Origin of the sequence: Sinomicrobium soli, from assembly GCF_003285545.1 — a bacterium.
Lineage (GTDB): Bacteria > Bacteroidota > Bacteroidia > Flavobacteriales > Flavobacteriaceae > Sinomicrobium.
Genome location: NZ_QLNV01000021.1, coordinates 1 through 57,671 on the forward strand (window position 1 = coordinate 1; position 57,671 = coordinate 57,671).

36 protein-coding genes (1 of these 36 running past the window's edge) are annotated in these 57,671 nt (G+C 49.5%); 24 read left to right on the top strand and 12 right to left on the bottom strand.

What is annotated here, in order from left to right:
- Positions 1 to 248 precede the first annotated feature (248 nt).
- The gene (locus tag DN748_RS17590) at positions 249 to 866 is read left to right on the top strand and encodes a response regulator transcription factor (protein ID WP_112373150.1); all 618 of its coding nucleotides are present in this window, start codon (positions 249 to 251) and stop codon (positions 864 to 866) included.
- 214 nt (positions 867 to 1,080) lie between these two features.
- Here the strand turns inward: DN748_RS17590 and DN748_RS17595 are convergent, their stop codons facing one another.
- From DN748_RS17595 to DN748_RS17605, 3 genes are all read right to left on the bottom strand, one after another.
- Positions 1,081 to 3,894 carry an outer membrane beta-barrel protein gene (locus DN748_RS17595; protein WP_112373151.1) on the bottom strand — a complete coding sequence of 938 codons (2,814 nt, stop codon included), beginning with the start codon at positions 3,892 to 3,894 and terminating at the stop codon, positions 1,081 to 1,083.
- Between the two features lie 263 nt (positions 3,895 to 4,157).
- Positions 4,158 to 5,852 (bottom strand): gamma-glutamyltransferase, encoded by a 1,695-nt coding sequence (gene ggt, locus DN748_RS17600; protein WP_112373188.1) that lies wholly within the window; start codon positions 5,850 to 5,852, stop codon positions 4,158 to 4,160.
- Between the two features lie 11 nt (positions 5,853 to 5,863).
- A complete protein-coding gene (locus DN748_RS17605; protein ID WP_112373189.1) occupies positions 5,864 to 6,484 on the bottom strand; it encodes an acyl carrier protein phosphodiesterase in 621 nt (206 codons plus the stop codon).
- Positions 6,485 to 6,697: 213 nt separating this feature from the next.
- Here DN748_RS17605 and glmM point away from each other — a divergent pair, with 213 nt between their 5' ends.
- Positions 6,698 to 8,086, top strand: a complete 1,389-nt coding sequence (gene glmM, locus DN748_RS17610) for a phosphoglucosamine mutase (protein ID WP_112373152.1) — start codon at positions 6,698 to 6,700, stop codon at positions 8,084 to 8,086.
- A gap of 95 nt (positions 8,087 to 8,181) precedes the next feature.
- The gene (locus DN748_RS17615) at positions 8,182 to 9,684 is read left to right on the top strand and encodes an aminotransferase class V-fold PLP-dependent enzyme (RefSeq protein WP_112373153.1); all 1,503 of its coding nucleotides are present in this window, start codon (positions 8,182 to 8,184) and stop codon (positions 9,682 to 9,684) included.
- Between the two features lie 179 nt (positions 9,685 to 9,863).
- Here DN748_RS17615 and DN748_RS17620 read toward each other — a convergent pair whose 3' ends face one another.
- On the bottom strand, positions 9,864 to 10,283 hold the full coding sequence (locus DN748_RS17620; protein ID WP_112373154.1) for a thiol-disulfide oxidoreductase DCC family protein: 420 nt from the start codon (positions 10,281 to 10,283) through the stop codon (positions 9,864 to 9,866).
- A gap of 192 nt (positions 10,284 to 10,475) precedes the next feature.
- Between DN748_RS17620 and DN748_RS17625 the strand changes: the two genes are divergently transcribed.
- The gene (locus tag DN748_RS17625) at positions 10,476 to 11,324 is read left to right on the top strand and encodes a DUF2911 domain-containing protein (RefSeq protein WP_112373155.1); all 849 of its coding nucleotides are present in this window, start codon (positions 10,476 to 10,478) and stop codon (positions 11,322 to 11,324) included.
- 581 nt (positions 11,325 to 11,905) lie between these two features.
- Here the strand turns inward: DN748_RS17625 and DN748_RS17635 are convergent.
- The 5 genes from DN748_RS17635 to DN748_RS17655 form a co-directional block, all read right to left on the bottom strand.
- Positions 11,906 to 13,291 carry a DUF4302 domain-containing protein gene (locus DN748_RS17635; protein WP_112373157.1) on the bottom strand — a complete coding sequence of 462 codons (1,386 nt, stop codon included), beginning with the start codon at positions 13,289 to 13,291 and terminating at the stop codon, positions 11,906 to 11,908.
- Positions 13,292 to 13,299: 8 nt separating this feature from the next.
- On the bottom strand, positions 13,300 to 14,148 hold the full coding sequence (locus tag DN748_RS17640; RefSeq protein ID WP_112373158.1) for a zinc-binding metallopeptidase: 849 nt from the start codon (positions 14,146 to 14,148) through the stop codon (positions 13,300 to 13,302).
- A 55-nt stretch (positions 14,149 to 14,203) separates the two neighbouring features.
- Positions 14,204 to 15,691 carry a RagB/SusD family nutrient uptake outer membrane protein gene (locus DN748_RS17645; RefSeq protein ID WP_112373159.1) on the bottom strand — a complete coding sequence of 496 codons (1,488 nt, stop codon included), beginning with the start codon at positions 15,689 to 15,691 and terminating at the stop codon, positions 14,204 to 14,206.
- A 12-nt stretch (positions 15,692 to 15,703) separates the two neighbouring features.
- Positions 15,704 to 19,342: a SusC/RagA family TonB-linked outer membrane protein gene (locus DN748_RS17650; protein ID WP_410528321.1), complete on the bottom strand. Its 3,639-nt coding sequence runs from the start codon at positions 19,340 to 19,342 to the stop codon at positions 15,704 to 15,706.
- Between the two features lie 181 nt (positions 19,343 to 19,523).
- Positions 19,524 to 20,651 carry a FecR family protein gene (locus DN748_RS17655; protein WP_112373160.1) on the bottom strand — a complete coding sequence of 376 codons (1,128 nt, stop codon included), beginning with the start codon at positions 20,649 to 20,651 and terminating at the stop codon, positions 19,524 to 19,526.
- Between the two features lie 237 nt (positions 20,652 to 20,888).
- Here DN748_RS17655 and DN748_RS17660 point away from each other — a divergent pair, with 237 nt between their 5' ends.
- The 7 genes from DN748_RS17660 to msrB all read left to right on the top strand — a co-directional run bounded on the left by DN748_RS17660 (position 20,889) and on the right by msrB (position 31,283).
- Entirely contained in the window at positions 20,889 to 21,485 is a 597-nt protein-coding gene (locus tag DN748_RS17660; protein WP_161554600.1) for an RNA polymerase sigma-70 factor, read from the top strand.
- A 187-nt stretch (positions 21,486 to 21,672) separates the two neighbouring features.
- Positions 21,673 to 23,694, top strand: coding sequence for a DUF3857 domain-containing protein (locus DN748_RS17665; RefSeq protein ID WP_112373191.1), 2,022 nt, complete (start codon positions 21,673 to 21,675; stop codon positions 23,692 to 23,694).
- A 207-nt stretch (positions 23,695 to 23,901) separates the two neighbouring features.
- Positions 23,902 to 24,231 carry a hypothetical protein gene (locus tag DN748_RS17670; RefSeq protein ID WP_146746644.1) on the top strand — a complete coding sequence of 110 codons (330 nt, stop codon included), beginning with the start codon at positions 23,902 to 23,904 and terminating at the stop codon, positions 24,229 to 24,231.
- 176 nt (positions 24,232 to 24,407) lie between these two features.
- Complete coding sequence (locus DN748_RS17675) at positions 24,408 to 28,775, top strand: CusA/CzcA family heavy metal efflux RND transporter (protein ID WP_112373163.1); 4,368 nt, start codon at positions 24,408 to 24,410, stop codon at positions 28,773 to 28,775.
- Between the two features lie 2 nt (positions 28,776 to 28,777).
- On the top strand, positions 28,778 to 29,917 hold the full coding sequence (locus DN748_RS17680) for an efflux RND transporter periplasmic adaptor subunit (RefSeq protein WP_112373164.1): 1,140 nt from the start codon (positions 28,778 to 28,780) through the stop codon (positions 29,915 to 29,917).
- Between the two features lie 179 nt (positions 29,918 to 30,096).
- Entirely contained in the window at positions 30,097 to 30,750 is a 654-nt protein-coding gene (msrA, locus tag DN748_RS17685) for a peptide-methionine (S)-S-oxide reductase MsrA (RefSeq protein WP_236636914.1), read from the top strand.
- A gap of 68 nt (positions 30,751 to 30,818) precedes the next feature.
- A complete protein-coding gene (gene msrB / locus DN748_RS17690; protein ID WP_236636916.1) occupies positions 30,819 to 31,283 on the top strand; it encodes a peptide-methionine (R)-S-oxide reductase MsrB in 465 nt (154 codons plus the stop codon).
- Positions 31,284 to 31,488: 205 nt separating this feature from the next.
- On the opposite strand, the gene hemN is transcribed toward msrB, so the two are convergent.
- Positions 31,489 to 32,853, bottom strand: coding sequence for an oxygen-independent coproporphyrinogen III oxidase (gene hemN / locus DN748_RS17695; RefSeq protein WP_112373166.1), 1,365 nt, complete (start codon positions 32,851 to 32,853; stop codon positions 31,489 to 31,491).
- A 424-nt stretch (positions 32,854 to 33,277) separates the two neighbouring features.
- Between hemN and DN748_RS17700 the strand changes: the two genes are divergently transcribed.
- Together DN748_RS17700 and DN748_RS17705 are read left to right on the top strand one after the other, a co-directional pair.
- Positions 33,278 to 36,262, top strand: a complete 2,985-nt coding sequence (locus tag DN748_RS17700) for a SusC/RagA family TonB-linked outer membrane protein (protein WP_112373167.1) — start codon at positions 33,278 to 33,280, stop codon at positions 36,260 to 36,262.
- Positions 36,263 to 36,274: 12 nt separating this feature from the next.
- Complete coding sequence (locus DN748_RS17705) at positions 36,275 to 37,867, top strand: RagB/SusD family nutrient uptake outer membrane protein (RefSeq protein WP_112373168.1); 1,593 nt, start codon at positions 36,275 to 36,277, stop codon at positions 37,865 to 37,867.
- Between the two features lie 51 nt (positions 37,868 to 37,918).
- Here the strand turns inward: DN748_RS17705 and DN748_RS17710 are convergent, their stop codons facing one another.
- Positions 37,919 to 38,767, bottom strand: a complete 849-nt coding sequence (locus DN748_RS17710; RefSeq protein WP_112373169.1) for an AraC family transcriptional regulator — start codon at positions 38,765 to 38,767, stop codon at positions 37,919 to 37,921.
- 333 nt (positions 38,768 to 39,100) lie between these two features.
- Between DN748_RS17710 and DN748_RS17720 the strand changes: the two genes are divergently transcribed.
- The 11 genes from DN748_RS17720 to DN748_RS17770 all read left to right on the top strand — a co-directional run bounded on the left by DN748_RS17720 (position 39,101) and on the right by DN748_RS17770 (position 57,561).
- Positions 39,101 to 40,024: a dihydrodipicolinate synthase family protein gene (locus DN748_RS17720; RefSeq protein ID WP_112373171.1), complete on the top strand. Its 924-nt coding sequence runs from the start codon at positions 39,101 to 39,103 to the stop codon at positions 40,022 to 40,024.
- Between the two features lie 33 nt (positions 40,025 to 40,057).
- On the top strand, positions 40,058 to 41,626 hold the full coding sequence (locus tag DN748_RS17725) for an aldehyde dehydrogenase (NADP(+)) (RefSeq protein WP_112373172.1): 1,569 nt from the start codon (positions 40,058 to 40,060) through the stop codon (positions 41,624 to 41,626).
- Positions 41,627 to 41,629: 3 nt separating this feature from the next.
- A complete protein-coding gene (locus DN748_RS17730; RefSeq protein WP_112373173.1) occupies positions 41,630 to 42,631 on the top strand; it encodes a 4-hydroxyproline epimerase in 1,002 nt (333 codons plus the stop codon).
- A 22-nt stretch (positions 42,632 to 42,653) separates the two neighbouring features.
- The gene (locus DN748_RS17735) at positions 42,654 to 43,904 is read left to right on the top strand and encodes an NAD(P)/FAD-dependent oxidoreductase (RefSeq protein WP_236636915.1); all 1,251 of its coding nucleotides are present in this window, start codon (positions 42,654 to 42,656) and stop codon (positions 43,902 to 43,904) included.
- A 359-nt stretch (positions 43,905 to 44,263) separates the two neighbouring features.
- On the top strand, positions 44,264 to 46,507 hold the full coding sequence (locus DN748_RS17740) for a S9 family peptidase (protein WP_112373175.1): 2,244 nt from the start codon (positions 44,264 to 44,266) through the stop codon (positions 46,505 to 46,507).
- A 60-nt stretch (positions 46,508 to 46,567) separates the two neighbouring features.
- On the top strand, positions 46,568 to 49,606 hold the full coding sequence (locus DN748_RS17745; RefSeq protein ID WP_112373176.1) for a beta-L-arabinofuranosidase domain-containing protein: 3,039 nt from the start codon (positions 46,568 to 46,570) through the stop codon (positions 49,604 to 49,606).
- 161 nt (positions 49,607 to 49,767) lie between these two features.
- Positions 49,768 to 51,459, top strand: a complete 1,692-nt coding sequence (locus DN748_RS17750) for a DUF885 family protein (protein WP_112373177.1) — start codon at positions 49,768 to 49,770, stop codon at positions 51,457 to 51,459.
- 47 nt (positions 51,460 to 51,506) lie between these two features.
- On the top strand, positions 51,507 to 54,197 hold the full coding sequence (locus tag DN748_RS17755; protein WP_112373178.1) for a DUF5695 domain-containing protein: 2,691 nt from the start codon (positions 51,507 to 51,509) through the stop codon (positions 54,195 to 54,197).
- A gap of 158 nt (positions 54,198 to 54,355) precedes the next feature.
- Positions 54,356 to 55,747 (top strand): aminopeptidase P family protein, encoded by a 1,392-nt coding sequence (locus DN748_RS17760; RefSeq protein WP_112373179.1) that lies wholly within the window; start codon positions 54,356 to 54,358, stop codon positions 55,745 to 55,747.
- A 22-nt stretch (positions 55,748 to 55,769) separates the two neighbouring features.
- Positions 55,770 to 56,507 (top strand): sulfite exporter TauE/SafE family protein, encoded by a 738-nt coding sequence (locus tag DN748_RS17765; protein ID WP_112373193.1) that lies wholly within the window; start codon positions 55,770 to 55,772, stop codon positions 56,505 to 56,507.
- A gap of 292 nt (positions 56,508 to 56,799) precedes the next feature.
- Positions 56,800 to 57,561: an SDR family NAD(P)-dependent oxidoreductase gene (locus DN748_RS17770; protein ID WP_112373180.1), complete on the top strand. Its 762-nt coding sequence runs from the start codon at positions 56,800 to 56,802 to the stop codon at positions 57,559 to 57,561.
- Between the two features lie 60 nt (positions 57,562 to 57,621).
- On the opposite strand, the gene DN748_RS17775 is transcribed toward DN748_RS17770, so the two are convergent.
- Positions 57,622 to 57,671, bottom strand: the end of a protein-coding gene (locus DN748_RS17775) for an ankyrin repeat domain-containing protein (protein ID WP_112373181.1). The gene runs 1,294 nt beyond the window's last position; 50 of the gene's 1,344 nt are visible here — the last part of the coding sequence; its start codon lies beyond the right edge, outside the window; it ends in the stop codon at positions 57,622 to 57,624.

A 57,671-nucleotide genomic window follows, 5' to 3' on the forward strand; every position in this document is an offset into this window, starting at 1 on the left:
TGATTGCGATTACAAGAATATCAAAGAACTAAAAAATAATCAATTGAAAATCAATGGGTTTTAAGTGCCCACTAATGTCATTTTATCTATACTAAAGTACTGAATTGATATAAATCATGTTTATTTGAGAATTTAAAATTAATTTTACTTTCGTATTGTCATTGATGCGCATATATAAAAAACGATAATGAGACCTCCCCCTTAGTTTTAATCTTGATTAGTAAATCATCCTAACCAAACAACCGTTTATGATTAAAATTTTACTCGCCGATGACCACGTCGTAGTCAGAGAGGGCTTACGGCTTATTCTTTCCAGGTTTTCCGACATTATGGTAGTAGCTGAAGCCGGAGACGGCAATGAGGCTGTGGAAAAGATCAGGCATTACCAGCCGGATGTGGCATTCCTGGATATCACCATGCCGCATATGGACGGGTTTGAGGTCATGAAGGTGTTAAACAGGGAAAAGTCTGATACCAGATTTATAGTGCTTACCATGCACGATTCCATATCCTATTATGAAAAGGCCATGAAAGCCGGGGCATCTGCCTACCTGGTAAAGGGCTGTAGCACGGAGGAATTCAAAGCGTGTATAGAGGCCGTTTGCAGGGGAGAGAACTATGTGTCGACTGAAATCCGTAAACAGCTGGACCAGGCAGATAATGAATCGCATACACTAACCCCGAGAGAAATAGAGGTATTGAAGCTCATGGTAGAGGGAAATACCAATAAAAGCATAGCCGGGGTATTGTGTTGCAGTGAGAAGAATGTGGAAAAGCTGAAGACGAATATCAGGAAGAAACTCGATCTGCCTTCACATTACGGGGCGCTGCTTTCATGGGCCATCCGCAACAAGGTTTTTTTGTAGCCCGTCACTGTCTTCCTGACTGCAGTGGCCTGTCATCCCGAGCATAGTTGAGGGATTTCCGGGTTTTTGGTGATGCTGTTGAATATCCTTTAGTCCGGGGTGGAGATTCTTTCCCCGACCAAGGGAAGGGTCGGGACGGGGCTTCGCTACCCATGACGTGTCTATGGTAAGTTGCTCCATATAACAGGGTGTTGTTCCGGGGTCCGGCCTGTGGTCAGAAGGCCCTGCGGTAACGTCCTCTTCCTTCACGTCTTCCCGGACCGCGTTCCTGCTTTGACGACCCGCCGAACTTGTCGAGTTTTACATTCAGGGAGAACATGAAATAGCGTTTCAGTACCGTGTTCTCGACGTCCTGGATATACGATTCGGAAATGTTCCGCATGGTGCCTACATTCTGGTCGAGCAGATCGTATACCTTGATCTTGAACGTCATTTTATCCTTGTAGAAATTATACCCGATACTGCTGTTCCAGAGCCAGAACGATTTCCGGAACCCGTCGGCTATATTGGAATTGTAGGTATACCCGAAGTCGTTCCCGAAAACCACATTTTCAGGCCAGTAGGAAGTGGTCTGTATCCTGAAGTTGTGACGGAAGTTGGACGTCCGGTCTATGTTGTAATTGGTGTAGGACGACTGGTTGTAATTAAAATTATAGGAGGGTTCGACAGTCAGCAGTTCGCCGTATTCCCAGGCAAGGGAAGTAGACGGGCTCAAAGAGAGGTTCCTTGACTTGAACCCTTCGTTATTGGTGATCCCCTTGTTCAGGCTGAGGTTTGCACGTGCCCCCAACCGGTATTGAAAAGTGCTTTCCCCTTTTTTATACGATTTGCTCCAGAAAGCACCCAGGCTGGAGTTGTAGGTGCCGTCTATGTTCTTATAGGTCGTCGTACTTTTATAGTTTTCGTCGTATTCGGTGACTGATACGATATTGTTTTCGTCATAGTTAAACCGCATGAAGGTGAATATTCCCCTTCTTTTGGCAAAGTCATAATTGTTGAACCCGAAGTTGATGGAATGTGACCTGGTAGGGTCCAGGTCCGGATTACCTATAGTGGTCCTCAGGGGGTTGGAAAGGTCTTCCACGGGTAACAGCTGGGATGCCGGGGGAGGGGAGACATTGTAGTTGTAGTCCATGTTCCAGGTTTTTCCCTTGCCTGTTTCATACCTGAGGTTACCGCGGATTTCCGGGTAGATATACTGTTCTTTCAGTTTTATTTCCTCTCCCATATAGAGGGAAGCATTGTCGTATTGTGTAAAGTTCATCCCCAGGTTCAGCCGCCCCCTCAGGTTGTGTTTTCTCAGCTGAAAATTGACATAGGGATTGAGATCATTCTGCTTCGATGTAATGTAACGGGACAACTCGTCATTCCGGTCGGTAAAGTCGCCCGTACTTTCCTCGAAGTTGAATGTTTCGCGGTTTGTGGTATTTTTATTGGTATTATAAGACATCCCGGCCGATGCCCTTATCGAATCGGTCAGGGGAAGGGTATACCTGAGGCTTAGGGAGTAGCGGTCTGTCTTGTTGTTGTTGAACGTTCTCTGGTTCCGTATATCGTCGGGCTCGTCATTCTGGTGGAATACGGTAGACGACTGGTCGAAGCCTTCCGATTCGTTTTCAGAGTTGTTGTTGTTGAATCGGAAGTTGAGGTAATGCCCCTTTTTCCGGAACCGTTTGATGATAAACAGTCTCGAACCGAAATCGTTGTTGGTATTGTTCCTGTTACTGACCGATTCGCTTTCGTTGAGCAGGTCGCCGTTCTCGTCCGTGGAGACCGAGGTCTGGGACGAGCCGGAACTGGTTTCGGTCATGTTGATATCCGGAATGAACCCTATGGTAGTCAGCGAGTCGAGATCAAATTCCAGGTTGGCATTAAAGGCATGGCTCCGGGATTCGTTTTCGGTATGGCTTTCGGAGTTGGTAATAAACTCTCCCTGGGGGGTGAGGTTGGTCTGTTCGGTACGATTGTCATTTTCCCGGTTGGTCTGGCTGTAAAAATAACTGCCGTCGGCTTCGAGCTTTTCTCCGAAAAAGTTATCGGCAAAGGTAATCCCGCCCATATGCGAGGTAGTGATTCCGGACCCGGTAGACCCGAAGGATATCCCGTTTATATTCACTCCGCCGTCTCCGCCGGCCCAGACATTACGTCCGCCGCCCATGGCATCGAATATTTCGTCCATGGAAAACCCGATACTGTTAATGTTGTTGGAACTTCCCAGTACGCTGATCCGCTGGTCCTCGTTGAAATAATTGAAGAACAGGTTGCCTTCATACCGGTCGTCCGTACCGTAACCGCCCGCCGCACGGCCGAAATATCCCTTGTTCTTGCCTTCCTTTATGGTCAGGTTTATCGTCTTGTTTTCCGAACTGGCCATTTCCCCGGAAAGCTCTTCTTCCTTGGTCTTGGTATCGGAGACCTGTATTTTTTCAATGATGTCCGAAGGCAGGTTCTTGGTGGCTATTTTGCCGTCTTCCCCGAAAAATGCCTTTCCGTCTACCAGTACTTTATCTACCTCTTTGCCGTTTACGGTCATTTTTCCGTCTATATCGATCTCCACTCCCGGAAGCTGTTTCAGGAGCCCTTCTACATTGGCATCGGGTCGTACCTTAAAGGAAGCTGCATTGAATTCCAGGGTGTCCTGCTTTACCCTGATAGGAGGGGCTTCGCCCTGTACGACCACTTCATCCAGCCGGTCGGCGTTTTCCTGTAACTTTATGGTACCGAGATCTACGGAAGCATCTATCTTGTCCAATTGCCTGGAATACATGCGATAGCCTATAAAAGATATCTTGAGATAGGTCGGAACATCGGTTTTTCTGACTTCCAGGAGAAACTCCCCGTTGCGGTTACTGGTCGTGTAATTGATCACGGTAGAATCTTTTACGGACGACAGGTATACGGTTGCGGATTCCAGGTCTGAATTGTCGGAGGCGTCGGTGATTTTTCCCCTGATTTCCACGGTGTTCTGAGACAGTACGGCATAGGTAGACAAAAGGGTGAGGGACAGTAAAAGTATTTTCTGGTGCATTATTACGGTGATGTGATTTACGTGATTGTGATTGGCTATATTAATGGTATTCCTGAAGTATTCCTATTTCCTTATCATAATATTAATATTGTTTAACACAGTATTAGTGAACTCGTCTTGAGCGGCTTTTCGCCTGAATGGAACAACCCGGGACGAGTTCAGTGTTATCCGGTTGGCTTTGTTTAGACTTTACAATTTACGGCAGGTTTAAAGAGAGAGGTGATTTTAACATTATTTTAAATATCGGGAATGGTCTGCCCGCGTTAATATCCTGCGGCGGAATCGTCCCCCCTTTTATCGGCGCCCCCTTCCAGGGTATGGCCGGGAAGTATAAGGATGGCATCTACCTTGCCCAGTACGGGGGTGTATTCTTCGTTGATCAGGTACCCTTTTTGTTTCAGGCTGTCCAGTATCCCGGGAGAGAAGGCCCCGGGTTCGAAAGTAATGGTGTCCGGCAGCCACTGGTGGTGAAACCTGGGGGCATCGACAGCCTCCTGCATCCCCATACCGTATTCGTAGACATTGAGAATGGTTTGCAATACCGATGTTATAATGGTAGATCCTCCCGGGGTACCGACTACCATCCAGAGTTTACCGTGTTTTTCCACTATGGTCGGGGTCATGGAACTCAGCATGCGTTTTTCGGGGGCTATACTGTTTGCTTCTGTACCGGTAAGCCCGAACATATTGGGTACGCCGGGTTTGGCACTGAAATCGTCCATTTCGTTATTGAGGAAAAAACCGAGTTCATCGCTGTACAGTTTGGAACCGTAGGCCCCGTTTAATGTGGTGGTGGCCGATACCGCATTGCCAAAGGCATCCACTATGGAATAATGGGTGGTCTCATCACTTTCGGTAAGCTGTATTTCCCCGTGGCCCACATCTGATGATCTCGTGGCATGTTCAAAAGAAAAGTCCTGCATGCGCCGCTGCAGGTAGTGGCTGCTCAGCAGGCTGTCTTGTGGGATGTGTACAAAGTCCGGATCGCCGAGGAAATGGTTCCTGTCGGCGTAGGCCCTTCGTTCTGCCTCGGTAATGAGCTGTATGCTTTTTACCGAATTGTGCCCGAATTCTTCAAGGGGATAGGGGGCTATCATTTTCATGATCTGTGCAAGGGTAATCCCCCCGCTGCTCGGCGGGGACATGGAGATTATCCTGAGGTCACCGTAATCAAAAGTAACGGGTGTCCGCCATGTGGCCTGGTACCGGGCGAGATCCTCTTCGGTAATGATCCCTCCCGTATTCCGGATAAAAGCAGCCAGTTTCCGGGCTGTTTCCCCCCGGTAAAACCCGTCCCGGCCTTCTTTCTGTATCCGTTTCAGGGTCCGGGCCAGGGCAGGGTACTTTATGGTATCTCCCTGGTGAAAGGGCGTGGAAAAAAAGGTACTGTCGCCGTTTACTTCGATAAACAGCTCCCGGTTCCTTTCGAGGTTTTTTTCCTGCTTTGCAGTGACTGCAACCCCTTTTTCTGCCAGGCGTATTACCGGTTCCAGGATCTCGTGAAACGGCAGGGAACCCAGCTTCCGGTGTACCTCGGCAACCCCGGCCACCGTTCCGGGAACCCCGACAGACATTGCACCCAGGGTGCTTTTTCCGGGGATCACGTTGCCCAGGCTGTCCAGGTACATGTCCTTGTGTGCAGCCAGGGGGGCTTTTTCCCTGTAATCCAGGGCGCCGGTTTCTCCATCGGCCTTTCTGTATACCATAAAACCGCCGCCTCCCAGGTTGCCGGCAAAGGGATAAGCCACGGCAAGAGCGAGTTCGGTAGCTACCATGGCATCGAAGGCATTGCCCCCTTTTTTCAGGATCTCGACCCCAATGGCAGAGGCTTCTTCCCGGGCAGAGACCACCATGGCCTTTTCCGTGACCAGTCCGGAGGAAACATGCCGGGTCCTGCAACCCGCAATAAGGAAAAAGATCGATAGGTAAAGAGCTACCTGCGAATATGTTTTTCTCATCCTGCTCAAAATTATGAAGTGCCGGGATCTCCCGTTTCCTTTTTAATACCGGTTTCGCTTATCCGGGCCTGTGTGAACTCCATCAGCTCCTTAAAAAAGAGAGTGAATTCCTCTTCAAACAGCCTGTAGTGCCTTTTGAGGTCGCCGATGGCCAGGTGCATCTGCGAGCGGTTTTTGGTCCTGCGGTTCATCTGTTCGAGGATATATCCCAGGCCTTCCGGTGAAGCGTAACTGCAGAGCCAGTTTTCCCGTATCATCACGGGCATCATGTTTCTCGTGCGTTCCGGGAGAATATCGTAGTGTTTTTCCAGGGTGTTATAGAAACCTTCCACAAAATCCTCGAGGGGGATGGCGGAATAGTCTTTCCAATTGGCGGCCAGGAAATGATCGTAAAACATATCTACGATCACCCCGCTGTAATGGCCGTATCCCGGATGGAGCCGCCGTGTGCTCCGCCGCACTATGGGGTGCTGGTCGGTAAAGGTGTCTATATGGCGGTGCAGGAGTATTCCCTTCTGTACTCCCGGGGGAAACTCCAGGTATTTTCTACCCTTGATGCCGTCGGCGATAAAGTTGCCGATACGGAGGAGTTCATCATCTCCGGAAAGATATATATGTGCGAGAAAATTCATTTTCCGAATATACGAAAAAAGCATTCCGGTTCCCGGTGATGGCAGAATTTTCACAGTACGGTAGGACAGGCGGGAAAAAAGATGTTAAAACGGATTAAAACAGTATGGGACATCCTGCGTATATAATTGTATATTTGTTCCGTTTTGACGCAGTACAAGTTAAGGGGTTGTTCAGACAAGCTCTGATTAAAACATAAAAAAAGAAATTCAGAAATGACATTGATCAAATCCATATCCGGGATACGGGGCACCATAGGAGGAGTTCCGGGAGATAACCTTACCCCCATAGATACCGTTAAATTTGCCGCAGCCTACGGGACCTGGCTGAAGGGGGAGAACCCGGGGAAGGAAAAGCTCAAAGTGGTTATCGGCAGGGATGCCCGTATATCCGGCGAAATGATACAGGAACTGGTGATCCGGACGCTTACCGGGCTCGGCATAAACGTGGTAAAACTCGACCTGTCTACCACTCCTACCGTGGAAGTGGCCGTACCCCTGGAACATGCCGATGGCGGGATTATACTGACCGCCAGCCATAACCCCAAGCAGTGGAATGCCCTGAAACTGCTGAACCATAAAGGGGAATTCCTCAATGCGGCACAGGGGGCCAGGATACTGGAACTCGCAGCGGCAGAGGAATTCGAGTTTGCCGATGTGGACCATCTCGGGAAGGTGAGCCTTAACGAAGCCTATATAGACATCCATATCGACGAGGTATTAAAATTATCCCTGGTCAATGCCCCGGCCATAAAAGAAGCCCGGTTCAGGGTGGTGGTAGACGGGGTAAACTCTACCGGGGGGATTGTCATTCCGCGCCTGCTCGAAAGACTGGGAGTGGAAGTAATAAAGCTTTACTGCGAGCCCGACGGCCATTTTCCCCATAACCCGGAACCCCTGAAGGAGCACCTTACCGATATTTCGGAACTGGTGGTAAAGGAAAAAGCCGACCTCGGTATTGTGGTAGACCCCGATGTAGACCGGCTGGCCTTTATGAGTGAAGACGGTGAAATGTTCGGGGAAGAGTATACCCTGGTGGCCTGTGCCGATTATGTTCTGGGCAGGACCCCCGGGAATACGGTATCCAATATGTCGTCGACCAGGGCCCTGAGCGATATTGCCCGGAAGCACGGGGGAAGCTATCAGGCCAGTGCGGTAGGAGAGGTGAACGTAGTGGCCCTGATGAAAGAGACCGATGCCGTTATCGGGGGCGAAGGCAATGGCGGGATCATTTATCCCGAACTCCACTACGGGCGGGATGCCCTGGTGGGAGTGGCGCTCTTCCTTTCCCTGCTGGCAGAGAAAAAAGTAAAGGTAAGCGAACTGAGAGCGGGCTATCCTGCGTATTTTATGAGTAAAAAGAAAATAGAACTTACCCCGCAGATCGATGTGGACGCCCTTTTAAAGGAAATGGAAGCGCGTTATAAACACGAAAAGATATCGACCATAGACGGGGTCAAGATTGATTTTCCCGAAAACTGGGTACATCTCAGGAAGTCTAATACAGAGCCCATTATCCGTGTCTATACCGAAGCCAAAAGCCAGGAAGAGGCCGATGTACTTGCGGATAAGATCATCGCTGAGATCGGGGGCTTGGTCGGTTAATAGGTTAATAGGTTATTTATTTCATGCGTACTGCCTGAATAACCCAGTAACCCAGTAACCGAATAACCCAATAACCCAACAATAAAACAGGTATTATGGTAACAACAGCAGAAGGATCCAAAATATTCCGCACCGAGCTGGAAGCGTATTTCAAACCCTTCCGGGACAATATCGTAGGGATCGACCAGGAATTCGAATCTCCTTACGGAACTAAACGTATCGTGTATACCGACTGGACTGCGAGCGGGCGGTTGTATCGCCCCATAGAGGAAAAACTGCTGCGGGACTTCGGCCCTTATGTGGCCAATACCCATACCGAGACCACGGTATCCGGAACGGCAATGACCCTGGCGTACCACGAGGCCAGGCATATCATCAAGGAACACGTTAACGGCAGGGAAGACGATATACTCATTACCTCGGGTAGCGGGATGACCGGGGTGATCAACAAGTTTCAGCGTATTCTCGGGCTTAAGGTGCCGGAGAACCTCCGGAAACATACGGAGATCCCTGACGACATGCGCCCGGTGGTTTTTGTGACCCATATGGAACACCATTCCAACCAGACTTCCTGGCTGGAGACCATGGCCATTGTAGAGGTGATCCCCGCAGACGGGGAGGGGCTGTTCTGTATGGACCACCTCCTGGAACTGCTGGACAAACACCGCGACCGGCCTTTAAAGATAGCCTCGATAACCGGCTGTAGCAATGTTACGGGAATACAGACCCCTTACCACGATATCGCCAAGGTCATGCACCGCCACGGCGGGGTCTGCTTTGTGGATTTTGCGTGTTCTGCGCCTTATGTGGATATAGACATGCATCCGGAAGACGAAGAAGCCTCGCTCGATGCCATCTTCTTTTCGCCCCATAAGTTTCTCGGGGGGCCCGGAACTTCGGGCGTTTTGCTGTTTAATAAAAAACTGTACAAGAACATGATCCCCGATTCTCCGGGTGGGGGTACGGTGACGTGGACCAACCCGTGGGGGGAACACAAATACATAGAAAACATAGAAGAAAGGGAAGACGGGGGAACTCCCGGCTTCTTACAGGCCATAAAAACGGCCCTCTCCATCCGGCTGAAAGAGCAGATGGGGGTAAGGAATATCCTGGACCGGGAACACGAGATCCTGGAACAGGTATTTAATTTCCTTTCCGATATTCCCAATGTAAAGATACTGGCCCCGCAGCACAAGAACAGGCTGGGGGTGTTGTCGTTCTTTATCGACGACCTGCATTACAACCTCGGGGTCAAGCTCCTCAACGACCGTTTCGGGATACAGACCAGGGGAGGGTGCAGTTGTGCCGGGACTTACGGGCATTACCTGCTGCACGTAGACCAGGAGACTTCCAGCAAACTGGTGGAGGAGATCAGCCTGGGCGACCTGATCAGGAAACCGGGATGGATACGTATGTCCATCCACCCTACACTGAGCTGCGACGAAATACGGTATGTGTGCGAGAGTATCCGCGCTCTCGCGGAACATCACAGGGAGTGGGCGGAGGACTATGTCTACGATAAATCCAGGAATGAATTCCTTCACAAATCGCATGCCGCGGATACGGGAGGAATGGTGAAGTCCTGGTTTGAGTTTTGAGGGGTGAAGTTCGAAGTCGAAAGTTTGGAAGCTGTCATTCAGAACGCAGTGAAGAATCTCCGACCCAGCCCAAAGGAACTTTAACAGCATAACGGAACCCCCGGAGATTTAACTGTGTTGAGCCCTTCGGGGTTCTCCTATCCCGATGCTCGGGAGAATAACAACTCCCGACTTCATAACTACGCTATAAATTTAGCCCTGAGTTCAGGAGTAGGGATCATGCACTGCTCTTTTTTGCCGTACCATTTATACCTGTTTTTCGCTATAAAATTATAGAGCCTGTCCCGCAGCCCGGAAGGCAGCAGGTACCGGAATATCCGGACGGAAGGCCATAGTCCTCCGAGCGAGGAGGCGATCCCGATAGCGGCCTCCGAGCGGGTGTAGTAGGCCACTCCGGGTTCTATAAGGACGATGGAATCTGTTTCATCCTGGTCAATTCCCCGCTCGGCAAGCATCTTTTGCCCGGTGTCACTTTGCAGCGAGGCGAAACGGAAAATGTCTTTCCTGTCCCTTTTGACGACAAACAGGACAGCGTTGTTGCACAGGTTGCACACCCCGTCGAACAGTATGATCTTTTTGCTGTTTTCTGATCCGTTCATATTTATTCCGGCAAATTGCAAATACAAAGATACGGCAAAATAACGGCTACAGGCCTGTGGCAACCGACAGAATGAAAGCCGGGTCAGAATTCTGCTGCCGAATCCGGTATTCCTTATTCCGAAATGGTAATTCTTCCTATCTTTAGCGTGTTATTATAAACTAAGCATATTTAATTACCAAAAAACACATCCATGAAAAAACAGATTATTTCCTTTTTCGGGTTTGCCCTGGCCTGTTTTACGGCAGCAGCACAGGTACAGACCCCCGCTGCAAGCCCTGCGGCAAAAATAGAACAGCAGGTAGGACTTACCGATATTACCGTTTCATACTCCCGCCCGGCCATGAGGGGGAGGACGGTTTTCGGCAACCTCGTTCCTTACGGGGAGGTATGGCGGACCGGGGCCAACGAAAATACCCGGGTTACCTTTGGTGACGACGTGACCATAGGGGGGAAGTCTCTCAAAAAAGGAACTTATGCCCTGTATACCATTCCGGGAAAAACATCCTGGGAGGTCATTTTCTATTCCGATACCGGCAACTGGGGAAACCCGCAGGAGTGGGACGAAAGCAAAGTAGCCCTTAAAACGACGGTAAGCCCTGATACGCTTCCCTTCGATATCACCTCGTTTACCATTTTGCTGGGCGACATTACCAACAATTCGGCAGAACTGGGGATCATGTGGGAGAAAACCTATGTGGGGGTAACCATAGAGGTACCCACCGAAAAGAAGGCGACAGCCAGTATCGAAAATACGCTTAACGGGCCTTCCGCCCGTGATTACATGTCAGCAGCCGTGTATTATATGGAGGCCGGCAAGGACATCGGCAAGGCAAAGGAGTGGATAGACAAGGCCGTATCCATGCAGCAGGATGTGCCGTACTGGATGTTGCGGCAAAAATCATTGATCTACGCGAAATCCGGGGATAAGAATGGGGCTGTAGAAGCCGCAAAAGCCTCGCTGGAAGCGGCGAAAAAAGCCGGTAATCCGGACTATGTAAAGCTCAATACCGACAGCCTGAAGGAATGGGGAGCATTGTAAGCTGAGCATTTCAATACAAAATAAAATCCGTACCGGGCCCGGGACATGGGCTGGTACGGATTTTTTGTACCCGGGCAGAGCAGGGTTTAATTTTCCGGTTTTTTTCCGGGATCAGCATCATCCTCTATTTTATCCGCTTTTGGCAGGGGTGATCCGTTACCCATTGTATTATTCCGCGTTTGCCTACCCCCCCAGAAAAAATGAAATATAATACCAAAAAGCATTCCCTGGATAATATATCTGATTATGCTGTGCAGTTTGTCTTCCGAGAGATAGTCGAATAAAAACAGTATCCCGGCATATATACTTCCGATGAGGATGATAGATTTTAGTCTTTTTTTCCACTTCATTGTATCATGTTTGTATAAATAGAAATGAGGTTTAATACAGTATAATGATTAAGATTTATTCATGTTTGTTTCATTTCATAATTTGCAGCAAGTCCCGGCGGTTATACCGTTTTTGTACAGCGGGGCGGGAAAAGAAGGGCCGCCCCGTCATCTGAGGAGCAGCCCGGTTAAAATAAACTTAATAAAACATGAGAACAAAGTTTATTTTGGGGTAGTTATATATTTTTGCTGTTACTGTACGGCGGCATAAGTAGGGAACCTGACCGTGGCCCCGTCTGCAGCGATAAATGTATATACCTGGTTGCTGTAGGTGAATGTTTCGGGAACCTGCTCCACAAATAAACCTTCACTGTTAAAGATCATCTGGTCTATGGGTGCGAGGGCTGTTTCCCTGCCGGGGTTAAAATTGAGATCATCCCATCCGTTGTCGCTGATCAGGATTTTCTGGTCAACCACTTCCCAGGTAAAATTGTGGTACAGGCTGAAGGAACTGGACCCGGAATAATAGAGATACCTTACGCGTCCTTCAGTTTCACTGTCGAACAATATTTCAAACCGGTATATTTCGCGCCCTCCCTGGGTAGCCGCAAAGTTATCTCTTGCTTCATTGAACAATTCTTTATAGGCCTCAGAGGTATATGGCGTCTCTGCCAGTGTATCGTCACGATAGCTGAACCTGTCGTGCCCGCCCCGGGCCATATCGTAGATCAGGAGATAATCGTCTGTAATAAATACCGGCCGGTCGAGAAATTTAATCTCGGCAGTTATTCCGGTATTGCCTTGAGATACAAATTTCTCCTCGGCCTCTTTCCATTCAAATTCCGAAAAAGTATCTTCTTCCAGTTCAAGTGAAGGTGAAAGGAGTAGTTTATCAGGGGCAAAGGCTACTCCGAAGGATTTATCCGTTATTTTTCCTTCCGAGGAAGTACCGGATATACTGACATATCTTCTCAGTTGATCGTAGGAGAACGGGTATAAGGTTTCTTCTCCGTTGGCCGTAATAACTACGCCCCGGAATACCGGGTCGGAAGGAATCCCTTCAAGCCTGACCCCGGTGTCCCGCCCGTTTTCAATGGCAGACTCCCAGTCTGCCGCATCTGCCCTGTGAAAGGTGATATTCTCATGTTCCTTGTCCCGGACAGACCTGAATACTACATTACTCTCTTCGTCCGTACCGTAGAACAGGAATTCTCCGCTTCCTTTGTATCCCGTTCCTCTCAGGGCTTCGGGGTAATAGGAATCGACCAGTTTATGGAGGTGGTTTTTGGTTGCAAAGTTCAGCTTTACCGTAGCCCCGTAATCGATATCGTAACTGCTCGTTACCATATCGGTATTTTCGTCGATGTCTGAAGTCATGTCTACCGTCCCGTCTGTATTGAATTTCATCAGGATGGTAAATCCCCCGAATTCGTCATCGGTGGGGAAGTATACCATTTTCCACCCGTTTTCGGCAGACAGCAGTGTTGTTCTGAGTTCGTTTTGCGCATTACTGATCCGTTCCGTCGTGTTGTCTTCGAAAAGATTATCGGCTCCGTTATCATCATTACAGGATATTATAATCCCCCAGATGATCAGGGCATACCAGAGTTTGACCTGTAATTTGTTTGTCTTCATCATATTCCGGTTTAGTTTGTCAGTTCGATTAATTTCTGGAATGTAAGATCCTGCAGGTTATAGATATTTATCCCCCATTCCTTACTGAAGTATGTGGCTACGATATCTTCCTTTGCCCGGATGGCCGCACGGCCTTCATCGCTTTGAATACTGTTCAGGATGGCCTCGTATTCATCGTTGGAGTATGTAAGCATGATAGAGGTCATCTCGGCAAAGTCCTCAAAATCGTTCGATTTGGCATAATTGGTGATAAACCCCTGCTCCCTGGCTTCCTCCACGGTAAAGAGATGCCAGCTCCCGTCGTATCCTCCCGGTGTTATTTTACCGTACTCCGGGGTGTAAGGTTTGGTCTGATTTAATATATGGCAGTATTCATGCTGGATGGTCTTAAAGAAACGCCTGGTCTTTTCCTTGTCCTGCAGATCCAGTTCATCTACTTCGAAGAGAGTGATTTTCATGCCCGATTCGGCAAGCCCCAGCGTCCTGGTTCCGCTCGGGTTGACATTATGTCCGCCGACAAGAACAACCTGTCTCGGAGCCATTACTTTAACGAATTCGTCCCCTCCGAGCTCATTGTACGAATTGATCCAGATATCGAGGACAATTTCCATCAGGGGTTGTACATTGTTCTCGGTAGGAGGGTAAAGATATCTCCCACGGTCTACTTCGCCGTCCTCCCATTTGTACAGGACCTCGATATTATAGGGCCTTATGTAGTTTTCCCTTATCCAGATGTCCAGCGGACTTAAGTCGGGGGTTTCGGTGTCGAGCTGACTTTCTTTTATGGGGGCCTCATTATCACAGGAAGTTGCCGAAAGTATGATAAGGAGGTATAGTATATAGGTGTTTAAAATTTTCATTTTTGATCGTGTTTTAATGAAATTAGCTGTATAAAACATAATGAACAAGGTTCTCCTATCTCGGATTAGCTTCCATGCCCAGGGCCTGCGCTATTTCCGGTATCTGTAGCTGTCGTCTGTTGTCATCTTTTGATAAGGTGTATTCATTTCCGTCGTAATCCAGATGGATGATCTCCATACCCAGTCTCTTGTTGTCGATCCACCGGATCCCTTCGTGAAGAAATTCACGCTGCCGGCAGTCTAAAACACATTTTATGAGGGGCAACTGGTTCTGGGCTATCGTATAATGGGGTGAGAACTGGTCCTGGGAAACTTTTGGCTGATAGAAACCGACCAGTTCATCCAGTGTTAACATATCATTTTCCGGATCGTATTCCCTTGTCTTTTTCGACAGGTAGACATTGATGTCCTGTACGGCCGGTTCAAAATTGTTGAGCATGATGTTTGCTTCAATCCGGTTCAGCAGTACCTCGTCGTAGGTGAATAGCACATTCATGGCATAGGGATACCCGATACCCGAGCTTATATTGGTGTATTTAAAGTATTCCTCATATTTCGGAATAAAATACCTGACCGAAGAATAGACAAAAATACTGTAAGCCCAGCTTTTGGAAAGCGGATGGGAGTTGCTGAACAGTTCATTGCGGACATCTATACTCGCTCCGTACCTTCCCGATGCCCATTGCCGGGCATAATATGAACTTGCTCCTACTATCAGCAGATTCGTAGGTTCTTCGCTGGATTGATGGCGCAGTTTGGTTTCGTCGAATGTAAGTGTCCGGTAATAATTCCAGTCCCGTATATTTTTGGCAGGGTTTCCTTCCAGGGTGCGGGTGGTATAATCAATCACCTTTTCCCATTCCCCTTTTACGAGATAGAATCGTGAAGCAAAAGCATACGCTGCATGTCTGGTAAAATGAAACTTGGGTTGTTCGTAATCATCCGTAACAAGCTCAAGCCCTGCTGTCAGGTCTTTTTCCACCTGTTCGTAGACTTCCGCTACGGTAGCTCTCTCATATTCTACCAGCACCGTTTTTTCAGGTTCGGTAATTATGGGTACGCCAATATCAGACCCGGATGTTTCAGGGTCATAGGCTTTTCCGAAGAGTGTAACAAGCATAAAATGGGCATAGGCCCTGCAAAGTAAAGCTTCTCCCTTTTTACCATCCAGTGCTTCTCCGCCTTCCAGCTCTTCAATGGCCTGTAAAGCCTGGTTGGCCTGGGCAATGGCACTGTAACATGCATTCCAGTAATGGGTAGGTGTATCTCTTCCGTCTTCAAAAGTGTCTTCCCAATAATACATCGTGGTGTTGAGGTCTATATTTGAAGTACCCGACGATCCTATATCGGTAGCATTATCGCTCATGCTTTCCGCGATCATAAAATATGAGGATTCGGGATAGGCCCCTGCCAGTAATTCCCCGATTTTTTCCGCGCTGTCTAATTCCGTCCGGTTATCAGGGACTTCGTCCAGGAAGGAGTCACAGGAAGTAAGCAATGCAACTCCGCATATCCATAACAGGTGTTTTTTATATATATTCATTTTTCTCTGTTTTTAGAATCCAACGTTAAGGGTTAAGGTGTACTGTCTGGTAATGGGGTAAGCTACCCCTCCGGATCTGAAAAACTCTGGGTCTTGTCCGTTGAGTGCAGAGTCAGAATATATAAGGAAAGGGTTGGTGGTCTGAAAGCGGAGCAAAAAGGTACGCATTCCCATTTTCTCTGTAAGACTTCGAGGGAAAGTGTAGGTAAGAGCAATATTTTTCATTCGTACGAATGATCCGTCCACAACCCTTTCCGTAGAATAATTGTAGGCATTATAGGCTCTGGACAGGTCCCTGTCGCTCCCGGTTTCGCTAAAATTCTGGAGTGTACGGCCATCCGGGAGTACCGGTATACTGGTCGTATTTTCATCTCCCGGGATAAGCCACCTGTTTTTGAATTCCCCGGGAAATACGGAGAGATCGTTATACGAAGAGGAGTATACAGGGGTTAACCTTATCTTGTTTCCCGCCTGCATGGTGATCAGCGAACTTAATTCCCAGTTTTTCCATTTCAATGTGTTCGACAATCCTCCGGTAATGTTGGGTTCAACAGGTCCTTCATATTTGAGGTACTTCAGGATGTCCTGGGTTTCCTGAAAATTAGCATCTCTCAGGGGGTCTCTGTCGTCGTGATAATGGTATGTCGGAAGTCCGCTTTCATCCAGTCCGGCAAAATCAAAGGAGTAAATGGAATTTCGTTGTCGCCCGACTACATTTCCTCCTACATCGCGAACCAGGTTGAATACGGAAGATTCGTTCTGAAGCCTGGTGATTTCCTGGTTAAACCAGGCAAAGTTTACCGTTGAAGTCCATTTAAAGTGGTCACTGCTGATGTTGTTGGTGCGGAGCGCGACTTCTATTCCCCTGGTCAGCATATCGGCATTGTTGGCCAGCTTGTATGCCTGGCCTCCTATGCCTGTGGTTCTTACATAATCAATAAGATCGAATGATCTCTTACGGTATACATCTACTGTCAGTGAAACATCATTATTCAGGAAACCTATATCCAGGCCGATATTGGCCTCGTACAGTTTTTCCCAGGTGAGTTCACTGTTTTCGAGTTCTTCTATATTGATTACATTTTCCCTGTCGTCTGCGTTGAACCTGTTGGTGATTTCATTCCGGAAAATGGCCAGGGCATTACTGGCAGATCCCAGTCCGGCAACCAATCCGTAACCTGCCCTGAGAGACAGGTTGGAGATCACATTCGAATCTTGCAGGAATTGCTCGTTGGAAACGTTCCATTTACCACTGATGTTCCAGGTGGGCAGCCATCGGGCACTTGTAGCCCTTCCCAGTTTGTTGGACCCTTCATAGTTCCCGGTGGCGCTGATCACATAACGGTTGTCAAAGGCGTAGGTGCCCTGCATAAAAAAGGCAATTCCCCTTTCACGGTCTTCGGTCTTTCCGAAATAATCGAGATTGTCGATGATGTTTTTTTGCAAGATCCTGTAGTTGGTAAAGGGAATCCCTCCCCGGGTATACTGGTACCCGAAACCGGTAAAGAAGTTATTGTCCCGGTCGGTATGCCTGTATTCCTGGCCCAGATACAGCTTCAGGTCGTGTTTGTTGTCGAAAGTTTTGGAGAAATCCAGTGCATTCCTGAAGTAAAAACTCTGTAAATTGTCTTCATTCTTATTGTAGATACCTCCGTATGGCAGTGCGACCTGGGGGAGTGATGTGGGATTGTCCGGATCTTTAAAAAGAAAAATGTTCTGGTCGGCTACCACTTTGGTCTCATTAGCCCTGTACGCTGCAGCAACATTGGAGTTTTCCGTGATATTGTGCTCCTTGCTGCTTTTTACATAGCGCACAGAGCCCAGGAAGCTGTATTTCAGGTCATTGTTTAATTTTATCTGGAGATCACCCTGAAGCTTGAGATCGAGTACCTGGAGATCGGTAGTATTGTTCTTCTGCTCGTTGATAATATTGAAGGGAGCCCAGTTAAACCTGTAGTATTCCAGGTTCCCTTCGCTGTCTTCGGGCCGGAGTGTACGGCTTGTGTTCAACGCATAGCTGAAAGGATTGATATCGAAATTCCGGGTATACTCCCCGTCTACCGTATTGGTCTGCCTGTTATAGGTACCTGGCGCTTTCTGCTCTCTTATGGAACCCTGAACGAGAAGTCCGGCAGTGACCTTGTCGGATAAGTAATAGGTATTCCGGATATTACCGGTAATCCTTCTTATCCGGTCTGCAATACTCCATCCGGGATCGGAAAAATATCCTATGGAAGCGTATTGGGAAGAACTCTCTCCTCCTCCTGAAAAACTCAGAGTATGATTTTGGGTGGGTAATGACCTGAACAGCACCTTGAACCAGTCGGTATTGGCCATTTCGTATTGTTGAAGAAATCTGTTCCTGGCCTCGGGGGTGTTTACCAGTCCGAAACCGTCTTCCGAATCATAGTTGTTGATCGCCCGGTACATGATATTATACACACCTCCGTATCTTCCCTGTGTGGTAGGGGCCAGCCTTAAAAAACCCTTGCCTTCCATTTCCTTGTATACGGCCATGGTCTCCTGTGAGTTGAGGAGGTCGTATTCTGAATACCGGGGGATGCTTCTGACGGTGTATTCCCCCTGGTAGGTTACCGTACTCTTGGTGTTTTTCTTTCCCCGTTTCGTCGTGATGATAACTGCCCCGTTAAGTGCCCTGGCACCGTAAAGGGAGAGGGCCGAGGCGTCTTTGAGGATTTCTATGGTTTCAATGTCGTTTGCATTCAGTCCTGCAATGGCTGAACTCACCAGGGTTGCGGCATCGCCGGAAACCAGCTGGTCAAAAGACAGGTTGACGATCTCTTCCTGTACGGCCCCGTCTACCACCCAGAGGGGTTTGGTATCCCCGAATATGGACGACCCGCCCCGTATGGTGATTTTGGGCGCTGCCCCGAAGGTACCGGTCACGTTCTGTACATTGACCCCCGCGGCACGCCCTTCCAGCATCCGGCCCACATCGATAATACCGTCTATTTTCATTTCCTCCGCCTTGATGGTCTGGGAGGCCCCGGTAAAGACCTTTTTGTCGATGTCCTGGTAACCGGTAACTACAACACCCTCCAGTTCGGCAATATCTTCTTCGAGACTTACATTGATCTCCTCACCTTCTACGGTAACTTTGCGGGTTTTCATCCCCACATACCGGAATTCCAGAATATCTCCCTGCTGGGCCAGGATGGTATAATTACCGTTAAAATCGGAAGTAACCCCGTTGGAAGTACCTTCTATGATAACGGTTACCCCGGGCAGGGGAACACCCTGTGCATCGGTAACCGTACCGCTTACCTGAAGCTGCTGGCCCGGGGCCGATGCAGTATCCTGCTCCCGGGAGGGCAGGTGTTTCATCAGGTATATTCGTTTGCCCCGGATCTCAAAGGTTACCGGAAGGTTTCCGAAGATGGCATTCAGGGCTTCTTCGATCAGGGCATCCTTTACGTGAACGGAAACTTCGCGGTCGGGATCGAGAACATCTTCCCGGTAAAAAAAACTATAGCCTGTCCTGGCCTTGACTTCAGACAGTACATTCTTGATGGGAACGTTGTCCAGGGCAAGGTCTACTTTCTGTCCGTACCCCGTATGGGCTATGATCTGAAAGACAGAAAACAACGCAAAAAATAGTGATAGCTTCACTTTCAGGTATTTTATTTTCATAACTTTGAAAAGCTCTTTTAATGGTTTCGTGTGCAATTGTAAATCGTTGATCAGAGTGTAGGGAAATGTTGGCGCATTTCCCTTTTTTTATCGGTTCAGTTTTTTGTCATGGACATGTCGGTTTTAATGGTTTATATTTATTTGAAGATCGTCCGGAAAGCCGTCGTGGCAGGGGTGTATGTTATTTTTTTATGGTGACCAGGTCGTCTTTCAGGGTATATTCGAAAAATTTGATAATGGTAAAAGCCTTCAGTACATCTTCCACGCTTTCGGTAGCGATGTTAAAGTCTCCGTAAAAGCGTACATCGTTGAGTTCCCTGTTTTCATTTGCGATCCTTACCCCGTAACTGCGTTCTATTTTTTTGATGACCTCCGAAAAAGGTTCATCGATAAACACAAGCCGGTTCTCGGTCCAGGCTACATCATTTTCGATATCTATATCGGTGACCCGTATATTGTGACTCTCACTGTCATACGAGGCGGCTTCCCCGGGAGCGATGGTTACCGGTTCGGGTGATGATGCGGAGCTCACCTGTACCGCTCCCTCCTGCAAGGATGTTTTCACCAGCCGGTCTTCCTGATATGCCCTTACATTAAAGCGGGTACCCAGTACCTGTACGGTAACGCCGCTGGCATACACCCTGAACGGAAGGTCCGGGTCTTTGGCCACGGCAAAAAAACCTTCTCCTTCCAGGTAGACCTCCCTGGATTCCTGGCGGTCGAAACTGACGGGAAATTTCAGTGTGGAACCGGAATTCAGGAATACCTCGGTGCTGTCGGAAAGCAGGACGCTGAACCTCCTGCCTTTGGGAACGGTGAGTTCGTTGTAGGCCAGGCCGGGAGTCTCATGCCTTTTTTCCTTGCTGTAATTGATCCGGTTGTTCCGCTGGTTGATCACGATTTTTCCCCGGGGGTCCCTGATATTGTCGCTGCGCTCCGTCCGGAGTTCCTTAAGGGTACCGTCGCTGAGCCTGAGGGTTACGGGATCGGGGGTGTAATCGAGCCTGTTTTCTACAGTACCGGTATACAGCGTATACCATATTCCCAGAGCAATGACCAGTACAGCGGCATATGGGAGCCATCGTCCGGGCCGGAAGCGATAACCGGATCGTCGGGTCTTTTTCAATATGGTATGGAGTTGTTCCGGCCCCGGTTTTCCCCCGCTCCATAATTCGGTAGTATAATCCTGCCGTACGAACTCCTTGAAATACGCTTCGTTCTTTTTGTCTTCCCGGAGCCATTGTTCCAGGCTGTCCAGTTCCTCATTACTGATGGTATTGTTTAAATATTTAATTATTATATTCTCCATAAAATTTCTAAAAATGGGTATGGGTTTTAGGCTATGACTTAAAAATGAAGCAAAACCCTTAAAAAATTTTATTTTTTTTTAATCTTTGTCGAAAAGTGGAGGGTGATACCCTTTCCCGGATTGTTCTCCATACCTGCTTATGGAATGCCGGGAAAGCCCTTTTAGTAATGATGTCCCCGTGGTTTCTGAATGTGCGGAAATTTTTGCACATTTTGGTTTGGCAAAAAAATTAGACAAATGAAAGGAAAGACGAAATTACATTCCTTTTTGGCCCGTGGAGACGAGGACTCCTTTACAGCGGTGTTTCACAGTTATTACGGTCCGCTGTTAGCTTATATCACCACATATACCCGCGACCGTAATCTTGCGGAAGACATTGTGCAGGCGAGTTTCGTGATCCTCTGGGAAAAGAGGAAAAAGCTCGATGTTCACACTTCCCTCAAAAGTTATCTGTACCGGACGGCCTATAACCTCTTTGCAGATGAGTATAAGGAGGCCCGCAAGACCAGTGATTACCTGGAGGGACTCAGGAAAGAGGCCCTGGAAGAAGTAGATGACCTGGGTGAAGAGGAGCTGTTGCGGCAGGTAAAACTTCTGGAAGAAGCCATTGCGGAACTCCCTTCGAAATGCCGTAAAATATTTGAAATGAATAAGAAAGAAGGCCTGTCTTATAAGGAGATTGCCGGCAGGCTCGGGATTTCGGTCAAAACCGTGGAAGCCCAGTTGCGTATTGCCATTATAAAGATCAGAAAAAAGTTGAGGGGCACCCCGCGGATTCTCCTGCTTATCCTGAAGAGAAAAAAACTTTTTTCCGGAGTTCTTCACGCGTCCTAATATCGTTTTTAACACGTTGTCTTTCCCGGCACCGGCCTCCCTGATATCCGGTATTTTCAGGTGTTTTGGCCGATATGTGCGTATAAGGGAACAGAAGGTGTACAGAAGTTTTATATTTTTGCATCCGGTTACGGGAAAGATATTTTTTTATATAAGAACACATTCACGTTCTGATTTTTTATATGTTATGGAACAAGTGGCAAACGAAGAGAAGTACAGGTTTGAGGCCCCGGATCACCGGGTGAACAGTCCGGATAACGGGCAGTTGATAAACCGGCTGGAAGAGACCGGGTTTTCAAAAAAACAGGTTGACGAGGGGCGGGATTACTGCTATTTTCTGGACAAGGTATTTTATACCGATGATGAGAAGGAGTCCGATTACGTCTGTATGGCCTATACGCTGAACGAACCTGCCAACCTGGAACAGGCTTCGGCCTATGACATGGTACTGGAGGATAATGAGACTTACCTGATACACCGCATCAGTGTGTACCGTGACGGACAGCTGGTCGACAAGATCCCCGATACCACCATAAAGGTACTGGACGAGGAAAACCGGAGCGGGGCGGGCATACTGAACAGCACCAAGAAGATCAATGTGACCATACGTGATTTACGGTTGTACGACATCCTTATCCTCGAGGATTCGAGAACCAAGATATTTACGGATAACGACTTTCTGCGCAGGGAATACTGCCGGTACCTGTGGTTCGGTTCCAACAGTTACTGGGCATACGGGAAGTACCATTTCCGCTTTGTCAATAACAGGAAAAGCCCGGTGGTGTATAAGGAGAACTTTTTCCGGGATGAGGAAGGCAGGGTACAGTCCGGACATACGGATACGCTCCAAAGCGGGGAAACCTATGAGCTTGTGAGGGAAAACTATATCAACCCGACCGACAACAACAGGCAGATAGCCCCGTTTGTAGATTTTGCCACGGAGAGCGACTGGAAGTCGCTTTCAGACTATATGTACCCCTTTTACGAAGAGGTATGGCAAAGAGAACCGCTCGGGTCTTTTGCCCCGGATCTCGCCGGGAAACTCGATGCGATGGCCACGACAGATGAGCGGTTGCAATATGCGCTGGACTTTGTGCAGAACCATGTGTATTACGTGTACAACGCCTATGAAATGAACGGGCATAAACCGCAGGCCCCTTCGGTGACCTACAGGAACAGGCAGGGCGACTGTAAGGCAAAGACCATGCTGCTCAAGGTTATCCTGGATTACCTGGGCATAACCTCGTCCATTGCCCTGGTAAACTACAATACCGATTTCTATTTTAAGTATTACCTGCCTTCGCTGCTCTCTTTTAATCATGTGGTGGTTAAAATAGACTATCAGGGGGCCACCTATTTTGTGGATGCTACCATGCGGGACGATTTTGGCAGGATAGAACACCGGAATTTTATAAACTTCCTGTATTACCTCGAGATAAAACCGGGACAGGAGCTGGCGCAGCGGGAACCTCACCGTTACCCGGAGTTCTGTATTGACGAGAAAATAGATATTGGGGTGGAAGGCAATACGGGGACGCTCAATGTTACCTCCGTCTTCCGGTATAACCGGGCCAACAATATCCGGAGGTATTTTAAAAACACCAACAAGCGGGAGATCGTCGATAACTGGAACAATATCATGTTCCACAACCTCAATTACAATAACGACCGCAACCAGCTCGATCCCAGGCAGGTATTCGGAGATGCCGCCATAGCCATCGTCAGGGACGACAAGGAGCTCAACGAAGTTACGGTGCACTATTCCGCGACGATAGAAAACCCTTATTTTACCGATAGCAGGGGCAATCGTTTTTTAATGTATTTCGACAGGAATGTCGTTAAGAATGTTGCCCGGGATTATCTCCACGAAGATATCACCTTCTGGCACAGCTTCGACAGCGAACGCTACGAGATACATCTCCGTACCGATCAGAAGATCGATATGCAGGAGAAATATACGGTACAGGAGAGTTCCGTAGACAACAAGTATTTCACCTATCAAAGCCGTAAAAAAATCACGAAAAACGGCGGGTCGGTATATATAGAATACCATCCGCTGGCAAACCAGGAGATCCCTTTTGAAGATTATGAAACCTTCCGGGATGCACATCACCTTATTGCCGACAGTAATTTCGGGCTGGGCATCGATATCCTGGAACCGGGACTGCTCAACCGGTTAAAGTACAGCCTGAGGAAAAATTTCGGGTAGTTTTTTTAATGTGATAATGTGCCAATGTGATAATGTGGTAATACGGGTTTGGGATGTTAGGGGGGGAAAGTCCCTGCCTTTTCTGTGGATATACGGATGTGTTAAAAAAGGGATTGTTATGCCCTGAAATTTTGCCGGTTTTATTCTACGGACTATTTTTGCAGGGTGTCCAGGATTAGTATTTACATACTCGTATTCGTATTGAATATGAACAACTGCTTTTTTCAGCAATTGTTCAAGGTTCCTGTCCTGATCCAGCATTATACGGAACATCAGCAGAAATACCAGCTCGACTTTGTCGATTTTCTGACTATGCATTACTGGGGGCACGACCTGGATGACGACGATGATGACCGCGATATGCAGCTTCCCTTTAAGCAGGTAGATTACGGCGCTGCACATACCATATATATCCCCGTCAAGTCTTTTAGCTTAAATTGCTTTGTTCCGGATATTCCCGGATGTAAGGCAAACGGGAGGAATAAACTGTATCCCGATCCGAATCCGGGAGAACTCTTCAGGCCTCCAATGGCATAACTTCTTCATATTTGATTTTTATTTTCAGGTAACGGGATGTCTTTTCCGAAAGGGTAATTACAGATCCGTTCGGTCAGGAAGTATACTGCTTTTTATACCCGGGCATCAAAATATGCGACGGATGTGAAAAAGGAATCCCCGTTACCGATATTTTAAATGATTAATGCAATGAAGTTATGCTCGATAAAATTATTCGGTTTTCCGTCAGGAATAAATTAGCTATAGGTTTGTTTATCCTGCTCTGGATTGCCTATGGCATCTACCAGGTTACCCGCCTTCCCATAGATGCGGTTCCCGATATTACCAACAACCAGGTACAGATTATTACCACTGCACCTTCCCTGGGAGGGGAGGATGTGGAACGCCTTATTACTTTTCCCATAGAACAGGCCCTGAGCAATATACCCGGGCTTCAGGAAAGCCGGAGTATTTCCCGCTTCGGATTATCGGTAGTCACCGTAGTATTTGACGAAGATGCCGATGTATACTGGGCCCGGCAGCAGGTAGCGGAACGGCTCCAGCATATAGAGATCGCGGAAAATGCCAATACGCCCGAAATGACCCCGGTAACTACCGGACTGGGAGAGATTTACCAGTACGTATTAAAACCGGAACCCGGCCATGAACATCGTTTTTCGCTTACGGAACTCAGGACCATCCAGGACTGGACCGTAAAACGGCAGTTGCTGGGCACTCCGGGGGTAGCCGATGTATCTACTTTCGGAGGCAAGCTCAAACAGTATGAGGTTGCTGTCGATCCTTCGAGGCTGCAGGCACATGATCTTACCATCAGTGATGTTTTTAACGCCCTGGGCCGCAGTAACGAGAATACCGGCGGCGCGTATATAGAAAAAGGACCGTCTGTATTGTATATACGGAGTATGGGGCTGGCCGGGTCTATGGAGGATATCGGTCATATTGTGATCAAGAATACTTCCTCCGGCACCCCCGTACTGGTAAAACATGTCGCCGCAGTTTCGGAATCTTCTGCGATCAGGTATGGTGCGCTGACCACCGATGATACCGGTGAAGCTGTGGGAGGTATCGTAATGATGCTCAAGGGGGAAAATGCCAATGAGGTGATCACTCACGTAAAACTGAGGGTGGAAGAAATACAGGGAATGCTGCCGGAAGGATTGAAGATAGTTCCCTTCCTGGACCGCACCAAAATGGTGGATAATGCCATAGGTACGGTAGAAAAGAACCTGCTGGAAGGAGCTCTTATCGTTGTGCTGGTCCTGGTGCTTTTCCTCGGTAATCTCAGGGCAGGATTTATTGTGGCATCGGTAATTCCGCTGTCTATGCTTTTTGCCATAAGCATGATGAACGCTTTTGGGGTAAGTGGTAATCTTATGAGCCTCGGTGCACTGGATTTCGGCCTGATCGTGGACGGGGCCGTAATTATTGTAGAGGCTATCCTGCATCACTTGCATAGCTCTTCAAAATACAAAGGGACCATAGCGGCAGAGGATATGGACAAGGAAGTTTCGGGGGCTGCTTCAAGGATGATGAATGCCGCTGTATTCGGGCAGATTATCATTCTGATCGTCTATCTGCCCATCCTCTCCCTTCAGGGTATAGAAGGTAAAATGTTTAAACCCATGGCACAGACAGTGGCTTTTGCCATTCTGGGAGCTTTTATCCTGTCACTGACCTATGTGCCTATGGTTAGTTCCCTGTTTATAAGCCGGAAAATCAAGGATGTTCCCAATCTGTCTGACAGGGTGATGGCACGGTTGGAAGGTTTTTATGAAAAGTGGTTGTTAAAAGCCATGAAGATGCGCACGGGAATTATTGTGGTGGCCCTGCTGTTATTCGGTATAGCTTTCTGGATGTTCAGCAGGATGGGAGGAGAGTTTATACCACAGCTGGAAGAAGGAGACTTTGCCGTGGAAACCCGTTTGTTGCTCGGTACCAACCTTACCACTACGACGGCTACCATACAGAAGATATCTTCCGGACTGCGTGAAAAATACCCCGAAGTGGAACAGGTAGTGTCCCGTATCGGGAGTGCGGAGATCCCTACCGATCCCATGCCTATAGAAGGGGGAGACATGATTGTGGTATTGAAGGATAAATCGGAATGGACCAGTGCCTCTTCTTTCGAGGAGCTGGCCGGGAAAATGGCGAGGACAGCCCGGGAGATAGCGCCCGGGGTGACTACCGGTTTCCAGTTTCCGGTGCAGATGCGGTTTAATGAACTTATGACGGGGGCCAAGCAGGATGTGGTCTGCAAAATATACGGGGAAGACCTCGACAAGCTTGCGGCCTATGCTGAAAGACTCGGGGATATAAGCCGCACTGTAAGCGGGACGGCAGACCTCTATGTTGAGAAAGTTACGGGAATGCCCCAGATCGTCATAGACTATCACTGGGCGGAGATGGCAAAATACGGGCTTTTTGTACAGGACATCAACCGTACCGTAAACGCTGCCTTTGCCGGAGCAGTGGCAGGGACCATTTATGAAGGGGAAAAACGTTTTGACCTTGTGGTACGACTGCAAGACGAGAAGCGCCGTCGTGTGGAAGATGTAAAGAATTTGCTGGTGGCTACACCTTCGGGTATGCAGGTACCGCTTTACCAGGTGGCGTCGGTGTCGGAAGTGGAAGGTCCTAACCAGATTCAACGGGAAAATACCCGGCGCAGGATCATTGTCGGTTTTAATGTGAGGGGACGTGATGTGGAAAGCCTGGTTGCGGAATTACAGGAAAAAGTGACCGGTGAAATGAAACTCGATCCGGGGTACTACATTACTTACGGAGGTGCCTTTGAGAATCTGAAGGCAGCGAAAAGCAGGCTGGGACTGGCGGTTCCCGTGGCACTCCTTATGATATTTGCCTTGTTGTACTTTGCCTTTGGCGCTTTTAAGGAAGGGATCATCATTTTTACAGCCATTCCCTTATCGGCCATAGGGGGCGTCTTTGCCCTTGGGCTCCGCGATATGCCGTTCAGCATATCTGCCGGGGTAGGGTTTATAGCGCTTTTCGGTGTGGCAGTACTCAACGGTATCGTATTGATATCGGAATTTAACCGTATCCGGAAACAGGGTGATATCACAGACCCGCTTCAGATTGTTCTGAAAGGGACCAGGACACGACTCCGGCCTGTACTTATGACTGCCGCAGTGGCCTCCCTGGGGTTCTTGCCCATGGCCCTGAGCAATGGTGCGGGTGCCGAAGTGCAACGTCCCCTGGCAACGGTGGTCATAGGCGGACTTATATCGGCTACTTTTCTCACGCTGTTTGTCCTGCCGGCTATTTATCTTATGACCTATAATCTTAACAGTAAACCCGGAATAAAAAGGGGAAAAAAGTCCCTGATATTGTTTTTGCCGCTGTTGCTGACCCCCATAGCGGGGTTGTTTGCCCAGCACGATAATGCACTTCCCCTGGAAGAGGCGGAAAATCTTGCACTATCCAATAACCGGAGAATGCAGGCAGTCAGGCATGATGAAAATGCTGCCGGCCTGAAAACCGGGGCGGGATATACGGTTTCCAAAACGGTCGTGGATATGGATTACGGGCAGTTCAACAGTACATATAAGGATACCCGGTTCGGTATCAGCCAGACTTTTGAATTTCCAACGGTATACACACGTCAGAGAAAGACATATGACTGGGAATACAAGGTGGCCGGGGTACATACCAGGCTGGCGGAAGCAGATATAAAGGCTGCGGTGCGGATACTGTATTATGAATGGTTATGGTTGCATGGCAAGGAAGAACTCCTGCATTACGCCGATAGTATATATCGTGAAATGGAAGAGAAATCGCGATTGCGATTTGAGTTCGGGGAAACAGACATCATGGAAAAAAGTGCGGCGGAATCATCCCGGCAGTTCTACACCAACCAGCTGAATATGATCCGCCGGGATATGGAGGTGGTAGAAAATTCTTTTAATGCCCTGATACAGGACAGTATCCGGTATGTTCCCCGGGTAGAAAATATCAAAGCCAGCCGTTTTGTGCCCGATCGGGTAGAGACAGACAGTGTACCGGCGGTACAGCTCGCCGCATACGAGGCGAAGGCGGCCGGATGGAGATGGAAAACAGAGCGCGCCCGCCTGTTGCCTGATATTACCCTGGGATATAACAACCTCAGCATAATGGGGATGTATACTCCATCCGGTGGGGAAGAAGTTTTTTTGGACCGGGGACACCGGTTTGATTATATCAGTGCCGGGCTTAGCATACCGTTGTTTTTTGGAAGCCAGAAGGCCAAAGCCCGTGCGGCAAGGGCGGAATGGGAGGCTTATAACTCAAGGGCCGAAGAGGCGAGAATTGAAATGATCGCCAGGACAGACAATGCCTATAAGGAGTTGTATAAATACGAGGAAAGCCTGGAATATTTCGAGAATCGGGGACTGGCAAATGCAGGGGATATACTTGATGCTGCCAACCGGAGATTGAGCAGCGGGGATATAGATTATCTGAAATGGGTTTTACTGGTCAACCAGGCCATAGCGATCAAAAATGACTATCTCGACACCGTAAATAATTATAATAAGGCAGTGATCGACATACTTAAACTCAATAATAAATAACGATGAACAGTATATATATAACAGCAGGCATCCTGGTATTGTCTCTTTTGGGAGCCTGTAGCGAAAAAAAAGTAGAAAGAACCTCACGGCAACAGGAAAAAGAAAATGACAGCCTGATTGTACTGAGCCCGGAACAGGCGAAAAATGCCGGAATAGAGACGGGACATCCGCAGGAAAAAGAACTCAGCCGTACCATTCGGCTGTACGGTACGGTAACGGTATCTCCACAGCACATGATAGGGATTACTTTCCCTTTGGGAGGATATGTACGCGAGGTAAAAGTAGTGCCCGGGATGAGAGTGGGTAAAGGAGACCGGCTGGCAGTACTGGAAGACCTGCAATATATACAATTGCAGCAGGATTATCTCAATGCCAGGGAAAAGTATTCCCTGGCCGAAAAGACATACCGGCGCTATAAAGAACTTAACCGTACCAAGGCCAGCAGTGATAAATTACTGGAGCAGGCAGAAACAGAAAGGGAAACACAGCGGATAAACATGGCCTCCCTTGCACAGAAACTCCGGCTTATAGGGGTTGCTCCTGATCGGTTATCAGCTTCCGGAATACAGCGGTCGGCACCTGTCCGGGCCCCGGAAAGCGGCGTAGTTACCAAGGTTAATGTACATTCAGGGAAATATGTGGCTTCTTCGGAAACCCTTTTCGAAATCATCAATACGGATGATATTATGTTGACATTCAAGGTATTTGAAAAAGATGTCTCTTTGCTGAAAGAAGGGCAGGAGATTGCCGTATACTCCAATAATAATCCGGAAAAAAAGTATAAGACAACGATCGCTTATCTCAATAGAAGTTTTGACCGGGACCGTGCTGTTGAAGTCATTTGCCGGATGCCGGAACAGCAGGAACACGATCTGTTACCGGGTCTTTTTGTCAATGCCGACCTGGCTGTAAAAAGCGTTCGCAGCCTGGTATTGCCGGAAGAGAGTGTAGTGAGCTGGAAAGGAAAGAGCTATGTATATCTGGCTAAAGGAAATTATTTCGAAATGGTTCCCGTAACTACGGAAATTGTACAGGATGGCTGGCAGCAGGTTTCTTCCGAAAAACTTTCCGACCGCTCCGAAGTGGTGGTGAAAAATGCTTATGCCCTGCTTATGAAAGCCATGAACAGGGAAGAAGAGTAGTGACGATATAAAGAAAAAAGTTTACGGGATACCGGTAATTTTCAGTCTGTCGTACCGGCAGGCCGGGTACAAAATAATTGTCTGGCAGGAAATTTGTGTGGTAATCGGGGAATTCTGATCATTAAAAGATCAACGGTTTGGCGTATCTTTGTGATGGTCAGCAGATAAAATTACGGAAGATGAAATATGTAATGAAAACAGCGGCCTGGGTGGTCGTTCTTACCGGTATGGCTGTAATGCTCCCGGCCCGGGGCATAGCGGGAAAAGATAACCCCGGGGATACGGGTGGAATGCTGGCGGACAGGGATACGGCAACCTTTGCGGCGGGATGTTTCTGGTGTGTGGAAACACAGTTCGAGCAACTTAAGGGAGTCAGGAAGGTGGTTTCGGGATATACGGGAGGTACGGTGGCAGACCCTACCTATAAACAGGTCTGTACCGGTACCACCGGGCATGCGGAAGCCTGTAATATCGTATATGATCCGGCGGTGATCAGTTTTGACGAACTCCTGGAGGCCTTTTTTGTCGCTCACGACCCTACCCAGCGCAACAGACAGGGGAATGATGTCGGTACGCAATACCGTTCTGCGGTTTTTTATCACAGTGCGGCGCAGAAGCAGAAGACAGAATACTATATCAGAAGATTAAACGAGGAGAAAGCCTACGACAGCCCCGTGGTTACCGAAGTTGCTCCGTATACCGTGTTTTACGAAGCCGAGGATTACCACCAGGATTATTACGACCAGAACAGGTCGGTACCTTATTGCCAGTACGTCATACAACCCAAACTGGAAAAATTCAAAAAGGTTTTTAAAGACAAATTAAAACATTAAATTGTAGCGGTATGTCGATGAGGAAGATGATAACCACCACGGCATTGATGATATGCGTGATCAGTGCGATGGCACAAAAAGGAAAAAACATGGATACAAAACACGAGAACAATCCCTATTATTCCCGAACCGATACCTCTCACCTGGAGGTGAGCAATGCGGAGTGGAAGCAGATCCTCTCCCCGGAATTGTATTATGTGGCCCGGGAGCAGGGTACGGAAAGGGCATTTACGGGAAAATACTGGAATACCGAAACCAGGGGTACCTATTACTGTGCCGTATGCGGGAACCTGTTGTTCCGTTCCGATGCCAAATTTGCCAGTAGTTGCGGATGGCCCAGTTTTTTTGAAACGGAGAGGGAGAACAGTGTGATCTACAAGGAAGACCATTCCCACGGTATGCACCGTGTCGAAGTGGAGTGTGCCCGGTGTAATTCACACCTGGGACATATTTTCGACGATGGCCCGCCTCCTACCTACAAACGGTTCTGTATGAATTCCGTATCCCTGGATTTCGAACCGGATGCTTTGTAGTTGGTTGTTGGAATGACAAAGCCCTGTCATTCAGAGCGGAGCGCAGCGGAGTCGAAGAATCTCAACCCCGGATCAAAGGAAATTCAACAACAGTACCGAAAGCCCGGAGATTCCCTGCCTGCCGGCAGGCAGGTTCACTGCGTTCTGAATGACATTTTTTGACAACTAAGAACTAACAACTAAGAACTACAAACTAATAACTCCATTATACGGTAGCACTGAAAAGGCGGGTATCCGGTTTTTTGCGTTGTAAGCGCAGGTCAAAGGCCATGCAGATATTGCGAACAAAGGGCTTTCCGGCCGGCGTTATCCGTATGCCGTGATCCAGAATTTCCACCAGGCCGTCCCGCACGGGTTCTTCCAGCCGCTCCACGATATATGCGAGCTGCGGAAGCCGCATGGCGGGTGATTCCCACGAGGTCCGGAAAGAGCACATCAGGTTCAGGATGTGTTTCCTGATCACCAGGTCTTCTTTATTGAGCAGGTGCCCCCTGAGCAATGGCAGCACGTCATTGTTTACCAGGGAAGTGTATTCTTCCACGCTTTTTACATTCTGGGCAAATCCGCTGCCGCTGTCGCTGATGGCCGATGCCCCGAGCCCTATAAGCAACGGGGTGTCCGTAGTAGTATACCCCATAAAGTTCCGGTGCAGGCTGCCGTTTTTCGCAGCCTTGAAAAGCTGGTCGCCTTCGAGGGCAAAATGGTCCATACCTATTTCTGCATATCCCGCGGCTTCCAGCATATGTCTCGCCGTTTCGTAGAGTATCCTTTTTTCCTTTCCGGAAGGGAGGTCGCCTTCGTTAAAACCCCGTTGCCCGTTGCCCGGTAACCAGGGCACATGGGCATAACTGTACAGGGCGATACGGTCCGGTTTCAGAGCTATGGTCTTTGCGGTGGTATCCCTGATATCTTCAAGGGCCTGGAAAGGCAGTCCGAATACCAGGTCGTGCGACACCGAGGAGAAACCCGATTCCCTGGCCTGCCGGGTGATGCTTCTCACCGTGTCGAAAGACTGTATCCGGTTTATGGCCTTCTGAACATGAGGTGCATAATCCTGTATCCCGAAACTTACCCGGGTAAACCCGAGGGCATGCAGTGTATCGAGATGTGCTTCGGTGGTATTGTTGGGGTGCCCTTCGAAGCTGAATTCAGCCTCCGGTGTTCTTTCGGCATATCTGAAAATACCTGTTATCAGTTGTTCCAAGTGTTCCGGGGAGAAAAAGGTAGGAGTGCCCCCTCCGAGGTGCAGTTCCCGTATCCGGGGAATGCTTCCCAGCTTTTCCGCATAGAGCTTCCATTCCTTTAAAACCGTCTCTATATAGGGTTCTTCCACTTCATGGCGCCTGGTGATCCGCTTGTGGCATGCACAGAACGTACACAGGCTTTCGCAGAACGGAAGGTGAATGTAAAGGCTGATCTCCCTGGAATGATCCTTGTTTAAGAACGCTCCCTTTACCGAGGATATCCAGTCCCGGCACGAAAAGCTTTCAGGAACCCAGTAGGGCACTGTGGGGTAACTGGTATACCTGGGGCCCGGAATATCGTATTTTCGGAAAAGGGAGTCGCTCATAGGTTTTTGGATTTGTGACAAAGCTATGGGGATGGATCGGGACAAAATATGATATTGATCAGTTTTGGTAAAAATCTGTCCTTCGGTCCGGAGGCCCTCCTTAACCTTCCCGCCCCGGTCTTTATACGCCGGAACCGGTAATCGATGTATCCGTATTGTGTATTGTTTGATAAAAACCGGTTCAGGATGAATTTTTAATATATAATTATATCTTTTTGTGTTTTTTATTCCGGGTTTTGTGTTTTTATGTGCTAATAGGATAATATAGTGTAATCATCGGGTAATATTCGGATAAGTTCCTGTAGCCATAGCATATAATTTTACAAGTGTTAAATAAACACTATATTCTTTTTTACTGTAAATGAACTTTTTACAATGCAGGCATACAGGAGAATGTACAAAATTAACCGGTAAAATTTTATTTATGAAACACAAGAATCAACCTGGAATGAGTGTCAGTATCAGCAATTATACCTTGTGCTGTACACTGTTTTTTTTATTATGTACGCTGTGGTCCTTTGCGCAGGAAATTAAGGGTACGGTAACGGATGGGGCCGGGATTCCCATTGCCGGGGCATCCGTACTTGAAAAGGGAACAACCCATGGGGTGGTCACCGATTTTGACGGGAATTTTGAGATAGTGTTAGCCTCCGACGATGCTGTTCTTGAAGTGTCGTATATGGGGTTTAAGACTACCGAGGTCAATACGGAGGGCAGAGCAGTAGTGCAGGTGATACTGGAAGAGGACCTTCAGGAGCTGGACGAGGTGGTGCTTATCGGTTTCGGGACCCAGAAAAGGGGCGATGTTACCAGCGCGGTGGCCTCGGTAAAGTCGGAAGATTTTATACAGGGGAACGTCAGGGACGCAGCGCAGCTTATTCAGGGAAAAGTAGCGGGGTTAACGGTATCGACACCATCCGGAGACCCGACGTCCGACTCACAGATCAAGTTACGCGGATTGTCTTCGCTTACAGGGGGGACGGACCCGCTTGTTCTCATAGACGGAGTTCCGGGAAACCTGAATACCGTGGCTCCCGAAGATATCGAGTCCGTAGATGTACTTAAAGACGGCTCGGCTACGGCGATATACGGAACGCGGGGAACCAACGGGGTTATTATTATTACTACGAAAGGGGGAAATTATAATATGAAACCTACCATAGAATACAACGGCTACCTTTCCATGTCGGCCATAGCGAGAAAGCTCGATTTTATGGATGCTTCGGACCTCAGGAAAAGATGGGGAGAAGGATATGAATTTAACGGTGCCAATGTGGAAGATTTCGGGGCAGATACCGACTGGCTCGATGAAATTACCCGCAACGCATTTAGCCATGTTCACAACCTGACCTTCAGGGGAGGGAATGAGCAGACCAGTGTAACGGCTTCTTTAAACTACAGGGATATCCAGGGGATATTCCTGAAATCCGATAATAAAAAATATACGGGCAGAATAAACGTGGGGCACGCCATGTTCGACAATAAACTGAAAACCAATCTTGGGGTTATTGTCAGTGAACAGACCTATAATGCTTTGGGAGATGGCACCAGTTTCAATCCGTATATCTACAGGCAGGCACTGATCAGGAACCCTACCGAACCGGTCAGGGATGCTGAGGGCAACTGGTTTGAGCGTGACGTTTATTTTTATGATAATCCTGTGGGCTATATAGAAGAAACCATAGGAGAAAACAGGTATAGGAATATGCGTTTTGATTTTAGTGTGAGCTATGATATAAATGAACATTTTATTGTGAAAGGCTTGTACACCAGGAAAGGAAATTCCAATATCCGCGGGTTTTATCAAACAAAAAAACACGTCAGCACCGTGAAGTACGGGCAGGATGGATTTGCTTCGCGGGGAACTGACGATTATACGGGTAATTACGGGCAGGTAACGCTGGATTACAATCAGTCCTTTGGAAAACACAGGGTAACGGGTTTACTGGGATATAATTATGAAGATAACACCAATGAAGGGTTCTGGGCCAATAACCGGCGTTTTTCAACAGACGGTTTTACCTATAATAACATAGGAAACGGCCAGGGACTGGAACTGGGAGAGGCCGGAATGGGGAGCTATAAGGATTCGGATAAGCTGATCGCCTTCTTTACCCGGATCACCTATAACTTTGACGACCGTTATTTGCTGCTGGCCAGTTTGAGAAGAGAAGGTTCCTCCCGTTTTGGTGCCAATACCAAATGGGGTTATTTTCCGGGTGTTTCCGTTGGATGGCGTATCAACAGGGAGTCTTTCCTGGAACATAATAAATGGATGTACGATCTTAAACTCAGGGCAGGATTCGGGATCACCGGAACCAATGCCGGGGCTAATTACGAATCGCTCAGCGGACTTACCTATGGAGGGTATTTTTTTAATAACGGAAGCTGGGTGCGGGAACTGGTGCCGGCCAGGAATGCCAATCCGGACCTTAGGTGGGAGAAAAAGGAAGAGCTCAATTTCGGCCTGGATTACGGTTTCCTCGATGGCAGGATAAGCGGGACCATCGATTATTACAGCAGGAAGACCAAGGATGCACTGTATAATTATGATGTGCCTACCCCTCCTTATTATTACGGTTCCATACTGGCCAATGTCGCACAGATAAAAAATTCGGGACTGGAGGTATTGCTGAACGTGATTCCGGTAAAGACCGATACTTTTGAATGGACGGCCGGTATGACGTATTCCACTAATTCGAATAAAATCGTTTCTCTGTCGAATGATCAGTTTCAGCTGACCAATGATTTTTTTGATGAGGGGTATGCCAGCGAACCCATACAGGTAAGCACACACCGCATACAGGTAGGCCAGCCCATAGGCAATTTCTTCGGGTGGAAGAGCGTGGATATCACCGACGATGGTATCTGGCTGATCGAGACCCCGGACGGGGAGATAAAGCCGGCAACCGAAACGACCACAGATGACAGGCAGGTGCTTGGTAACGGCCTCCCCAAATCGTATTTCAGCTGGAACAACTCGGTAAAATATAAAAACTGGGACCTCAATGTCAATATGAGAGGGGCATTCGGGTACCAGATCCTCAACTTTTCAAGGATGTATTACGAAAACCCCACAGTAGATTACAACACGCTGAACACGGCCTATGACCCGGTCTACGGAAAAGCGGTTCTCAGTGATGTGCAACGACTTGTGAGCTATTATGTGGAAGACGGTGATTTTCTGAAAATAGACAATGTGACCATAGGATATACCGTGCCCGCATCATTGCTCAAATTTATTCAGAATTGCAGGATATATGCCTCCGGGATCAACCTGGCTACCATTACCGGGTATAAGGGAATCGATCCCGAGGTCGATCGGGACGGCCTTGCTCCCGGTAACGATGAACGGGACAAATACCCGTCTGTAAGAACATTCACATTGGGAATAAATCTAACCTTTTAATACCAGCATATCATGAAAACAAAACATATAGCCCCGTTCAGGTTAAAATTATGGGTATACGGTCTTACGGTCGCAGTGTTTCTGGCTGCATGTACCGATCTCTCCGAAGAAGTTTTCTCCGAAGTCACGGAAGATTCCTTTATTCCGGCTGATTCCGATGTCATAGCACTTATGGCCTCGGCATATACTCCGTTGCGTTTTGTCATGGACTGGCAGGGGTATTTCGACCTGCAGGAAGAACCGGCAGATGTTATTGTGACTCCTACGCGCCCCAACGGATGGGATGACGGGGGAATCTATAAAAGGATGCATTTTCACACCTGGACGAATACGGACTGGCAGCCCAGGAATACCTGGATTACCTGTTTTAACGGGATAAACAATATAAACAGGGTTATCCTGCAGATTACTTCGGGCGAATACCCTGTAGACGAAAGCCAGGTAGATTATATTATGGCGGAAATGAGGGGCTTACGGGCCTTGTATTATTCCATACTGATCGATACTCATGGCAATGTACCCGTCATATCCGATTATACTGCAGAACTGCCGGTACAGCATACGCGGGAGGAGGTATACGATTTCATAGTCTCTGAACTCACCGAAGTTATTCCGCTGCTTACCGATGTGGTAGACCAATCCACTTACGGACGTATGACCCGCTACGCAGCATGGCACGTACTGGCGAGGTTATATCTCAATGCCGAAGTGTATACGGGGACACCGCAATGGGATCAATGTATCGCTGCCTGTGATGAGATCATCAATGACGGGAAATTCAACCTTTCCGAGAATTACAGGGCTATTTTCAGTACAAATAATGAAGACAACCCCGAAATGGTTTTTGCCATCCCTTACGATCGTATTTACGCACCGCAATGGGGAGGTCACATGAAAATGCTTCTCCCGGATCACAGGTATGTATTCGGTATGGAAACACAACCCTGGGGAGGTTCGGGGGCCAACCCACAGTTTATAGACAGTTATCACCCGGAAGACAACCGTCTGAAAGATACCTGGCTTATGGGAGATCAACTCAATGCGAGTGACGGCACTGTGGTGATGACGTTGACCAAAGACATGCCCAGTATTTATGACTGCGAATTCACCGAAGGGTTCCGGTGCGGGAAATATGAAATCGAGGAAGGGGCCACAGGATCTCTCAGCAATGATTTTCCCTTTTTCAGGTATACCGATGTACTGATGATGAAAGCCGAATCACTGTTGCGCACCGGGGAAAGTGCTGCCGCTGCACAGATAGTGACCGATGTGAGGAGGCGCTCTTTTGACAATCCGGCCGATGCAGAGGTTACCGGTACGGAACTGGAAGGGAATACGAATATGGCCTATGGTACCCTGGCCGTGGATGGCAGTATTGATGATCCGGGAGATCAGTCTCTGGTGCCTTACGGCCGTTTCCTGGATGAGCTGGGCTGGGAATTTGCCTGTGAAGCAAGGCGGAGGACAGACCTGATCAGGTTCGGGGTGTACCAAACCAAAAACTGGTATAACCATACCCCGAAGGGAGCACATACAGCCCTTTTTCCCATCGGGTATGAAGAGTTGAATACCAATGCCAATCTCAGGCAGAACCCGGGGTACTGAACGTGATTTTCAGGAATATAAAAGGCGGATGCAACAGGGCATCCGCCTTTATTATTTCTGGTGCTGCATCCTGTACTGTGTAGGGGTAACCCCTTTCAGTTCTTTGAATTTCCGGTTAAAATTGGTGATATTCTGAAACCCGCACATTTCCGACACGATGGCTACGGGCATTTCCGGGTTGCGGTAGAGTAACTTACAGGCGTGTTCGATACGTATTTCAATGAGAAACTGGAAAAAAGTCTTGTTGGTCCGTTTTTTGAAATACCTGCAAAAAGCATTCTTGCTCATGTTGGCCTTCCGGGCTATGGTATCCAGCGAAATCACCTCGTTAAAGTGCTGCATGGCATGATTGAATACTGCATTCATCCGCTTTCCTTCGTCATCGGTATATTTTTTCCGGTATACAAAGGAAGAGAGCGCCTGTTTATCTGCAATGATAATGAGGTGTATGATCTTGAGGAGTGTTCCGATACGTGAAATTTTGCCCTGTCCTTTGAGCTTGTTAAAATGTCTCACGATCTTTTTCCTGTCAGACAGTACCGTGATCCCGTATTCCGATTCCTTGAAAAAGGTTTCGGTCCCGGCCATATCCGGGATGGTGAAAAATTCCCTGCCGAAAGAATTTTTGGCGAAAAAAAGCGTGTACATTACGGAACGGGGGGCAGCGTTAATATCACTTTTGAACACATGGGGGATGTTCTCACCGATCACGAGAATATCGCCGGCCTGATAGTGATTTATGGTGTCTCCCACAATGAGCGAGCCGGCGCCCTCCACGATATAGCTGATCTGTATTTCCTCGTGCTGGTGGAGCTGGTCATAAAATACGGTTTCGCAGTCCTCCTGGTATACCAGGGCTTCCTGCTCCGGTTTGGGTATTTTAAATGGCAGTACTTTCAAATGGTGCTGGTTTTTACTCATTAAGTGAGATTTGAAACGCTCCGACGCTTGCGTTGAAATTTTTTTTCGGGTTTCCCATGTATGCCTCATGGGTTTGCCCCGAGCTTGTTGACTCATCGGGTGCGGTTAAAAATATCCTGATCCCTGCGCCGGAATATGTATCCGGTATTCCGGAACACAGGCCTAACGGGCTTTCTGCCTGGGATTATCGATTAAATTTACTAATAAAATACAAATAGTTGCTTATATATGGTAATATAGTGTAAGTATACGCTAATAATGGTGAATTACCACGCCATTATTAACTATAATTTTGTTTAAAAATCAATCGATATGGCAATTCAATGGCAAGGCGTAATGCCGGCAGTGACTACCAAGTTTACAGCAGATGACAGGCTGGACATGGTAATGTTTGAAAAAAATGTAAAAGCACAACTGGAAGCAGGCGTAAACGGGATCATTCTCGGGGGAACCCTCGGGGAAGCCAGTACGCTGACACAGGAGGAAAAGGAGACCCTGATCAGGGAAACCCTCGAAATCGTGGAGGGAAAGGTGCCGGTGATCATTAATATTGCCGAGCAGAGTACCCGCGATGCAATAGCAGTGACCAGGAGAGCCGAGGCATTGGGTGCGGACGGACTCATGGTACTCCCGCCCATGAGGTACAGGTCGACCGACAGGGAGACCGTAGTTTATTTCAGGGAAGTGGCAGGAAATACCGGTTTGCCGGTCATGATCTACAACAACCCGACAGACTATAAGATAGAGGTTACCCTGGATATGTTTGCGGAACTGCTGGAACTGGACAATATCCAGGCCGTGAAAGAATCTACCCGCGACATTACCAATGTGACCCGTATTCGCAATCGTTTCGGCGATCGCCTGAAAATACTTGGTGGGGTAGACACCCTGGCATTCGAAAACCTGGTGGCCGGGGCAGATGGCTGGGTGGCCGGCCTGGTTTGCGCCTTTCCTGCAGAGACCGTGGCTATATACAAGCTGATCAAGGCGGGAAGGATCCGGGAGGCCCTGGATATATACCGCTGGTTTATGCCCCTGCTGGAACTCGACATAACACCCCAGCTGGTACAGAACATCAAGCTGGCGGAAGTAGCTACCGGCATCGGTACCGAAAATGTGAGGGCACCCCGGTTACCCCTCGAAGGAGCGGAACGGGAAAGGGTACTGGATATTATAGATACTGCCTTGAAAAACAGGCCGGAACTTCCCGAATACAAGAATTTGGCACTTGTTTAAACAGTTGCTTATAACCCTAAAAAACAGTACGGTTTGATTACAGGAAAAAATCAGATAGCCGGAACATTTTCGGCAGAAGGACAGCAGACTTTCAGAACCACCGATCCCGCGGCGGATAAGGAGAATCCGCAGGAGTTTTTTGAGGCAACCCCGGCGGAGACAGACCGGGCGGTGAACCTTGCTTCGGAAGCTTTCCGCATCTATAAAAAAACGAGTGGAACAGACCGGGCGGCATTCCTGGAAGCGATAGCTGCACGGCTGGAAGCTTCCGAAGAGGACATCATCAGTTGTTATATCCGCGAATCGGCGCTTCCGGAAGGCCGTGCCAGGGGCGAATTTGCCCGTACTACCGGGCAGCTTCGGGCCTTTGCGGTGATGTTGCGCGAAGGCTCGTGGGTCGAGGCCATTATCAGCAACCCGGAAGGCAAACCCGATATCCGGAGGGTACAATGCCCGGTGGGGCCGGTAGCCGTGTTCGGGGCCAGTAATTTTCCGCTGGCTTTTTCCACGGCCGGTGGAGATACGGCCAGTGCCCTGGCTGCAGGGTGCCCGGTTGTTGTCAAGGCACATCCCATGCACGCTGCTACGGGCGAACTTGTAGCCCTCGCCATAGCCGATGCGGCCCGGGAAACCGGAATGCCGGAAGGCGTATTTTCCCACCTGAACGGCAAAAGCCTTGAAACGGGGCAACGGCTGGTAAAACACCCAAAGGTAAAAGCGGTAGGTTTTACAGGGAGTATTAGTGGTGGAACCGCCCTGTACCGCCTGGCGTGCAACCGGGAAGAGCCCATACCCGTCTATGCGGAAATGGGAAGTGTCAATCCCGTTGTGGTCCTGCCGTCTGCCCTGGAAGACAAGAAAGACTTCTGGGCAGCACAATACGCGGGCTCCATTACTGCGGGTACTGGGCAGTTCTGTACCAACCCGGGGCTCCTGCTGGGCATAGCCGGCAGGGAACTGGACAGTTTTACCGAAGCCCTCGGCAAGGCTATAGGACAGAAGGCAGCTTCGTGTATGCTCCACCCGGATATCAAGGCACAGTACCTTAAAAAGAGGGATGAGGTGTTATCGCAGCCGGGGTACTCGGTGGTTACGGCTCCGGAGCGTGAAGCGGACGGCAATTTTGCCCTGCCGCATGTGATTGCCGCAGATGCGGAGGTCTTTATGAAAAACGGGGTATACCACCAGGAAGTGTTCGGTCCCTTTTCGGTAGTGGTAAAATGCAGGGACAAGGCACAGCTTACGGAAGTACTGCAACACCTGGAAGGACAACTGACAGGTACGGTACTTGCAGAAAAAGAACAGGAATTACAGGAATATGCTCCGGCCATAGATGCCCTGAAAGAACGGGTGGGGAGGCTTATCCTTAACGGGGTCCCCACCGGGGTGGAAGTTTGTGCCGCCATGATGCACGGCGGCCCCTTTCCGGCTTCTACAGACAGCAAGTTTACTTCGGTAGGGCTTACCGCGGTACAGCGGTGGGTACGTCCCGTAGCGTACCAGGACTGGCCCGATGCCCTGCTTCCGGATGCCCTCAGAAACAGTAATCCCTTAAATATTTTCAGGAATTTAAACGGTGTAATTACCAAAAACGCTGTATAGCCTATGGCGAGAAAAACCTTTTTTTGTGTGGATGCCCATACCTGCGGCAACCCTGTAAGAGTTGTTGCCGGGGGAGTTCCCTTCCTGCGGGGAGCCACCATGAGCGAAAAACGCCGGCATTTCATGGAGGAATACGACTGGATCCGCAGGGGGCTCATGTTTGAGCCCCGCGGGCACGATATGATGAGCGGCAGTATGTTGTTTGCCCCGTCCGATCCGCAGAACGATGCGGGCATACTTTTTATAGAGACCAGCGGCTGCCTCCCCATGTGTGGTCACGGTACCATAGGTACGGTAACCGTGATGATCGAAGAGGGACTGGTGACCCCCAGGGTCCCGGGAGAACTCCGGCTGGAAACCCCTGCCGGACTGGTAAGGGTCACATACCGCCGGGAAGGTAAAAGGGTAAGCTCGGTAAAACTCACGAATATCAAGTCGTATCTCGCTGCGACCGGTATTGAAGTACAGTGTCCGGAACTCGGGCCGCTGAAAGTGGATGTGGCCTACGGGGGAAATTTTTATGCCATAGTCGATGTACAGCCAGGTTTCAGGGGACTGGAACACTACCAGGCAGGGGATCTTATTTCCTGGAGCCGCGTGCTCCGGAGCCGTATCGGGGGACAATATGATTTTGTACATCCCGAGGATCCGTCCATCAGCGGCCTGAGCCATATTTTGTGGACGGGTACCGTACTGGACCCGGGAAGTACGGCCCGGAATGCCGTGTTTTACGGCGACAAGGCCATAGACCGTTCTCCCTGCGGTACGGGCACCTCGGCGCGTATGGCGCAGTGGTACGCCAGGGGAAAACTGAAAAAGGGAGACGACTTTGTTCACGAAAGTATTATCGGAAGTGTCTTTACCGGGAGGATAGAAGAAGAAACCGAGCTGGACGGAAAGAAGGCCATAGTGCCCAGTATCGAAGGCTGGGCCCGGGTTACGGGGTATAACACCATTATCATAGATGACGACGACCCCTATGCCCACGGTTTCCAGGTGTTGTGATCATATACTTAAATTTATTCATTTGAAACACACAATAATCATAGGCGGGGGGATCAGCGGGTTGTGTACGGCATACTATCTCGTAGAAGCCGGGCACCGGGTTACCGTAATAGACCGCGGGGATATTTCCGGCGGGGCCTCTTTTATCAATGCCGGGTACCTCACCCCCAGTCATTTTATATCCCTGGCGGCCCCGGGAATGGTTGCCAGGGGGCTTAAATGGATGTTCGACAGCCGTAGCCCGTTGTACATCAGGCCGAGATGGGATATGGATTTTTTGCGCTGGGGACTGCTGTTCAGCAGGTCGGCCACCGCGAAAAAAGTGGAAGCTTCCATTCCCGTATTAAAAGCGCTTAACCTGAGAAGCCGTGAGCTGTATGAAGAACTGTACACCACGTCCGGTTTCGATTTTCAATACCACCGCGACGGAGTGCTCATGGTATATGCTACCGAAAAAGAAGGAAAAGAAGAGCTGAAGCTTGCCGAAAGGGCAGTACGGGAAGGGCTGGAAGTTAATAGCCTGGATGCGGGAGCACTCAAGGCACTGCAGCCTGTGTTCTCCGATAAGGCCCTTGGGGCCGTACACTACCTGTGCGACCGGCATATTACACCGAATGAGTTTATGGGAACCCTCCGGAAATGGCTGGAAGATAAGGGGGTAAGTTTTGTCCTGGGCCAGGAGGTAAAGGCCATAAGGGCCTCGGGTAACAGGATTACTGCAGTCCATACCACATCAGGCGGTTATACGGCGGAAAATGTGGTCCTGGCCGCAGGTAGCTGGACTTTTGAGCTGGCCCGGAAACTCCGCCTCTATATACCGGTGCAGGGAGGTAAGGGGTACAGTATGGACGTACGCCGTCCCACGGGGATCTCCATACCGGCCATTCTTGCCGAAGCCAGGGTGGCGGTTACCCCCATGAACGGTTTTACCCGCTTTGCCGGAAGTATGGAATTTTCCGGAAATAACGATATTATCAGGAAGGAAAGGGTACAGGCCATTGCCGATGCTGTCACACACTATTATAATGACATCGAAATATCGGAAGGGGAGAAATCACTTGCGACTTCCGGATTGCGCCCGGTATCCCCCGACGGGCTGCCCTATATCGGAAAGAGCAGGATCTATTCCAACCTGGTCGTAGCTACGGGGCACGCCATGATGGGGTTCAGTATGGGGCCCGTAACCGGGAAGCTGGTTGCCCAGGTGATCAACGGGGAGAAGACCGATATAGACCTGAAGCCATTGCGGCCCGAGCGGTTTCGTGGTTATTGAAGTATTGGGTTATTGGTTTTTTGGAGGGATGCCTGAATACTATCGTTGGTTTGCAAACGACGAAATGGTCGGGAGTCGGAAGTTGTCATCCAGACCGGAGGGAAGGATCTCTACCCACGAGCAAGGGAGCTTCAACAGCATAAAGGAAGCACCGGAGATTCCTCCTACGTCGGAATGACAGACTACGAACTAAGAACTAAGAACTAAGAACTAAGAACTGATTCCCCCAACAACAATCTTAAAATAACGTATTTTCCCTATTAATACTGTTAATACGGATAATAAAGTACAGGTATAGGGTAACATTTGCCAACAATGTTGCAGTAATTATTAATAGGTTTATACCTTATTATACTGGTATGAGAGACGCATTATTAAAAAGTGTTTTATTTACATTTGTATTAAGCATATTCCAGGGGTACTCACAGGGTACGCCTGACGAATACCGGAGTGCCATAGCTGCCGATACGCTGTTTGCAAACAAGGTATACCGCGCTCCTTCGAAATTCTTCTGGCAGGGCGACAGCCTGTGCTGGTACAAAAACACCATCGGAAAGGGAGTGGAATATATTGTGGTGAACCCCGAAAAGGGAACCAGGGAGCCGGCGTTTGACCATCAGAAACTGGCGGTTTCCCTGGGAAGTGTCCTGGGAAAGGAAGTGGATGCCAGGAACGTCGGTATAGACGATTTGCATTTCCGGGAAAACGGTTTTTCCTTTAAAACGGACAGCCTTGAAATATTTTGCAGCTCCGGAAATTACGAACTGGAAATTGTGAAGCGCCCCGGTAACAAACAGCGGAAAAGGGGCTACTGGGGCGGTCGTTTTGATGAGACCGCAAACAAGCCGGTACAGTCTCCCGATAGCCTGTATGTGGCATTTATCAAAGATCACAACCTGTATGTAAAGGAACGGGCTTCCGGTAAGGAAACCCGGCTGAGTTACGACGGGGCTCCCGGAAACTACTATTCGACCTATATGCAATGGTCGCCTGATGGCAGGTATATCATGGCCTATAAAGTACGCCCGGGCAGTGATCGCAAGATCCGTTTTGTACGTTCCAGTCCCAGGGACCGCTTGCAACCCGTACTGGAATCCCGGGATTACCTGAAACCCGGTGATGAACTGCCGTTCAGGAGCCCGCAGCTGTTTCACATCTCCACGGGAAAACATGTCGGGATCTCTACAGACCTGTTCCGCAGCCAGTACAGCCTTTCCGCATTCAGATGGAGAGACGACAGCAGTGCTTTTACCTTCGAATACAACCAGCGCGGGCACCAGGTATACCGGGTGCTGTCGGCAGATGCCGAAAGCGGGGAGGTAAGTGTTATTGTCGGGGAAACCAGTCCCACTTTTATAGATTACAGCGGTAAGAAATACCGTTACGATACCTCAGACGGTAAAGAACTTATCTGGGCTTCCGAAAGAGACGGCTATAACCACCTGTATCTCTACGATGCCCGGTCGGGGAAGGTAAAGAACCGGATCACCCGGGGAGAGTGGCCGGTACGGGATGTCGTAAAGGTGGATGAAAAAAACAGGTATATTTATTTTACGGCCAGCGGTGTCGACAAAGGGCAGGACCCGTATCTGCTGCACTATTTCCGCATCGGTTTTGACGGTTCCGGACTGTTGCGGTACACCCGGGAAAACGGTAACCACGAGGTGTTTTTTTCCGAAAACCACAAATATTATATCGACCGGTATTCCCGTGTAGATGCCCCCCAGGTTACCGAGCTGAAACAAGCGGCAGGACAAAAGAAAATACTCACCCTGGAAAAAGCCGATATTACAGACCTGCTGGCTACCGGGTGGAAAATGCCGGAAGTATTTCACAGCAAGGGAAGGGACGGGAAAACCGATATCTGGGGTATTGTAGTACGTCCCACAAACTTTGATCCGGAAAAAAAATATCCCGTTATAGAATACATATATGCGGGGCCTCACAATTCCTTTGTTCCCAAAAGTTTCAGGTCGTTCTATTCGGGGATGAGCAGCCTTGCGGAACTCGGGTTTGTCGTGGTCCAGATAGATGGTATGGGTACTTCGAACCGTTCCAAGGCCTTTCACGATGTGTGCTGGAAAAACCTGAAAGACGCGGGTTTTCCCGACCGCATGTTATGGATCAAAGCTCTGGCCCGGAAATATGCTTATATCGATGCAGACCGGGTCGGGATCCACGGCACTTCCGCCGGCGGGCAGAATGCCGGGGCAGCCGTGGTGTTTCACTCTGACTTTTATAAGGCGGCCGTAGCTTCCTGCGGATGCCATGACAACCGTATGGACAAGATATGGTGGAACGAACAGTGGATGGGGTATCCCGTAGGGCCGCATTACGCCGCCTGCTCCAATGTGGAAAATGCCGCCGGAATGAACGGTAAATTGCTGCTTATTGTCGGGGAAGTGGACGACAATGTCGATCCGGCCACCACCATGCAGTTTGCCGATGCCCTGATCCGGGAAGACAAGGATTTCGAACTGGTAGTCATTCCCGGAATGGGCCACTCGTCAGGAGGGGATTACGGAGAGCGCAAGCGGCGCGATTTCTTTGTAAAAAGCCTGATGGACAAAGACCCCCCGGTCTGGGACGAAGTGTACCGGTAACGTTCCGTACAAACCGGCAACCAGCAATTTGGAAAAAACACATAAAAGAACCTATAAAAAATGATCTTACAGAAAATTACAGGAACACTGCTTACCGGATTTTGCCTGGCCGTAGTATGGACGGGGCAGGTGTGGGCACAGGGCGACCAGATACTGGACGGGATCGGGGAGACGGGACTGATAGCCCGTTATGTATTTGACGGTGATGCCAGGGACTGGTCGCGGAATAACCTGCATGCCGGTATTCACGGGTCTGACGTGAAATTCATCAAGGACAGCCGCTTTGGAGAGGTGCTATCCCTTTCCGGCAGCGATGATGCCTTTATCACCCTTCCGGGAGAAGCCCTCGGCGGGATCGAATCGCTGAGTGTAACCGGGTGGATATACCTCCGTTCCGATCGGAAAGGACAGTGTTTTTTTGAGTTCGGGACCGGTAGCGGCACGTATCTTTCCCTGGCGCCTGCAGGTATGGGTAACGTTCCGGAATGTGTCGCTGCGATAACAGAAAACGGAAAACCCGCCGTCCGGACCGTTGCCCCGGTACCGGCCCGGAATAAATGGGTGCATGTGGCAGTGGTGATGGATGTTCCTTCCGGGTCGATGCGTTTGTATCTCGACGGGAAAAAGGCGGACGAAACAGGTAATATGGCATTTGTACCGGATGAGTACGATACCCTGTTTATAGGAAAGGGCAGGAATGCGGGAGATCCCGGGCTGGATGCTGCGGTACACGATTTTCGTCTTTACCGTGTCCCCCTGCAGGACAGGCAGGTAGCCCGTATTTATTTCAATGCACTGAAAAATGTGCGCCAGGACCTGGTAAAGATGGGGAAAGCAGAAGACGACCTGCAAAAGTTTGATGCCGGGACACCACAGTTGTATAACCGTTACCTCGTGGAGGTGGCCGGTATTGAGGCGGAAACCCGGACAGGGCATTTGCCGCGGCTGCCCCGGTATGTTCCCGGAACTTATGAAAAAGGGATGAGTGGCCCTGATGTACGGGTGATATGGCCGGCCCCCGCAGATAACAGCGATGTGCTGCAACCGGGGCAGTATACGGTTACCGGCAGGGTGCCGGGCACCGGTTTCCGGCCCGGGGCCGTGGTCACGGTAAAAGCCGGTAACCTGCCGGAACCGCCGGAGATCGGGCTGCAACCTTTTGCGCTGGACCAGGTAAGCCTGGACCCCGATACACAGGGAAACAGCACCCGGTTCATCGAAAACAGGGACAAGTTTATCCGTACCCTGGCAGAAACCGATCCGGATTCCTTCCTCTATATGTTCCGCAATGCCTTCGGACAGGAGCAGCCCGAAGGGGCCAAACCGCTGGGGGTGTGGGACAGCCAGGAAACCAAACTCAGGGGGCACGCCACGGGGCATTATCTCACGGCCATTGCCCAGGCCTATGCGGGTACCGGTCATGACCCGGCGCTGCGCGAGAAATTCAGGCAGAAGATGGACTATATGGTAGAGGAGCTGTATGCCCTGGCCCGGTTGTCGGGAAGTCCCGGAAGGGAAGGGCAGGATTATGTGTCCGATCCTACGGCAGTACCTCCCGGCCCCGGAAAGGAAGATTACGATTCCGATCTCAGTGAAAGCGGTATACGTACCGATTACCGGAACTGGGGAAAAGGGTATATCAGTGCCTATCCCCCGGACCAGTTTATCATGCTGGAAAAGGGGGCGACTTATGGCGGGCAGGCCAGCCAGGTGTGGGCGCCCTATTACACCCTCCACAAGATCCTGGCAGGGCTTATGGATATCTATGAAGTGAGCGGTAATAAAAAAGCCCTTGATATTGCTTCCGGAATGAGCGATTGGGTCTATGCCCGGCTCAGCCGCCTGGAAGAAGAGACCCTGATCAAAATGTGGAACACTTATATCGCGGGAGAGTTCGGGGGGATGAACGAAGCGATGGCACGCCTGTACCGGCTTACCGGGGAAGAGCGTTATCTCAGGGCAGCACGGCTTTTTGATAATATCGATATGTTTTTCGGCGATGCCGGACATTCGCACGGACTGGCCGGAAATGTGGATACTTTCCGGGGGCTGCATGCCAATCAGCACATCCCCCAGATCGTCGGGGCCCTCGAGATCTACCGGGATTCCGATATGGCGGAGTACTATCGCGTGGCCGATAATTTCTGGAACAAGGCCACCGGCGATTATATGTATAGCATAGGCGGGGTAGCTGGGGCCCGGAACCCGGCCAATGCCGAGTGTTTTATCAGTGAGCCCGCTACCCTGTATGAAAACGGTTTCTCCGCCGGCGGGCAGAACGAGACCTGTGCCACTTACAATATGCTGAAACTGTCCAGGAACCTCTTCCTGTTCGACCAACGTGCGGAACTGATGGATTATTACGAACGCGGACTCTATAACCATATTCTGGCCTCTGTGGCCGAAGACAGTCCGGCCAATACCTATCACGTACCGCTGAGGCCCGGATCGGTCAAGCATTTCGGAAATCCGCATATGACCGGTTTTACCTGCTGTAACGGCACTGCCATAGAAAGCAGTACCAAACTGCAGAATTCCATTTATTTTAAAAGCAGGGACAACAGTGCCCTGTACGTAAATCTCTATATCCCGTCTACGCTGAAGTGGAACGACCGCAATATCACGGTTGAACAGGCCACCGGTTTCCCCCGGGAAGATCATACCCTGCTTACCATAAGGGGAGAAGGGAAATTCGACCTGAAGGTGCGCGTACCGCAATGGGCCACCAAAGGTTTTTTTGTAAAGATCAACGGCCGGGAGGAAAAGGTTGAGGCCGTACCGGGAAGCTACCTCACCATAAGCCGCAACTGGAAGGACGGCGATACCGTGGCCCTGCAAATGCCTTTTGCCTTTCGCCTGGAACCGGTGATGGACCAGCAAAATATTGCCAGCCTTTTCTATGGCCCGGTATTGCTGGCGGCACAGGAAAAGGAACCCCGGAAAGAGTGGCGAAAGGTGAGCCTGGATGCCGGTGACATCGGGAAATCGATAGAAGGGAACCCGGCTGCGTTGGAATTTACCATAGACGGCATACTTTTCAAGCCCTTCTATGACACTTACGGGCGCCATTCGGTATACCTGAATGTCGGCCTGGAGTAGGGGAAGCCCGAAGTACAAAGTAGAGCATCCCCTCCGTGAATCTCTGAGGTGCTCTGTGCTTCTTTGTGGAATAACCGGTAAGGAGAGTTATGAGTTGAGAGTTATGAGTTCTGTCCAAACCTGTAACCTGCAACAAACAGTTTAATATAAATCAATTTCGAATGAAACTACTAAATACCCTTATATTCCTCGTATCGGTCTGTGGTATCGCACAGGCCGGGGAGCTTACTGATGTGGTCAGTACCTACCAGGCCGATAAGCAATCGCTTCGAAGTACCTATACCATCAGGGAATCCGAAGAGTACTACCGGCGGTTCGGTACTTTTTACACCGGCTGGGAGAAAAAGCTGGGCCAACTGGATTTCAATACTCTTGACCAGGAAGGAAAGGCTGATTATATCATGTTGTCCAATCTTATCGCCAGGGAACACTATCAATTACAACAACAGTATAAGGCCTTTAAGGAAGTTGCCCATGTAACCGGATTTGCAGGGGATATCTACGCCTTCGTCAAAGAACGCCGCCGCGGGGCTAAGCCCGACGCACCGGAACTTGCCAGGGCCTTTACACAGGTCTCCGAAAAGATCCGGGAACAAATGGAAGTGCTGAAGGGGCAGCCCTTTGCCGACTGGGTACAGGCGGATAAGGCTGCGGCAGTGGTGACCTCACTGAGCAAGCCCTTGAAGGAGGCTTACGCATTCTATTACGGTTACGACCCCGATTTTACATGGTGGATGGAAGGGCCCTATAAAAAACTTGCTGCTGCACTGGGAGAATACCGGGAGTTCCTCTTTACCAATTACTCCGACCAGAGTACTAAGGACGATGGCAGCGGTATTATCGGTAAACCGGCAGGAAGGGACGGACTGATGAAGGAACTGGAATTCGAATTTATTCCTTACACCCCCGAAGCACTTATAGCTGCTGCCCGAAAGCAGTTCGACTGGTGCAAGGAAGAAATGATACGGGCCTCTCGGGAACTGGGATATGGCGACGACTGGAAAGCGGCCCTGGAGCATGTCAAGGAAACGTATGTGCCTGCCGGGGAACAGCCGGAAGCCATTTATGAGCTGTACAGGCAATCTGTGGATTTTATCCGGAAACGCGACCTGATCACCCTGCCCGAACTCGCCGAAGAGACCTGGGGAATGATCATGATGACCCCCGAAAGGCAAAAGGTTAACCCTTTTTTTACAGGGGGGTGGGAAATAAGTATTTCGTATCCTACTACCGGAATGTCGCAGGAAGACAAGCTGATGAGCATGCGCGGGAACAATCCTAATTTTTCCAGGGCTACCGTACAGCACGAATTACTGCCCGGCCATAACCTTCAGTTTTTTATGAATGCCCGTCACAAGACCTATCGCAGGGCGTTCGATACGCCTTTCTGGATGGAGGGATGGGCCCTGTACTGGGAGATTATTTTGTGGAACAAGGGATTTCCCCAAACTCCGGAACAGAAAATGGGAATGTTGTTCTGGCGTATCCACCGCTGTGCCCGTATTATCTTTTCACTCAAATACCATCTGGGCGAAATGACCCCGCAGGAATGTATAGACATGCTCGTAGACGAGGTGGGCCATGAGTACGCCAATGCCGAAGCAGAAGTAAGACGATCCTTTGCCACTACTTATACGCCGCCCCTTTACCAGGTAGCCTATATGATAGGCGGATTGCAGTTTTATGCCCTGCGTAACGAACTGCTGGAAAAGGGATGGACCGAAAAACAGTTTCACGACAGGGTGATGAAGGAAAATTTCATGCCCGTTGAGATCCTCAGGGCAGTACTCACCGAACAGCCGTTAAAACAGAATTTTAAAACCCGGTGGAAGTTCTCGACAGAGTTTGAGTAAACGGGAAGCCTGGAAAATGCCTGCATTGACCATTAAGGAAAATTTTTATGAGAAGACAATATTTGTTGTACATAGTACTGCTTCATTTCTCCGGAATGAATATTGCCGGGGCCCAGGAATACTGGAAGAGCATGGAGCGCAGACCTGCTACTCTGGGAGTGGAAAAGGGATATGTGGAAACGGGGACCTCAACATTCCGCCTGAGACTTTTAAAAACTTCGCAAACCGTTACAGGCCTGTCACCGGCGGGAGAAGAAAGCTTCGACTTTACCCCGGGAGAAAGGCTAGACATCAGGGACAAAGACAGTGCCTACCACCTGGGGGATATTAACTTTTCACTTAAAATGCCGCAGGGCCGGTGGCAGCATTATGCCACGGCCTGGAAAAGAAAACCGGTAAAATCCCTCCCTGCAGAAGGCCCTGTCCTTGCCGCAGCCGATCTCACCCCCGCACTTCCTGCAGGGGTCCCGCTGCGTATTAAACGATATTACGAAGACAGGGACGGCGACCTGGTACTGCGGTTTGTCATAACCAATACTTCCGGCAAATCGGTAGAGATGGGAGCCTTTGGTGTTCCCCTGGTCTTCAATAACATCCTGGAAGGAAAATCGCTGGATAAGGCACATGCCGACAATGTATTTTCTGATCCCTATATCGGTATGGATGCGGGCTACCTGGAGGTAAAGCGACTCAGCGGAAAGGGGAGTGCACTGTTGGTGCTTCCCGAAAAGAACATGCCTTTTGAAGCTTACCGCCCGCTGCCGGATGATCCCACCCCGAGAAGCATCGTATTCGAAGGGTTCCACGAATGGATGGCGCTGAGCAGGGCCTATGCCGATACCGAATGGCAAGGTGCGGAGCAGTGGAATACGCCCCGGAGTATGACATTGCAGCCCGGAAAAGACTACGAGTTTGCACTTCGCCTGGTGCTGGCCGAAGATCTCAGGGCCGCAGAACAAACACTGGAAAACTACGGAAAACCCGTAGCCATAGGGATTCCGGGATATGTGTTGCCGGAGGATGTGGAAGGAAAATTATACCTGAGATCAGCGGTACCGGTAAAGCAGCTGGAGACGGAACCGGAGGGTAAGCTGACCGTTAGGAAAAAAGGGACCGTAAACGGGTATACCGAATACCGGGTAAAGGGAAAAACCTGGGGCCGCTCACGGTTGCGAATTACCTATGAAGACGGAAGCGTACAAACCGTAAATTATAAGGTTATTGCCCCGGAAAAAGAGGTTGTCGCTGCTTTGGGCCACTTCCTGACCACGGAACAATGGCTGGACGATCCCGGCGACCCGTTCGGGCGAAGCCCTTCCGTAATCTCTTATGACTACGAGACCCGTTCCAGAGTAACCCAGGACAGCAGGGCGTGGATAGCGGGCCTCAGTGACGAGGGCGGGGCCGGGAGCTGGCTGGCGGCTGTGATGAAACAACTGGTGCAACCCGATAAAAAGGAAATGGAAAAGCTCAGCCGTTTTGTACACCAGACGCTGTGGGGCAGAATCCAGTATAACGAAGGGAGCCGTAAATACGGGGTCAGGAAAAGTGTGTTTTTTTACGAACCTGACAGCATGCCTTCCGGAACTTACAGCGATACCATCAATTATAAGACCTGGGCGGCCTGGGATAAAAAACATGCCGCCGATCCCGGCAGGTCATATAACTACCCGCATGTAACCGCAGCCTGGTGGGTGATGTACCGCCTGGCCCGTTATCACCAGGGGCTGGTAGAGGAAAAACCGTGGAAATGGTACCTGGAACAGGCTTACCGTACCTCGCTGGCCATGACCTCCCTGGCCCCGCATTACGCGCAGTTCGGACAGATGGAAGGCACTGTTTTCCTGCTGGTTTTAAAGGACCTGCAACGCGAAGGGATGGACAAAGAAGCCCGCGAACTCGAAAAAGAGATGAAAAAAAGGGCAGAGCACTGGGCTTCCCTGAACTATCCTTTCGGCAGTGAAATGCCCTGGGATTCTACCGGGCAGGAGGAAGTGTTCATGTGGTCGGACTATTTCGGTTTCGACCGGAAAGCCGATGTTACCCTTAGCGCCATCCTGGCCTATATGCCTGTAATGCCTCATTGGGCTTACAACGGCAATGCCCGGAGGTACTGGGATTTTCTCTACGGGGGGAAGCTCTCCCGTATCGAGCGGCAGATACACCATTACGGTTCGGCCCTCAATGCCATTCCCGTATTGCAGGCCTATCGCAATACCCCGGACAATTTCCGTCTGCTCAGGATAGGGTACGGTGGTGTTATGGGCGGGATCGCCAATATTACCCGTGATGGTTTCGGGCCCGCAGCCTTTCATTCCTTTCCTTCGACCCTGGACATAGACTACCTGTCCGGGGACTACGGTTCCGGTTTTTTCGGGTATGCGGTGAATTCGGCGACCTTTATTGCTAAAACCGATGATCTCGGATGGCTGGCCTTCGGCGGAAATTTAAAGCAGAAGGGGAAAAAGATCGAGGTGAGCCTGACCACGGCAGCCAGGAACCGTATATTCCTCGCCCCGGAAAAACTGGCCGTAAGCCTTGATGCGGGGACCGTAAACAAGGTGGACTGGGATACGGGAAAACGGGTGCTTACCCTGCACCTCGATCCGGCCGGTGAATATACCTCTTATGCGTATCTCCGGATAGACCGGGAGGTGGAACTCCCTTACGAAATGGTAAACGGGGCCTATCGTATTCCGTTATCTGGAAGAGTACAGGAGGTAAGGGTCGTATTGTAGTGAGCCGGGCCCGTAAAAGCCGGTATAAAAACGGAAGATTATTATTGTGGGTAGTGGCTTACCCTTATCTTTGTATGGAATAGGGAACACGTATATATTATCCCCGTTCCGGGAAAAAATACGGTGCCCGTGACAACAGGAAAATAAAGATCATCTATATGTTTTCAGAAGAAACCTATACCGCAAGGCGACAGGCATTAAAAGAAGAAGCCGGAAAGGGCATATTGCTGTTTCCCGGAAACGGGGAAAGCGGCATGAACTACAGGGATAACTGGTATCCATTCCGGCAGGACAGTTGCTTTTTGTACTATACCGGGATCAATAATATTCCCGACCTGTTTTTTGTTATTGATGTCGACAACAATACCGAAATACTTTTTGGCGATGATGCCACCCCGGAAGAGATCGTATGGACCGGGACTGTGCCTCCCTTATCCGAACTGGCAGCGAAATCGGGGATTACCCGGGTAAGGCCGCTCCGTGAACTGGAGGGCTATCTTGGCAAACACCGGCAGTCGGGCAATGTGCTGCATTTTCTTCCGCCGTACCGCCCGGCAGTGACCATTCTCCTTGCCGGGCTGCTCGGTATCCCGGTGACACAGGTGGCGGAAAACAGCTCGTCGGCTTTGACCAGGGCGGTGGTAAGACAACGATCGGTAAAGACTGCGGAAGAACTGGAGGAGATCCGGAAGGCCGTAAACATTACCGCCGCCATGCATACGCATGCCATTCGCAATGCGCGTGCCGGAAGGAGCGAAAAGGAGATCGCAGGCGAATTACAGGCCATAGCCATAGGAGGAGGGGGCAATATCTCTTTTCCCATTATCCTTACCCGTAACGGGCAGTACCTGCACAATCACGCTTCCGAAGCCTTATTGCGGGAAGGCGACCTGGTACTTTGCGATTGCGGGGCCGAAACGGCCATGAATTATGCGGGAGATATGACCCGGACCTTTCCGGCAGGAAAGACGTATACCTCCCTGCAAAAAGATGTTTACAATATTGTTCTCGATGCCCATAACACGGCGGTAGAAGCCCTGAAGCCGGGGGTATTGTTCCGGGATGTCCACCTGCTGGCCTGCAGCCGGCTTACCGAAGGGCTCAAAGCACTCGGGCTGATGAAAGGGGATACGGAAGAGGCTGTCGCCGCAGGGGCCCATGCGCTGTTTTTTCAATGCGGCCTGGGGCATATGATGGGGATGGACGTTCACGATATGGAAAACCTGGGCGAAGCCTATGTAGGCTATACCGATACGCTGAAAAAGAGTACGCAGTTCGGACTGAAGTCGCTGCGTCTGGGCAGGGCCCTGGAACCTGGTTTCGTACTTACCGTAGAACCCGGTCTCTATTTTAATCCCTTCCTGATGGATGCCTGGAAGGCGGAAAAGAGACATGCCGGGTTTATAAATTATGATGCTGTAGACCAATTCCGCCATTTCGGGGGAATACGTATAGAGGAGGATTTTGTGATCACATCTTCAGGGAAAGCGCTTCTGGGGGATCCCCTGGCCAAGACCCCGGAAGATATTGAGACCCTTATTGCGGGATAATTCCGGGAAAGCAGCTTTTTACATGGATGTACTGACATTTTATATTCTGGCCATTGTATTTATCGCTACCCTGGTCCGTTCCACCTTTGGGTTCGGCGAGTCCCTGATAGCAGTTCCCCTGCTCGTTTTTCTGGTCCCTGTTGAAATTGCAGTGCCCCTTTCGGTACTGATATCCATACTGATCGCGGCGGTTATCGTCGTACAGGACCGGAAAAAAATACATTTTCACAGTGCAAAATGGCTGCTTGTCTTTGCGGTTATGGGAATTCCGGCAGGGCTCTTACTGCTTGTTTACGGCAATGAAAACCTGATAAAGTCTGTTCTGGGTATCATTCTTATACTCTATTCACTTTATTCCCTGTTTTCAAAAAGCAGCTTCAAATTGAAAAAGGACAATATCTTCTGGCTTTTTATCTGTGGTTTTTTTTCAGGGGTATTTGGCGGGGCTTATGGCGTTAACGGTCCGCCGCTCGTTATATACGGCGATATGAGGAACTGGACGGCCGGGCACCTGAGGGCTACCTTACAGGCCTATTTTCTGCCGGCGAGCATTATCGGGATGTCCGGGTACTGGTACAAAGGACTTTGGGATGCGGCGGTGACCCATTATTTCCTGGTCTCCGTTCCGGTCATTGTCCCTGCCATTCTTCTCGGAAGGTATTTTAATCACCGGCTCAGGGACGGGGCCTTTTTAAACTATGTGTATATGGGGCTTGCAGGTATCGGAATAGTGCTGTTGGCCCAGGTGCTTATCTCCTGAAGGAGGTTCGGAAGACATTACCGCAGAACTGGTCATCCACGAAGGGTTTGTTCCGTATGAATAATGTGTCAATGTGATAATGTGCCGATGTGATAATGTGCCAATGTGATAATTGGCGGATTAGCTGATGTGATAACGGGGGTGTGTTTCGGGTTTGCATGATATCGTTACCAGCTCCATAAACCCGTTAAGATACTAAAAAATATCGGGATGGCCCCTGATTTTGGTAATGAGAATTGTGTGGTGTGATTACTTACTTTGCCTGAAAGTATAACGGAAAAACGTGAATATTATGGCAAAGTTAGTGAACAAGGTAGCTGTGATCACCGGGGGGTCCGGTGCTATCGGCGCTGCTACGGCAAGATTGTTTTTGAACGAGGGGGCCAGGGTAGTCCTCGTGGATATCGATGGGGAGGCTCTTGAACGGGTAGCTTCGGAGCTGGATAGTCCCGATGTGAGTTATGTGACGGCCGACGTCTCGAAGGCGGCCGATGTGCAGGAATATGTGGAGCATACGGTAAAGACCTTCGGAAAGATCGATGTCTTTTTTAACAATGCGGGAATTGAAGGAGTGGTAAAACCCGTTACCGAATATCCTGAAGAAGCGTTCGACAAGCTGATCAGTATTAATGTAAAAGGGGTATGGCTGGGACTGAAGTACGTACTGCCGGAAATGAATGACGGGGGAAGTATCATCAATACCTCGTCGGTGGCCGGGCTGGCCGGATTTGAGTCCATGAGCGCCTATGTGGCCAGCAAACACGCGGTGATCGGGATTACCCGTACTGTTGCATTGGAAACCGCGGGACGCGGTATTCGTGTAAATACCGTTCACCCTTCACCGGTAGATAACCGGATGATGCGTTCGCTGGAAGACGGATATGCCCCGGGAGAGGGAGCAACAGTGAAAAAGGGCTTTGAGGCATCTATCCCGATGAAGCGGTATGCCACCAACGACGATATCGCAAAAGGTGTTTTATTCCTGGCTTCTGATGACAGCAAATTTATCACGGGAAGCAAACTCGTGGTAGACGGCGGAATGACCATGCATTAAGTATGTGATTAATCTTCAGGTATTGGGGCCGAAACGTACCTGGTTCTTATGCGATACGTATCAGCTTTTCAGTATCTTTTGTTTCTGCTCAAGGAATTCCTCTTCGGTAA

Coding starts and splice junctions, on each gene's coding strand:
- DN748_RS17590 (WP_112373150.1), top strand. CDS start 249: ATGATTAAAATTTTACTCGCCGATGACCACGTCGTAGTCAGAGAGGGC.
- DN748_RS17595 (WP_112373151.1), bottom strand. CDS start 3,894: ATGCACCAGAAAATACTTTTACTGTCCCTCACCCTTTTGTCTACCTAT.
- ggt (WP_112373188.1), bottom strand. CDS start 5,852: ATGAGAAAAACATATTCGCAGGTAGCTCTTTACCTATCGATCTTTTTC.
- DN748_RS17605 (WP_112373189.1), bottom strand. CDS start 6,484: ATGAATTTTCTCGCACATATATATCTTTCCGGAGATGATGAACTCCTC.
- glmM (WP_112373152.1), top strand. CDS start 6,698: ATGACATTGATCAAATCCATATCCGGGATACGGGGCACCATAGGAGGA.
- DN748_RS17615 (WP_112373153.1), top strand. CDS start 8,182: ATGGTAACAACAGCAGAAGGATCCAAAATATTCCGCACCGAGCTGGAA.
- DN748_RS17620 (WP_112373154.1), bottom strand. CDS start 10,283: ATGAACGGATCAGAAAACAGCAAAAAGATCATACTGTTCGACGGGGTG.
- DN748_RS17625 (WP_112373155.1), top strand. CDS start 10,476: ATGAAAAAACAGATTATTTCCTTTTTCGGGTTTGCCCTGGCCTGTTTT.
- DN748_RS17635 (WP_112373157.1), bottom strand. CDS start 13,291: ATGATGAAGACAAACAAATTACAGGTCAAACTCTGGTATGCCCTGATC.
- DN748_RS17640 (WP_112373158.1), bottom strand. CDS start 14,148: ATGAAAATTTTAAACACCTATATACTATACCTCCTTATCATACTTTCG.
- DN748_RS17645 (WP_112373159.1), bottom strand. CDS start 15,691: ATGAATATATATAAAAAACACCTGTTATGGATATGCGGAGTTGCATTG.
- DN748_RS17650 (WP_410528321.1), bottom strand. CDS start 19,342: ATGAAAATAAAATACCTGAAAGTGAAGCTATCACTATTTTTTGCGTTG.
- DN748_RS17655 (WP_112373160.1), bottom strand. CDS start 20,651: ATGGAGAATATAATAATTAAATATTTAAACAATACCATCAGTAATGAG.
- DN748_RS17660 (WP_161554600.1), top strand. CDS start 20,889: ATGAAAGGAAAGACGAAATTACATTCCTTTTTGGCCCGTGGAGACGAG.
- DN748_RS17665 (WP_112373191.1), top strand. CDS start 21,673: ATGGAACAAGTGGCAAACGAAGAGAAGTACAGGTTTGAGGCCCCGGAT.
- DN748_RS17670 (WP_146746644.1), top strand. CDS start 23,902: ATGAACAACTGCTTTTTTCAGCAATTGTTCAAGGTTCCTGTCCTGATC.
- DN748_RS17675 (WP_112373163.1), top strand. CDS start 24,408: ATGCTCGATAAAATTATTCGGTTTTCCGTCAGGAATAAATTAGCTATA.
- DN748_RS17680 (WP_112373164.1), top strand. CDS start 28,778: ATGAACAGTATATATATAACAGCAGGCATCCTGGTATTGTCTCTTTTG.
- msrA (WP_236636914.1), top strand. CDS start 30,097: ATGAAATATGTAATGAAAACAGCGGCCTGGGTGGTCGTTCTTACCGGT.
- msrB (WP_236636916.1), top strand. CDS start 30,819: ATGGCACAAAAAGGAAAAAACATGGATACAAAACACGAGAACAATCCC.
- hemN (WP_112373166.1), bottom strand. CDS start 32,853: ATGAGCGACTCCCTTTTCCGAAAATACGATATTCCGGGCCCCAGGTAT.
- DN748_RS17700 (WP_112373167.1), top strand. CDS start 33,278: ATGAAACACAAGAATCAACCTGGAATGAGTGTCAGTATCAGCAATTAT.
- DN748_RS17705 (WP_112373168.1), top strand. CDS start 36,275: ATGAAAACAAAACATATAGCCCCGTTCAGGTTAAAATTATGGGTATAC.
- DN748_RS17720 (WP_112373171.1), top strand. CDS start 39,101: ATGGCAATTCAATGGCAAGGCGTAATGCCGGCAGTGACTACCAAGTTT.
- DN748_RS17730 (WP_112373173.1), top strand. CDS start 41,630: ATGGCGAGAAAAACCTTTTTTTGTGTGGATGCCCATACCTGCGGCAAC.
- DN748_RS17740 (WP_112373175.1), top strand. CDS start 44,264: ATGAGAGACGCATTATTAAAAAGTGTTTTATTTACATTTGTATTAAGC.
- DN748_RS17745 (WP_112373176.1), top strand. CDS start 46,568: ATGATCTTACAGAAAATTACAGGAACACTGCTTACCGGATTTTGCCTG.
- DN748_RS17750 (WP_112373177.1), top strand. CDS start 49,768: ATGAAACTACTAAATACCCTTATATTCCTCGTATCGGTCTGTGGTATC.
- DN748_RS17755 (WP_112373178.1), top strand. CDS start 51,507: ATGAGAAGACAATATTTGTTGTACATAGTACTGCTTCATTTCTCCGGA.
- DN748_RS17760 (WP_112373179.1), top strand. CDS start 54,356: ATGTTTTCAGAAGAAACCTATACCGCAAGGCGACAGGCATTAAAAGAA.
- DN748_RS17765 (WP_112373193.1), top strand. CDS start 55,770: ATGGATGTACTGACATTTTATATTCTGGCCATTGTATTTATCGCTACC.
- DN748_RS17770 (WP_112373180.1), top strand. CDS start 56,800: ATGGCAAAGTTAGTGAACAAGGTAGCTGTGATCACCGGGGGGTCCGGT.